This is a genomic window from Saccharothrix xinjiangensis (genome assembly GCF_039527585.1).
In the GTDB taxonomy this organism is placed as follows: domain Bacteria; phylum Actinomycetota; class Actinomycetes; order Mycobacteriales; family Pseudonocardiaceae; genus Actinosynnema; species Actinosynnema xinjiangensis.
The window spans coordinates 57,136-114,806 of the sequence record NZ_BAAAKE010000014.1 but is presented as its reverse complement, the minus strand read 5'-3'; the positions used below and the strand labels follow the sequence as shown (position 1 = coordinate 114,806).

The window sequence follows — 57,671 nt, the reverse complement described above, 5'->3', positions numbered from 1 at the left end:
CGCTTGTTCCGGAGTGGCTGAGCCCGGAGCAGTCCGACAGTACTGACACGGAGGAGTCGAAGGATGACAGATCTCGAGTTCCCGACGATGCCGGCCCGGTCCCACGTGCCACGACGGTGGAATTCCGTGGCGTTCACGCGCGGGCACCACTTCGAAATCAAGGACGGCGTGTCCGTTGACGATCTCCTCGCGAGGACCACGTCGCCACTTTCGGTGATTCTACAGGTGACCAAGAGGTGTGACTTCGACTGCAACTTCTGCTCGGAGACGTTACAACGCCCGGATCCGACGCTGGCGGACCTGGAGCGCATGCGGGACAACCTGCTTGGAGTCGGCAGGGTGTTCCTCTCCGGTGGCGAGCCACTGCTGCGTCGCGATTTCGGCGATGTGGTGGACCTATTCGCCGACGACTTCGTGGTGGGCGTGCCGACCAACGCCACCCGCGGCGGACAGTGGGCCGAACGCATGGTGGGCAAGGTCGCCTACGTCAACGTCGGCCTGGACGGGCCACGGGCGATCACCCGTCGCCTTCGGGGTGACTACGACAAGGTCATGGCTGGCATCCGCTCGTTTCAACGGGCGGGATTGCCCCTGTCGTTGTCGTGCGTGGCGCTGCGGTCGGGCCTGCACGGGCTGCCCTACCTGCTGCAGATCGCCGACACCTTGGAGGCCGGCAAGCTGAAGCTGATCATGCCGTTGCGCAAGGGCAACGCGCTGAAGTTGCAGGAAAGCGAGTTCATCACGGATTCCGAAGCCGAGGCGAAGTTCGCCGAGCTGCGCACCCTGGCGGCCGAGCACCAGTGGCGTCCAGCCGTGCGGTTGACCACGTGGACCTCCCGGACAGAAGGGCACATGATCTGCGTGGAACCCACCGGCGAGGCCAACGCCTGGCCGGTCTACGACGCGGAGAACCTCTTCGAACCGCTGGGCAACGTGCTGCACGAGTCGATCGAGGCGATCTGGGACCGGTACCGGTTCAAGCGCAACCACCTGACGAAGTACCTCGGGCTCAGCATCCGCGCCACCGACCACGGCGGCGGACATGCGTAGCACCACAACACTGCACTGGCCCACCGAGCCGTTCGGGGCCGCCCAACGACCCTTCGCCCCCGACCGACCGATGCTAGCCGCCCTCACCGTCGACCCGATCCCGGACGAGCGGATTGGCTGGGGATGCGTGGTGTACCTGTACCTGCACCGCACCGATGTCCTCGACTTGGACGACGGCGTGCCCAACCTCGGGTTCGAACTGCTGACCGATGAGGTGGACGATCCGCCTGACCTGCTCCCGCAGCGGTTGGACGAGCTGTTGGTGGCAGGACGGCGGCACGCGAGGATCCTTGCCGGACACGGCTTGGCCGCAGACCTGGAGCGCCTTGCCGGATTCGCGGTGCGGCGCCGGCTGCCCGGGGTGGAATCGGTGGCACGGTCGTGGATGACGCGCGGAACGGCAGGAAAGGGCCCCGGGGCGGCGGTCGTCTTCGACACCGCTCTCGACGAGCCCGCCGGTCCGGAGCCGGACTTGATGGCACTGTGCGATCGGGCCGGGCTGAAGGCGACCACGGTTGCCGTGCCCGCCGTCGACCCACCCACAGCGCCGGCCGTGTCGGCGCTGGTCCGAACGACGGCGGTGGCGCTGCTGGCCGCACGGGCGCTGGGCCGCTACTGGTGGAGCCGGCCGATCGACCTGGACACGCTGGTGCTCGACAGCGCCTGGGACCACCTGGAGGCGCTATCCGGCGGCGACACGCGGTTGACCGGCCGGTAGTGCCGCCTGCGACGGATCGGCCGGACGTGCACGGCAAGATGGCTCGTTCATGCCACGCCGCCCCAGGAGAACCATGATCGTCAAAGGTGACCTCGACGCACCCGACCGCGCTCCCAGCCGACCTGCCGGCACCAGGTTGTGGGCGTCGGTCGACGTGGAGTGGACCAAGAACTACAAGATCAAGAACGGTAACCGACCGTTCTGCTTCTCCGTGGTCTACCTCGCTGTTCCAGAGACCGCCACCCCTGTGCTCCTGGGCACTCCGCCACGAGGCGGTCGGGTGCGGGCGACCGAAGCTCAACTGGAGTTCTCATGGACCAGCGTGTACGTGGAGGAGCACGAAGAGACCACCACGCTGGTCCGGGCGGCCGACGCTGCGGTGCGTGCCGCGTTCGCCGCCGCCGACCACGTCACCGGACACCAGTTCACCAGCGACCTCGGCGTGCTGGCAGCCACCGGACGGTGGGCCAGTGCCGGCCCCCTGCACGCAGTGGCCGCCGCCCGGGAGAACTGGCTGGCGCGCCGCACCGAGCAGTTGGGCGACCGGCAGGTGGTGGACACCCGCTACGACACCGACCACGTGCTGACCGGTACCTCGCGACGCCTGGTCGACGTATGTGGCGAACTGCGCCTGGAGGTCACCCAGCCCGAGCTCAAAGGCACATCGATGACCGCGCTGCACCGCCTGTGGTTGGAAAAGCGCTCGGCAGAGGCCCGGGAGCGGATTAGCGTGCTCAACCTGCGCCACAGCCTGTCCACCGCGCTGGTTGCGCTGCGCGCCACCAACCGCATCACGTGGACCGGTCTGTTCGACGTCAACAAGATGCTCGCCACCGGTGCACACGGCGCGTTCGACTGGCTGGCCGCCCCGACCTTCACCGCCCTGCTGGACAGGAAGCCGACGTGATCCGCGACTGCCGCGTCATCGCCGTGGACGGCACTCACGCAGCCGGTAAAACAACCCTGATCCACGCCCTGACCGCTCATTACCGACGTCAGGGGGTCAACGTGGTGGCGATGGGCGAACCCGCCCGGACCAGCCCTTTCATGGAGGAAATCGTCCTGTACGACCGCAGTGGGTTCGATCTGGCGGCCGAGGTCGACGTGTTCGCCGCCCACCTGGGGCTCCAGCTGCGCACCGCCCGCAACCACACCCTGCTCATCGCCGACAAGACCATCGTCAACGTCCTGGCCTACGCGCGGTTGCTGCTCGTCGACCCCGACGAGCGGAGCACCGCGGTCCTGGAGGCGATGGAGATGTTCTGTCTGGCCTGGGCCCACACCTACGACATGATCGTGTTCACGCAGGACCGCTACACCCAACCGGGTGACGCGTTTCGGGCGAAGGTCACCGACCTCCAGAACGACGCCGACGCGATCCTGCGCCAGACCTACACCCGCCTCGGTGTTCCGCTGGTGGAACTACCCGGCGGGTTGGACACCGACGAGCGGGTCAGATGGGTCGTGGACCAGGCCGCACGGCACGGCGTATTCCCGACCGGATAGCGTATTCAGCGTCGTACGCCTCCAACATGGGAGCTCCTCCGTGCCCTACACGACCTTCGTCGATGTCCTGCTGGTGTTTCTGCGCGACAACCGGGTGTTGTTGGCGCGCCGCGCGAACACGGGTTACGCCGACGGTCAATGGAACCTGCCCTCGGGCAAGCTCGAACGCGGGGAGGACCTCGTCGCCGCCGCAATCCGCGAGGCGCGAGAGGAAGTCGCGGTCGAGTTGGAGCGCACGGCGATGCCCCTGGCCACCACCGTGCACTACCTCAATCCCGAAGGCGAGGCACGTATCGGATTCGTGTTCCGCCCGGGCCGGTGGTCGAGCGAGCCGCGCAACGCCGAGCCGCACAAGTGCTCGGAACTCGACTGGTTCCCCGTTGGCCAGCTTCCCGCCAACACCGTCCCCTACAGTCGTGCGGCCGTCGAGCAGACCGTGGACAGCACACCGTTCGGTCTGGAGGGATGGTCCACCGCCGTCACCGCGTCGACCACGCTGGCCGGACGCTGACACCGCGTACGGCTGCGGTGCGCCGGAATTCGGTATCGCGCCCCTGTCGTCGACACGCAAACCATCAACCCGGCACACACGGTGAGGTTGTCCCCGGAGACCGGACGCCGGATTTCATGCCACGCGGGCGAGATCTTGACGATAGCCGACACGAACTTCATGCGGTGTGTGGTAGCGCGGTGTGCGGTAGCTGAGTGTCGAATGCAGACGGTTGTGGTTGTAGTGGCCCAGGTAGGCGAAAACGTCGCGTCGGGCGTCGTCGCGGGTGTCCCAGGCGGTGGTGCCGATCTCGGTCTTCACCGTCTCGGTGATGTGCTGGCTGTTGCGGGTGTCCCGATCGGGTTTTTACGACTGGGCGGCACGCCCGGTGTCGACTCGGGAGCTGCTTCGGAAGGAACTGACCGAGCAGATCCGGATGGTGTTCGCGGAATCGGGCCGCACCTATGGTTGTCGGCGTGTTCACGCCGAGTTCGCGCGTCGGGGTGTGCGGGTCGACGACGAGCTGGTGCGACGGTTGGCGAGCGCGGCCGGGCTGGTTCCGGTACAGGTCAGGCGTCGCCGCGGGCTCACCGTGGCCGCCCTGGCGGCCGGGCCCGTGCCGGATCTGGTCGGTCGCGATTTCACCGCCGCGCGACCGGGCGGGAGTGTCTTCCAGCCGAGTGTCCTGCGGGGGCGGGAGTTGAGTGTGGCGGCGACTGCGGCGAGGTCGTCGGCGTTCCAGCGGGAGAGGTCGGTGCCTTTCGGGAAGTACTGGCGCAGCAGGCCGTTGGTGTTCCCGTTCGTGCCGCGCCGCCAAGGGGAATGCGGGTCGGCGAAGTAGACGGGCAGCCCGGTCCGGACCGTGAATCGGGCGTGCGCGGACAGTTCCTCGCCGCGGTCCCAGGTCAACCGTTCAACACCGGTGAGTTCACCGCTCAGGACGGTGGACCGTAGGACAGGTTGGTGCCCGAGGCGGCACGTTCGGCGGTGATGACCGCGTCCCCGACCAGCAGGGCGCGGTCGTCGACCAGGGGGACGCCGCCGTCGCCGCGGCTGAGCCGGCAGCTGAGCAGGGCGGGCGAGCCGGGCGGCAGGTTGAGCACGTCCGCCTGCCCCGGGGTCAGCGCGACCGCCCGGATGGTCTCGCTCGCCTCCCGCACCGGCGTGCCCAGCTCCTCCAGCACCCGGTAGAGCGACCGCTCGCGCAACTGCCCGGCGTCGATCCCGGAGGCTCCCGGCGACAGGTACGAGGTCTGGAGCAGCAGCGGGGAGCCGCCTGCGCCGCGCAAGCGCTCGACGGCCAGCACCCTCCCGCCCGCCGGGACCCGCAGTCGCGCGCCCACGTCCGCGGGCGGGTCGACCAGGTTCGCGCCGAGCACCTCGGTCTCCAGCTCGATGCCCTGCTCCACCAGTTCCTGCGCCAGGCTCCGCAGGCCGGTCAGGCCGTAGGAGAAGCCGGGTTGCCGCACGAACGTGCCCACGCCGTGCCGCGTCTCCAGCAGCCCGTCCGCCTCCAGCGCCTGGACCGCCTGTCGGACGGTCATCAGCGAGACGTCGAACTCCTCGACCAGCTCGCGCTGCGCGGGCAGCGGCGCGTCGGCCGGGTAGTGCCCGCCGGCGATCCGGTCGGCCAGCACCCGGTAGATGGCCAGGTACTTGGGTACCCGCGACTCCAGGCCCGACCGACGGCCGTTCACCTCAGGGCGCTCCCTCACTCCGCTGGGACGCCGAGGATAGCGCGGCGCGGAACCCGGCCACCGCCTCGACCACCGCCCCGGCGGGCCCGCCGTCGGCCAGCAGCCGCATCAGCGCCGAGGCGACCACCACGCCGTCGGCGTCCGCGCACGCCCGCACCGCCTGCGCGGGCGTGGAGATGCCGAAACCCGTGATCACCGGCAGGTCGGTCATCCCCTTGAGGCGACGGGCGTTGGACAGCGCGCTCGCGGCCAGTTCCCGCTGCTCGCCGGTGACCCGCATCGAACTCATGCAGTACACGAACCCGGACGAGGCCCGCGCGATCTCCCGGCACCGGTCGTCGTCGCACGAGGGCGCGGCCAGCAGCACCGCGTCGACCCCGGCCGCCGCCGCCCGCGCCCGGTACTCCGCGGACTCCTCCAGCGGCAGGTCCGGCACGATCACGCCGCGCACGCCCACCGCCGCCAGGTGGTCGACGAACCCCGCCACCCCGTGCTCCGGCGCCAGCGTGGTCGCCACGTTCGCGTAGGTCATCACGATCAGCGGCACGTCGACGTCGAGCCCGGCCAACGCGTCGAGCAGGGCACGCGGCCGCCCGCCCCGTTCGAGCGACCGGGCCGCCGCCCACTGCACGGTCGGGCCGTCGAGCATCGGGTCGGAGAACGGCAGCCCGACCTCGACCGCGTCGGCGCCGGCCGCCGCCACCTCCCGCACCAGCTCCACCCAGTCGGGCACTACGCCCGCCATCACGTACGGCACCAGCAGCGGCCGCCCGGCCGCCTTGAGGTGTTCGGCCACACCGGCAACGGCAACGCTCATCGCAGGCCCTCCCTGATCTGCTGGACGTCCTTGTCGCCCCGGCCGGACAGCGTGACCAGGACCGTCGAGCCGGCCGGCAGCTCACCGGTCGCGGCGGCGTCGACCACCCACGCCAGGGCGTGCGCCGACTCCAGCGCGGGCAGGATGCCCTCCAGTCGCGTGACCAGCTTCAACGCCCGCAGCGCCTGCTCGTCGGTGACGCTCGGGTAGTGCGCGCGCCCGCTCTCGGCGAGGTGCACGTGCTCCGGGCCGACGCCGGGGTAGTCGAGGCCCGCGGAGATCGAGTGCGCTTCGAGGACCTGCGACTCCTCCTGGAGGAAGTGGGACGTGAACCCGTGCAGCACGCCGGGCACGCCCTTGTCGACCGCGCTGCCGCCGGCGGCCTCGACCCCGATCAGCCTGGCCGGCGTGTCGACGAACCCGGCGAACGTGCCCGCCGCGTTCGACCCGCCGCCGACGCACGCGACCACCACGTCCGGCACGGCGGCCGGCAGCAGGTCGGCGCACTGGGCGCGGGCCTCGTCGCCGATGACGCGCTGGAACTCCCGCACCATCCACGGGTAGGGGTGCGGGCCCATGACGGAGCCGATGCAGTAGTGCGCGTCCTCGGTCTCGCTGACCCAGGCGCGCAGCGCGGCGTTGGTCGCCTCCTTCAACGTGCCCGTGCCGGTGGCCGAGGCGACGGGCACGACCTCCGCGCCCAGCAGCTCCATGCGGAACACGTTGAGCTCCTGGCGCCGCACATCGGTCTGTCCCATGTAGACGGTGCAGGACAAGCCCAGCAGGGCGGCGGCGGTCGCGGAGGCGACGCCGTGCTGCCCGGCGCCGGTCTCGGCGATCAGCTTGCGCTTGCCCATCCGGCGGGCGAGCAGGGCTTGGCCCAGCACGTTGTTGATCTTGTGCGACCCGGTGTGCGCCAGGTCCTCCCGCTTGAGCAGCACGCGCACGCCGAGCGCTTCGGACAGCCGGGCGCACTCGGTGACGGGCGTCGGCCTGCCCGCGTAGGTGGTCAGGAGGTGGTGGAACGCGGTGGTGAAGGCGGGGTCGGACCACGCCTCGCGGAACGCCCCCTCCACCGCTCGGGCGGCGGGCATCAACGCTTCCGGCAGGTACCGGCCGCCGAATCGCCCGAACCGCCCGGTCGGGTCGGGTTCGGCCATCAACGACATCTCATCGACTGACACATCTAGAACTCTAGATGTCTTGTGGGGCGGTGGGCAAGCGGGAATGGGCTGGTTCACCCGACCTGGTCAGGACGAGATCGATGAGGCGGACGAGGCCGACAAGGCCGGATCGGCTGAGACCGGTCGGGTCGGGCTCAGATCAGGTCGGGCCTGGGGTGACCAGGGCAAGGCAGGCAGAGGCAGGGCCGGGCTGGGCCTCGCAGGCAGGCTGGGCAGACAAGCCAGGGCCAGGCAGGGCCGGGGGCCGGGGCCGGCGAACCGGCCCGGCCGCCACCGACAGGCCCGCTCAGACCTCGGCCGGCCGGTGCACCTGGTCCACCAGCTTCTGCGGCGCCGACGCGCAATAGCTCTCGGTCAGCAGCTCGGTCACCTCCTCCCAGTCCACGCCACCGTCGAGCACGACGCCGATCACGTTCTCCGCCCACGTCACGGAGAAGAACGGGTGACCGGCGTGCCGCAGCGCGGCCAGCTCCGCCCCCTCCGACCGGAACGTCAGCACGCTCACCGGTCCGTCCGTGCCCGCCGCCTTCGCGTACGACGGCGGGTCGCCGTCCTCGACCTCCAGCACGTGCGCGAACGTCGTGGCGCGGACCTTCCACCGCGTGCCCCGCCACGCCCGCTCCTCGACCACTTCGGGCAGCGCCACGCAGATCCGCCGCAGCCGCTCGACCACCTCGTCCGGGTCCCCCACGGTCCCCCTCCTTCCGCTCGCCCCGCACGTTATCGATCACCCCCGACAATTCCGCTCCACCGGCGATCCCGGCCAAACGGCCGCCCTCGCCGTTGATCCGATGGGGTGCTTTCCCGTTCGGTCGGTCCGGCGGTCGCGGCGAACCCGGACACTGGACCGCCGTGACCACCGGGACCGCGTCGCCGCCCACCGACGAACGGGTGATGGGAACGGGCACCACGGTGCGCTTCGCGCTGCTGATGGTGTTGATGGTCGCCGCGAGCGGCGCGCTGATGCACGACGTCCTCAGCAGCGTCTCCGGTTCGTCCGGCCGGGGGTGCGAACTGGCGGGTGGGGTCGATCCCGACGCCGGCACCCTCCAGGTCCAACTGGTGCTCGCCCAGCAGCTCGAGGCCTACTTCGAGTGCATGGACCGGTACCAGCCCGCACCGCCGTGGTGGGCCGTCTTCGGGTGGCCGGTCGCGGTGCTGCTCGGCGCTGTCCTGCTCTTCCGGTTGATACCGGCCTCCCGGTTGCGGTTCCGCCGGCTCGTGCCGCTGGAGGCGGTGGACCGGGACGGGACGATCGGCCTCGCGGTGGCGGCGGCGACCGCGGAGGCCGGCCTGGACCGGGTGCCGAGGGTCGTGGTCGAGCCGCTGTCGGGTTCGACGGGCGCGGTGGTGTTCGGGAGCAACCGGAGACCCGTGCTGCGCCTGTCCGGTGGGCTGCTGACCCGCCTCACCACCCGCCCGGAGCACTTCCGGTCCGTGGTGCTGCACGAGCTGGCGCACATCCGCCACGGCGACATCACCCTCACTTACGCCACCATCGCCCTGTGGCGGGTGTTCGTCGGCCTGGTGCTGTTGCCGTACGCGGTGTGGACGGCGATGACGCTGTTCCGGGACACGTGGTGGTCGAGCGACCAGCCGTTCGGGGTGCGCGGCGTGCTGCTCGCCGTGCTGATGGTCCTGCTGGTCCACCTGGCGCGGTTGGACGTGCTGCGCAGCCGGGAGGTCCACGCCGACGTCGCCGCCGCCCGGTGGGGCGCGGCGCACAGCACCTGGGCCGCCACACCGCAACCCGCCACACCGCAACCCGCCACACCGCAACCCACCGTGCCGCCGGAACCCGCCGGGCGTCTCCGCCGGGCGGCAGCGTCGTTCACCGAGCTGTGGCGCACCCACCCCAGGCTGGACCTGCGCCGCGCCGCGCTGGCCGACCCCGGCGCGCTGCTGGGGGTGCGCGGCCTGCCGGTGTTCCTCACGGGCATCGCCGCGACCCTGGTGAACTCACAGCTCGGCGCCTACGTCGAGCGCTACCTGGCCCGCGGCGGCCCGCTGCTCGACTGGGTCACCCGAGCACTCCCGCTGATCCCGGCCGGCCTGGTCGTCGGGGTGGTCGGGTTCGCGCTGTGGCGGGCCGAGGAGCACGCCGCGGCCACCTCGCGACCCGCGCCGTCCGGCGCGCTCGTCGGGTTGTGGCTGGGCGGCGGGCTGGCTTCGGGCGAGCTGTTCCTGAACCGGGTGGCGATCGCCGAGTGGGTGCCCGCCCACCCGGAGGCGCTGCTGCTCGTCGTCGCGGCGGGCGTGGCCGTGACCTGGTGGACCGGGCAGTGCGCCCGGCTGTGGGCGGCGGTGTGGCGCGGGCGTGCCGCCCGGTGGGCGGTGGTCGCCGCCCTGGGAGCCGCCTGGTTGGCGCTGGCGTCGTGGTTGACCTGGTGGCGTGACAACGGCGTCGCGTTCGCGTCCGGGTGGCCGTTGGGCACCGGGCAGGTCCGAGCCGTGCTCACCGAGGGGCTCGGCGAGGCCGCCGCCAGGTACGGGGACGTGGTGTCGGCGTTCGCGGCGGTGTACCCCGTGCTGCACGGCCTGTCCGCGCCGGTGCTGCCGGCCGCGGTGGGCGCGCTGTGGGTCGTGCCGCTGCTCGCCTGGGCGGTCCGCCCGCCGGACGGCACGCCGCGCTGGCTGCGGTCCGCCCTGGACGGCACCGGGGCCGTCGCGGTCGGGGACGCGGCGCTGCCGCCGTTGCGGCGCGCGTTGCTGCCGGGCCTGCTCGGCGGCGCCCTGGCGTGCGCGGCGGTGGTCGGGGTGCAGGCGCACCTGCACACGTGGCGCCCGCTGCCGCCGGGGGAGGGGGCGCTGTTCGCGCTGACCTACCAGGTGTGGCTGTTCGTCGCGCTGGTCGGCGGGACGGTGGTGGCCGCCGTCGCCGCCGCGCGGACCGGTCGGCACCGGCTGGTGGTCACGGTGATCGCGGCCGAGACGGCGGCGGTGGTGGGCTTCGCCGGGGTGCTGGTGCTGACCTCGGTCGACGGGTGCGTCGAGCCGTTGCGGACGCTCGAAACGACCTGCGGCCCGCACTTCACCGCGGCCGGCTTCGCGGTCGACGTCACGCTCGTGCCCCTGGTCGTGATCGGCGCGCTGGTCGCGTTCGCCGTCGCCGCGGTGGCGGAGGCCGTCCGGCGGGCGCGCGGGCGCGCGACGGTTCCCCGGGCGCACCGGAACCCCCGTGCCCTGACCGGTCGCCGCCGGGCGGTGGCCGTGCTGTGCGCGGCGGCCGTCGCGATCGCCGCCTCCGGGGTCGTGCTGTGGCACCGGGGCGTCGGCGAGCACACCGCCGGGGGGTCGATGCGGTTGTTCGCGAGCGCCGCCGACCGGCCGGTCGACGCCCGGACGCGCGCCGCGCAGGCGTACGCCTGGCTGCACCGCGGCGGCGAGGACCTGAACCGGCGCATCGCCGACAACTCCGCCCGGCAGCTGGCGGTGCTGCGAGAGGCCGCGTCCAACGGCGGCGACGTCTCGTCCCTGCTGCCGGTCTGCGCCGAGTTCGGCCGGATCGCGCGGGACGCGCAGCGCTACTTCCGGGTGCCCGACGCGCGGGCGCAGGAGCGCTGGGCCACCTTCGTCGACCAGGCCACCCGCGGCAGCGGCAACTGCGCCGCCGCGCTGGAGCAGCCCGACGGGCCGGGCGCGCGACGCCTGCTGCTCCAGTCGCTCGACCAGCTCAACGGCTCGGTCGAAGCGGCCGGTGCGACGCTGGGCCGGATCACCGAGATCGTCGGCGGCTGACGCGCAGACCCCGGCCGATCCAGCCCCAGACCCAGACCCAGCCCCACACCGTCACCGGCACGGCGGCCGGTACTCCCGACCGGGCAGGTAGCGCTCCCACTCGTCCCGGCTGATCGGGTCGCCCACCGCGTTGCACAGCCCCGCGACCACGTGCTCGGGGTCGGTGTCCCACAGGTCGACGCCCGCGCCGGCCCGGACGACCGCCAGCGTCGTCCCGTCCGGGCTGAACGCCAGGTCGTAGAAGTCCGCGACGCCGCCTCCCGGCAGGTGGAACTGCCGGGAGGGCGCGGTCCGGTCGGACACGTCCCAGATCTCGGGGCGGGTGAGGAGGTCGGTCCCCTCCCGGTAGCCGCCGATCAGCGCCAGCCGCCTGCCGTCCGGGCTGAACGCCAACCGGCTGCTGCCCGCCCCGTCGCCGACCCTCACCCGGACCGGGTCGCCGACCGGTCTCCGGTCCACCACCGGCCACAGCCGCAGGGTTTGGCTGTTGTCGAACGCGACGAACAGCGAACCGTCCGGGCTGTGGGCGAACTCCGCGCCGACACCCGGCGGCAGGGGCTTGCGCCACAGCTCGGTCGGGCGCGCGGGGTCGGACAGGTCGAGCGCGCGCAGCTGCTTGCCGGCCTCCGGGTCGAACGGGAAGCCCGCGGTCTCGCCGTGCAGCAGGGTGGTCAACGAGGTCCCGTCCGGCGAGAACTCCAGCTCCCACGCCTCCAGCGGCAGCTTGGCGACCTGCCGCGGGTGCGCGGGGTCGGCGATGTCGAACAGCCGGACGCTGGGCGCGGTGCGGTTGCCCGACGCGAGGCCGTTGTTGTCGGAGACCGCCAGCAGCGGCGCGGTGGGGCTGAAGACCAGCTCGCCGATGCCGTTGTCCAGGTCCTCGATCAGGGCGAGCGGCGCGCCGCCGAGGCTGTCGGTGGCGCGCAGGCCGATGCCGACGAGCCGCCCCTCGTCGTACAGCTCCGGTGCGGCGAGCAGCCCGCCGTTCCGGCTGAGCGCGATCGAGGCGCCGGTGAACATGTTCGGCGCCGGCCCGGTGGACAGCGCCTTGGGCGCCGTCACGTCCGCGACGTCCCACAGCGAGTTCGCGCCGACGTTCTGCATGGCCAGCAGGTGCCGGTCGCCCGAGGCCCGGTAGGCGAGCCGGCCCCCGGTGCCCGGCGTCATCGGCACGAAGCCCTTCACGCCGGGCCGGTGGGGGTCGGAGAGGTCCCACACGAGGACGCCGGCGCCGGTGGCCTGCAACAGCCGCGGCCCGGCGGGGTCGAACACGACCGGACCCGAGTCGGTCACGACGCGCTCCGACGAAGCGCCCTCGACCAGTGCCCCCGGCGCGGGTTCGGCCTGGTGCGCCAGGACGTGCCAGTGCCCGCCGCACACGACGACCAGGTGCTCGTCGCGCGGGCTGAACGCCAGCGAGGTCACCCCGCCGCTGCCGCACGGGCCGGGGGACGAGGTGTCCCGGGTCTCGTCGGCGTAGGGGATCCGCCGCGGCGCGCGCGGGTCGTCCAGCCGCCACACGTTCGGGTTGCCGGTCTCGCGGTGGACCGACGTGGTCGCCAGCAGCTGCCCGGTCCGGTCGAAGGCCACCCGGTGCAGGGGTTCGCGGATGGTGCCGTCGAACTCCTCGTGGGGTTCGCCCTCGATGGTGGTGACGGGTGTCGGGCGCGCCGGGTCGGTGGTGTCCCAGAGCCGGACCCCGCCGTCCACGCCCGCGCCCGCGAGCAGCCCGCCCCGGGGCGCCGCCGCCAGCGAGTCGACCCGGGTCGCGCCGGCGTCGAGCGGCGGCAGCGCCCGGGGCGCGTCGCGCCGGGCGAGGTCCCAGATCAGGACGGAGCCCGCGACCGTGCCCGCGTAGAGGGTGTTGCCGTCCGGCGCGAAGGCGAGCGCGCTCACCGCGGCCGGCATCGGCGCCTCGGCCGTCGGCCGCGGGCTCGTCGGGTCGGTGACGTCCCAGAACCGCAGCTGACCGCGCTCGGCGCGCGCGTCGTCGAAGTCCGCCGCGACGAGTTGCGCGCCGTCCCGGCTCACGGCGACCGCCCCGGTCATCAGCCGGTCGATCCGCCCCGAGCCGTCCCGGCCGCGCAGCGTGATGCCGTCGCCGGTCGGGATCGCCAGCACCCGGCCCTCGGCGTCGTGCACCAGGTCGGTGGCCGCCTTGTCGTCGCCGAGGAACCCCGGGGTGCCCTGGCTGTCGAGCACCGCCCGCCGGCCCGCGTCCCGGTCGAGCCCGTGGGACAGCAGGCTGAGCTGCTTGGCCAGGCCCGGTTCGCGGTCGCGCAGGAACTCGGCCTCGTAGGCGAGCGAGCGGGCCAGGGCCAGGTCCTCCGCCCGTCGGGCCTGCTGCCCGAACACCGCCGCGCCCACCAGTCCGGCCGGGGCCGACACGGCGAGCACCGCCAGGACCGCCACCACCACCCGGCGACGACGCCGCCCGCGTTGGTCGCGCCGCCAGGACGAGTCCAGGAAACCGGTCGTCCCGGAATCGAGGTCGGCGGCCCGGCCCGGTGACGCCACGGCCAGCCGGGTCGCCTCCGCCAGCCGTTCTCCCCGGTACAGCAGCGACCGGGCCCGCCCGGACCGCTCCCACCGCGCGGCGTCGGCCGCGAAGCGGGCGCGCGCCCGCCGCCAGTCCCGCTCGGCGTCCAGCCACTCCGCGAGCCTGGGCCAGGCGCCCGACAGCAGGCCGTGGCTGATCCGGACCGCGCCGTCGCGCAGGACGAGCAGTCGCGCCTCGGCGAGCCGCGCGACGGCCCGTCGCGCCGCCGGCACGTCCGGCAGCCCGTGCGTCAGCGCCTCCAGGTCGAGGGTCGCCGCGGTGTCGGCGGCGCCCTCGCCGAGGACGACCAGCCGCGGCAGCACGCGGCGCACGGCCTCCTGCCCGGCCGGGTCCAACCGGCTGTGGACGTGCTCGGCCCACCGCGCCACGCCGTGCTCGACCCCGCCGCCGTCGCGGTAGCCGGCGACGGTCAGCCGCGTCCCGGCGCGGCGCAGCCAGGTCGTCCACAGCGCGTGTGACAGCGGGGCGAGCGACAGCGGGGCGGGCGAGGCCCCGCCGACCGCGTCCGAGTCGGCCAGGATCAGGTCGACGAGGCCGTCTTCCAGCTCCAGCCCGGCCGTGGCCCCCTCGATCGCGGCACGCCGCTCGTCGCGTGTCATCGGCTCGACCAGCACCTGGTTGTCGCGCAACGCGGCCACCAGCTCCGGGTGCGCGGCGGCGTGGCCGCAGAAGTCGGCCCGCAGCGCCAGCACCACCGGCGTCCCGGCGCTTCCCCGCTCGGCGAGCGCGGACAGGACGCGCACGAACGCGGCGCGTTCCGCGGGGTCCCGGCACAGCGCGAACAGCTCCTCGGCCTGGTCGACCACCACCACGGACCGCCCGCCCAGCACCTCCTCCGCGCGGTGGGGGTCCCGGCGCAGCACGTCGGCGGCCCCCGGCGCACCACCGACGAGGCGCTCCAGCGGCTCCGGCCCCGGCGTGACCACCCGGCAGCGCAGGTCCGCGGGCACGCCCGGCACACCACCGCGGCGCAACCGGCCGAGCAGCCCGGCGAGCAGCAGCGAGGTCTTGCCGGACCCGGCCGGACCCACCAGGACCAGCGGCCCCGGTCGCGCCACGGCCTCCACCAGCCGGTCGACCACCCGCTCACGCCCGTGGAACCGCCCGGTGTCCTCCTCCCCGAACGGGAGCAGCCCCGGGCACGGTCCGCCCGCCCGCGCGGCCGGGTTCGGCGCGACGACCAGCGCCCCTGCCGGGTCGCCCGCGGCTGGCAGGGGCAACGGCCGGGCCGCCTCGGGCAACGCCCGCGACAGCGCGTCGTGCACCGCGTCCAGGGTCAGCAGGCGCGGACCGAGCGGGTCGCCGCGGACCAGCAGGTCGATCAGCGCCCCGCCCAGCGCGGTGTGCCCGTCCGCCTCGTCGGGGACGCCCGCCCCGGAAGAGGCGATGACGTACATCCCGTCGGTCCGCGGCGGTGCCGCGTCGTCCTCGGTGAAGCAGTCGAGCACGACCGCGACCGAGCGCGCCCGACCGGTCCGCAACGCCTGCCGCAGCACCGACAACGACAGGAGCCCGGGCCCGGCCACACCGTCCACCACCAGGTACCACTCGCCGGCGGAACTCACCAGGCACCGCCCGGCGACGTACACCAGCAGAGCCGACCCGGCCCGCCCCGCCTCCTCGACGACGACCTCGGCCGCGGTCCGCGCGTCAGCCGGGTCCGGCGCCACGCGCAGCCGTTCGGGCGGGACGCCGCACCGCTCCACCAGCACCGTCCGCAGGTCCCGGACCGTCCGCCCGACCACGTCCGACGGATCGGTGGACGAGGCGACCACCAGGATTCGCGCGCCCTCGTCGGGCAGGGCGGTCACCGGAGCCCCCGGCACGCCCACCGAACCTCTTCTCCGACGCAGCGCGCAGGGGCGTTGACCATCCATCGATCATGGACGGCGACCTCGGGGCCGGACACCCCGTTCGGGACGAGTTCCACCGATCGGCGGGACGCACCGCCCGGGTGCGGTCCACCGGCGGCAGGCGCGTTCGCCCGAGGAGCAACGCCGAGGCGGCGCGCCCCGTGACGAGGGGTATGGGGAATCGCATTCGAACGGCAGCCGCCGCGGTGGCGGCGTTGGCACTCGTGGCCGGGGCGCAGGTCACGTCCACGCAGGTCGCGTCCGCGTGGAGCGGTGCTCCGGCGCCGCGTCCCGGGCCCGTCGCGGTCGCCGGGTACGACCTGGGCGACACCGCCTTCACCGACCCCGGCACCGGCACGGTCAGCGAGCTGCGGGCCGTGGTGCACCACCCGCGCCACCTGACCGGCAGGGTGCCGCTCGTCGTCATGGCCCACGGCTCGTGGTGGGGCTGCGACAGCCGGGACGCCGTCGGGTGGCCCTGCCCGGCCGGCACGCGCCCGTACCCGAGCCACCGCGGTTACGACTACCTGGGCGCGGCGCTGGCGGCCCGAGGGTTCGTCGTGGTGTCGATCGGCGCCAACGGCATCAACCAGACCTCGTTCGACTACGGCGACCGGGCCCGGCTGGTCAACGAGCACCTGCGGTTGTGGCAGCTGCTGGTCGACTCCGGGACGGGGCCGCTGGCCGGCCGGATCTTCGACGCGGGTGACGGGCGCGCCGTCGCGTCGAGGTTCACCGGTCGGGTCGACATGACCCGGGTGGGCACCCTGGGGCACTCCCGGGGCGGCAAGGGCGTCATGTGGCAGGCGTCCGACAAGCACCGCGGCGACTGGCCGCCCGGGGTGCGCGTGCGGGCGGTCCTGGGCCTGGCGCCGGTGAAGTTCGACGTCCCGGAGGGCGACCACAGCGACACCCTGATCACGACCGTGCCGTTCGCGGTGGTCACCAGCGGGTGCGACGGCGCGGTCCGCGAGGGCGGTCAGGAGTACCTCGACGACCTGCGGGGCCGCAACACCGTCACCGACTACTCGGTGTCGCTCCGCGACGGCAACCACAACTCCTACAACACCGCCTGGACGCCGCCGTTCCTGTTCGGCGAGGACGACAGCACCTGCCCCGGCCGGCAGCTGGCGCCCGGCCGGCAGCGCGAGGCCCTCACCGCCTACGCGATCGCGTTCTACCGCCACCAGTTGCACGGCGACCCGTCCGGGCTGCCGGTCCTGACCGGTCGCCGACCCCTCCCGGGAGCGGTGGCGGCGGTGCGGGTGGCGCCACCCGGCCGGTGACCCCGTCGGCGGTCCTCCCCGGCTGTCGGCCCGGCGCGTCGACAGCGGGGGAGCGGCCGGTCCGCCCCCATGTCCCGGCGCGAGCCTTCGGTTACGCCATCCGGGTGTAGAAGTGGTCTAGACCTCACTCTAGCGTGGTCTGGACCAGAATCCCGCCGCCGCCAGTGCGAGGAGAACCATGTCGATGAAGAGATGGGGAGCGGCCGTCGTGGCCGTCGCCTTGTCGATCGGGTTGTCGGTCGCCGGGTCACCGGCCCAGGCCCACGACCGCCACGGCGACAACGCCGTCCGCACCGTCGGGTACTACACGCAGTGGAGCTTCGCCGACCGCGGCATCCCGGTCCGCTACCTGGTCGAGAACGGCACCGCGGCCAAGCTCACCCACCTCAACTACGCCTTCGGCCTCCTCGACGAGCAGGGCAGGTGCGTCAGCTCCGACCCGGTGGCCGACTACCAGCGGCCGTTCCCGGCGGACCGGGCCGTCAACGGCCGGGCCGACCGGCCCGGCCAGGCGCTGGCGGGCAACCTGAACCAGATCAAGCAGCTCAAGCAGAAGTTCCCCCGGCTGCGCGTCTACATCTCGCTCGGCGGCTGGACGGGGTCGAAGTACTTCTCCAACGCCGCGCTCACCCCGGAGTCGCGCGCGGCGCACGTGAAGTCCTGCGTCGACCTGTGGCTCAAGGGCAACCTGCCGGGCGCGCCCGCCGGTGCGGCCAAGGGCGTGTTCGACGGCATCGACCTGGACTGGGAGTGGCCGTCCACCGAGGGCGAGGTCGGCAACGTCGTGCGCCCCGAGGACAAGCGGAACTTCACGAAGCTGCTGCGCGAGTACCGCTCGCAGCTGTTCGTGCAGGGCCTGAAGGACCGCAGGACCTACGACCTCACCGCGTTCCTGCCCGCCAACCGCGATGCGCTGGACCGCGGGTACGAGCTCGCCGCGGTCTACAAGCTGCTGACCTTCGCCACCGTGCAGGGCTACGACTACCACGGCACCTGGGAGAGGACCACCAACCAGCAGTCGGCCATCCGCGTGCCCGCGGGCGACCCGACCACGCCCCCGGACAGCGGCGAGATCGTCGTGGACGCGCACATCGAGCGCGGGGCGCCACGCCACAAGATCACGCTCGGCGTGCCGTACTACGGTCGCGGCTGGACCGGCGTGACCAACCAGAACAACGGCCTGTTCCAGCAGTCCACGGGCCCCGCCCCGGCCACCTACCAACCGGGCTACGACGACTACCGCCTGCTCAAGAACCTGCTGGCGAGCGGGGACTACAAGCTCTACCGCGACGAGAAGGCGGGCCACGCCTGGCTGTTCGACGGCACCACGTTCTGGACCTACGACGACCCGATCGAGCTGGAGCGCAAGGGCAGGTTCATCCGCGACCGCAAGCTGGGCGGCGCGATGATCTGGGCGCTGGACGGCGACACGCCGCAGGGTGAGCTGATCAAGGGACTGGTCGCCGGGCTGCACCGGCGCTGAGCGGAACCGCGTTCGCGGGGCGGGCCCGGTGGCGCCCGCCCCGCGAACGCCGTCCACCGCCGCGTCCCGGCGACCGGACAGCGATGTCAGCAGTGGCCCGCGATCTTCTTCAGGCGGTCGAGGTCGGGGACGTGGACGACGCGGCGGGTGCCGGTGACCAGGACCCCGGCGTCGCGCAACCCGCCGAACGCCTTCTCGGCGGTGCGGGGCTTCATGCCGGCGATCGAGGCCAGCTCGACGTTGGTCAGGGGCAGGTCCAGCCCCCACCCGCCGCCCGGCGCCCAGCGGCCGTGGCGTTGCACGAGGTGCACCAGCACCAGGGCGATGCGGGGCTCGGCGTGGCGCGGCACGGCCTGCCGCAGCCGGTTGGCCCAGCGGACCTGGTCGGCGGCGTCCCGGAACAGTTCGAGCAGGACCTCGACGTGGCGGACGAGGAACATCCGGAACTCGAACTGCCGGATCAGCCGGGCGGTGACCTCGCCGCAGGCGATCACGGTGGCGGACCGCGGCTTGCCGTCCAGCGCCGACATCTCGCCGACCAGGTCGCCGGCGGACTTCACCGCCAGCAGCGCCGGCGCGCCGGCCTGGTCGACCGCCCGGACCTTGACCGCGCCGCGCAGCAGCAGCACCACGTGCCCGTCCGCGTCGCCCTCGCGGAACACCACGTCATCCGCCGTGTAGCTGACCGGGCTGCCCAGGGCGAGCATCGCGTCCGCCACACCGCCGCCCAGCCGGCCCAGCAACCCCCGGTCCGGTCGGTCGTCTCCCATTCGCCGCCCCTCACAGAAGCCCCGGTTCACCCCGCGTGGCCTGGCCCGCGGTCCTGGACCATTCCACCACGGTTCGGCAGCGGCGTCGTGCGGTGCGCCCGGGCGGCGGTCGGCCCGGCGGGGCCGCGTCAGGAGCCCGACGTCACTGGCATCCTCTTCGGCCCCCGGACGATCATCAGCGACTTCCACTCCACCTCTCCCGCCAAGCGCAGGTCCGGCACGCCCGCCAGCAGGGCTCGCAGGGCCTCCTGGACCTCCAGGCGGGCCAGCGGCGCACCGAGGCAGTGGTGCGCGCCGTGGCCGAACGCGAGGTGGGTGTTGTCGGCGCGGTCGAGGACCAGCTCCTCGCCCAGGTCGTACCGGAGCCGGTCGCGGTTCGCGGCGCCGATGGCCACCATCACCGGCTGACCCGCGCGGACCACCGTGCCGCCGACCTCGACGTCCTCCTTGGCGTACCGGGAGAACAGCGCGCTCGCGCTGACCGGCACGTAGCGCAGCAGTTCCTCCACGGCGACGGGCAGCAGGTCGGGGCGCGCCACCAGCCGCTCCCACCGGTCGCGCCGGTCGAGCAGGGCGAACGCGGAACCGGCGATCATGCTCGCGGTCGTCTCGTGGCCCGCCACCAGCAGGCCCAGGCTCAGGTCGACCAGCTCCTCCTCCGACAGCCGGTCGCGCGCGTCACGGGCCTCGACCAGGGCGGTCATGAGGTCGTCGGCGGGCTCCGCGCGGCGCCGGGCCACGAGGTCGGCGAAGTAGTCGCGCAGCCGCTCGCGGTTGACGTCGAACAGCTCGACGTCGCCACTGGACAACAGGCCGTTGCTCCACTCCCGGAAGCTCGGGCGGTCGGCCACGGGCACGCCGAGCAGGTCGCAGATCATCGCCACCGGGATGGGCAGGGCGTAGTCCTCCACCAGGTCGGCCCCACCGGCGGCCTTCACCTCCCGCACCAGCCCGGCCGCGAACTCCGCCACGCGCGGCCGGGACCGCTCCACGCGCCGCGCGGTGAACGCCTTGGCCACGAGCGTGCGCAGCCGCGTGTGCTCGGGCGGGTCCATCGCCATGAGACCGGTGGTCAACCGACCGGGCGCGAGGCGGGGTTCGTCCCGCTCCGCCGCCGCGGCCCGCGAGAACCGCACGTCGCCGAGGACCAGCCGCACGTCGGCGTACCGGGTGGCGAGCCAGGCGTCCTCCCCGAAGGGCATGCGGACGCGGAGCAGCCCGGCGGTGTCGCGGGCCGCCGCGTACGCGTCGTCCAGGCCGAGGCCGTCGGAGGGGGCGAACGGGTAGGCGATCGGTTCGCCGCTCGCGGTGGTCACGTGTCCGGCGGTCATGTCGGTATCCCCCTGCGCCCCGCCACTCGCGGGCAGCTCTTGCCGTCCAGGCGAACCGGTTGTCCATTGTGGACGAATTCCGGTTCGGCGCTGTCCGGCTCCCCGGGGACATCATCAACGCCGTGATCAACTGCTGCAACGCATCGTGCCCGATCGGGCAGTCGGACCCCTGGCGCGGTCGCGCCGACGCCGGGCAGCGGCACGCGGCCCTCCGCCCCGGCCGGCACGCCGGTGTCGGACCGCTGCCCCGCGGCTCGGCGCACGCCCGCTGATCGGTTCCGACCGGGTGGGGCCGAGGCGTCCACCTGGCGCTACTCACCGAACTTGGGTGATTACTTGGAGTAGTCGCCGATCGGGCTGGTTTCACCTCTCATTCGCAGGAACCCGAAACGGTGAACCCGAACGGGTTCGACGAGCCCGGCGCGGCACGCCCTCGTGGTCGGAAGGGGCGGCTCGGTAGGCGTGCGCGGGCCGCCGCCACCTGACCGGGGGACCCTGCCACCCCGTTCGGCGGCGGCCGGGAACCGGGGTGCACCGCATTCCCGCGTTCTGCCCGGCTCTTTTCCCGGTATCGCGTTAATCCAGGCTCACCCCATCGGGGTGTGGTCGCCCGTCTGCCGCGCGAGTACGGTCCATATTCGAGGATGGCCACCTCTCCTGTCATTTTCACAACACGCGGTGGATATCGCCGGAATGATGAGGTGACCTCATGACCGTGGAAGTCCTGGACCTGCTCAGGGAAGGCCTGCCGGAAAGCTCCGCGCCGAAGCGGCGGATCGTCGTCGTCGGCGCCGGGATGGCCGGGTTGACCGCCGGCCTGCTGCTCAGGGACGCCGGTCACGAGGTGACGATCCTGGAGGGGCAGAACCGCCTGGGCGGCCGCATCCTGACCCACCGGGGCTTCGCCGGCGACATGTACGGCGAGTTCGGCGCGATGCGCTTCCCCGAGCAGCACCCGCTCGTGCAGCACCTGATCAAAGAGCGGTTCAAGCTGGCGACCGCGCCGTTCCCGATGTACGACGAGGACACGTTCGTGTACCTCCAGGGAAAAGGCGTGCGCCGCCGCGACTTCAGCGCCGACCAGTTCAACTTCGACCTGCTGTCCGACGAGGCGCGCAAAACTCCGCACGAACTGCTGCGGCACACCGTGCAACCGCTCGTCGACATCATGGAGCACGAGGAACCGGACAAGGCGTGGCACCGGATCCTGAACGACTACGACCGGTACACCCTGCTGGGCTACCTCAAGGAGCGCGGCCTCAGCGACGGCGCGCTGGCCATGCTCGGACCGCTGTTCAACCTGGAGGGCCGCTACCACTTCTCGCTGGTCGAGTGGTTCTCGCACTACTACGAGGACGTGTTCGGCGACCTGGTCTACATCGTCGACGGCGCGGACAGCCTGCCGCGCGCGTTCGAGGTCGAGCTGATGGACCACATCCGGCTCGGCGCGCAGGTCCACGCCGTCGACCAGGGTGAGCGGGACGTCCAGGTGCACTACCGGACCGGCCGCCAGACGCACGTGATCACCGCCGACGAGTGCATCGTCACCGTCCCGTTCGCCGGCCTGCGCCACATGGAGATCGGCGGGCTCGACCCGGACAAGTGGTACGCCATCCGCAACACCTACTACGGCCGCGCGCACAAGCTGTTCATGCAGTTCAGCGAGCGGTGGTGGGAGAGCGGGTACGGCATCACCCACGGTTTGACGGTCACCGACCTGGCGATCCGCAACGTCGTCTACCCGCCGGCCGGGCAGGACACCCGCTTCCGCAAGGGCGTCATGATCGCCTCCTACTGCTGGGAGCAGGACAGCATGCCGTACACGCCGCTGGCCGGCGACGAGTGCGTGGCGCAGGCGCTGGAGGACCTGGCCAAGATCCACCCCGAGGCGAAGGACACCTTCGAGTTCGGCGTCTACAAGGACTGGGCGCTGGACTGGTTCGCCTGCGGCATCGGCCCGCTGTTCCGCGCCTTCGAGATGAGCGAGAACTTCTACGAGGACGTGATCCGGCCGGTCAACCGGGTGTGGTTCGCCAACGACGCGTGCGACCGGCGGCACCGCCGGTGGGTGGAGGGCGCGCTGAAGGCGGCCGTCAAGAACGCCTACGCCGTCAACGAGGGCATGCGCGACGAGATGCCCTGGAAGGACTGAGCGCCGCCGCGGCGACCGCGACGGGTGGTCTGAGGCCGGCCCCCCTGGCCTGACACCGCCCCCGGTCTGACACCGCCCCCGGCCTGATGCCATGTCGGCCGGGGGCGTCCGCCGCTACCCCGCGAACACGCCCGTCGTGGTCAGCAGCAGGGCGACGGCGGGCAGGAAGTTGTTGACCTGGTGGGCCACCACCGAGGCGAGCAGGTTGCCGGTGAACAGGCGGGCCAGGCCCAGCGGGATGGACAGCACCAGCAGCAGCGGGGTGCGCAGCAGCTCCAGGTGGGCGATCGAGAACACGGCGCTGGTCACCGCGAACACCAGCCACCGGTTCAGGCCCCAGTGCTCCAGCGCCCGCCACAGCGCGCCCCGGAACAGCACCTCCTCGCCGATGGGCGCGACGAGCCACACCGCCAAGAAGGCGATCACGGCGGGCAGGGGACCCAGCTCGCGACCGGCGAACGCGTCGCCGACCGCGGACGTGGCCTGCTCGTCGCCGACCCACACCGCCCACAGGGCCGCCGCGGGCAGGGTGAGCAGCAGCCCGCCCGCGCCCAGCGCCAGGCCGATGCCGAGGTCGCGCCAGTTCCAGCGGAACGCCAGTTCGCGCCGCGCCCGCCCGGCTCGCGGACCGCCGCCCAGCCACGCCGTCCCGGCGACCGCGACGAGCGCGGCCAGCGTGATCGGCACGACCAGCAGCGCCAGCAGCGGCCAGGGCGGCAGCCCGCCGCCCTCGTCGAGCAGCCCGGGGTCGGCCGCGGCGAACGGCAGCAGCACCACCAGGGACGCCACCACCATCATCGCCTGGCCGGCGGCGAACACGGCGAACATCAGCAGCCCGGCCCGCCCGCCCCGGGCGGTGGGAGTCGCCGGCGGCGACGGGTCGTTCTCGGCAACGGTCACGACCGTGGATAACCCGGACCGCCGACCCGGCGCAACTCGATCCGATGACGAGGACCGGGGCGGGTCCCGGAACACCCCCGGGAACACGTTCGGTGACACCGTCGACGGAACCTGCCTCCCTGTCGTGTGAACGGCGCGCGCACGGGGAAAGATGCGTGGCAGGTGTCCGACCGATCAGCCTGGGGTGACCGGTGCCAGCTTCCCCGACCACGCGCGCGCGCCCTTCCACGCGCCCGCGAGACGACGTGCGGACCCCGCGCCCCCGCGAGGCGGGGGAGGCGTCGTGGTGATCCCCGCCGACCTGGTGTTCCCCGGCCGCAGCGAGATGGCCGCGCGGATGCGCGAGCACCCGTGGGCCGACAGCGGCACCGGCACGCCGGACACCTGGTCCGTCGCGCTCCAGACGGCCGTGCGGATCTGCCTGACCTCGCGCTTCCCCATGATCCTGTGGTGGGGCGAGGAGCTGCGGTTCCTCTACAACGACGCCTACCTGCCGCTGCTCGGCGGCAAGCACCCGGCCCTGGGCAAGCCCGGTGACCGGGTGTGGCCCGAGATCTGGCACACCATCGGCCCGATGCTGCGGTCGGTGATGGCCTCCGGCGAGGCCACCTGGTCCGAGGACCTCCTGCTGCCGGTCAACCGGCACGGCTACTGGGAGGAGACCTACTGGACCTACTCCTACAGCCCGCTGCACGACGACGACGGCGCGGTGCGAGGCGTGTTCACCGCGGTCAGCGACACCACCGAGCGCGTGGTCGGCGAACGCCGCCTGGCCGTGCTGCACGACCTCGGGGCGCAGGCGGGCACCGCGCACGGCGTCGCGGAGGCGTGCGACCTGGTGGCCGCCGCGCTGGGGCGGGCGGGCGCGGACGTGCCGTTCGCCGCGATCCACCTGTGCCCGCCGGGCGCGGACGAGCCGGCGCTGGTCGCGACCAGCCCGCCCGGGGCGCGGCGGGAGGGAGCCGCCGCCTGGCCGCTGCGCGAGGTGCTGGCCTCCGGGGACCCGGTGGTGCTGCGGGACGTCGCCGAGCGGTTCGGCGAACTGCCCGCGGGTGGCTGGCGCACCCCGCCGACGGAGGCGGTGGTGCTGCCGCTGACCGGTGACGCGGGCGGCGAGCCGGTGGGCGTGATGGTGCTCGCCGCGAGCGCCGGCCACGCGCTCGACGACGCCTACGAGTCCTTCCTCCAACTGGTCGCGCGGCAGACCGCCGCGCTGGTCAACGCGGCGATCGCTTATGAGGACCAGCAGCGGCGCGCGGAGGAGCTGGCCGAGCTGGACCGCGCCAAGACGGCGTTCTTCTCCAACGTCAGCCACGAGTTCCGCACCCCGTTGACGCTGATCATGGGGCCGGTCCAGGAGCTGCGGGACCGGTTCGCCGACGACGAGCCCGTCCGCGAGGAGCTGGAGGTGCTCCACCGCAACGGGTTGCGGCTGGGCAAGCTGGTCAACACGCTGCTGGACTTCTCCCGCATCGAGGCCGGGCGGGTGCGGGCCCGCTACGAGCCGGTGGACCTGGCCGCGTTCACCGCCGAGCTGGCCAGCGTATTCCGCTCCGCCGTCGAGCGCGCCGGCCTGGCCTTCGAGGTGGACTGCCCGGCGCTGACCGGTCCCGTCCACGTGGACCGGGAGATGTGGGAGAAGGTCGTGCTGAACCTGCTCAGCAACGCCCTCAAGTACACCTTCGACGGTTCGGTCCGCGTCTCGCTGGCCGAGGAGGACGGCCACGCCGTGCTGACCGTCACCGACACCGGCACCGGCGTGCCCGAGCGCGAGGTGCCGCGGCTGTTCGAGCGGTTCCACCGCATCGAGAACGCCCGCTCCCGCTCCAACGAGGGCAGCGGCATCGGCCTGGCGCTGGTGCGCGAACTGGTGGGCCTGCACGGCGGCGCCATCACCGCCGACAGCACCGAGGGCGAGGGCACCGCCTTCACCATCCGGCTGCCCCTCGGCCACGCCCACCTGCCCGCCGACTCGGTGGTGGAGGCCGGTGGCGCGGACGTCGTGGTGTCGGGCACGGCCGAGCCGTTCGTGCAGGAGGCCATGCGCTGGCTGCCCGCCGAGGACGCCCCGCCGGACGGGGGCGCGGCCGACGGGTTCGCGGCCGACGGCGCGGCGGTCCGGCTCACCCGGTCCGACGCGGGCGCCGCGCCGACCAGGGTGCTCATCGCCGACGACAACGCCGACATGCGCGACTACCTCCGGCGGCTGCTCACGCCCGCCTACGAGGTCGCCACGGTCACCGACGGCCGCGCCGCCCTGGACGCCGCGCGCCTGCACCGGCCGGACCTGGTGGTCAGCGACGTCATGATGCCCCGCCTGAACGGCCTGGAACTGGTCGCCGCCCTGCGCGCCGACCAGCGCACGGCGGGCGTGCCGGTGCTGCTGCTGTCCGCGCGCGCCGGGCAGGAGGCCTCCATAGAGGGTCTGGAAGCGGGCGCGGACGACTACCTGGTCAAGCCCTTCTCGGCGGCGGACCTGCTGGCCAGGGTGCGGGCCAACGTGCAGCTGGCGCGGCTGCGCAACCACCACGCGGCGTGGCGCACGGCGCTGACCGACTCGCTGCACGAGGGTTTCTTCGTCTGCGACGAGGAAGGCACCGTCGTCGAGGTCAACGCCGCGTTCACCGAGATCCTCGGCTACGGCCCCGAAGGGCTGCCCTACGCGTTGCCGCAGCCGTGGATCCCCGAGGACTCCCTCGACATCCGCGCCGTCCTGGCCACGATGCTGGACAAGGGCGCGGGCTCCGGCACGGTCCCGGTCACCCACCGCGACGGGCACCGGCTGTGGGTGGCCGCCACCTACAGCCGCGTCCACGACCCCGACACCGGCCGCCGCATGTTCGTCGCCACGTTCCGGGACGTCACCGCGGAGCGCCACGCCGTGCAGCGGGACTCGGCGCTGGCCGCGCTGAGCGTCCGGCTGTCCCGGGCGGACACCGTCGGCGAGGCGCTGAGCGGCGCGCTGGAGGAGCTGCGGTCGCTGTGGGACGCGCGTCGCGCGATCGCCGTCACCTTCGGCGCGGCGGCCGAACCGGAGGTGGTGTGCGCGGGCGACGACGTCCGGTGGGGTGACCTCCCGGCGTCGCTGCGCGCCTCGACCGACCTCCTGCGCGCCGGGCCGCCGCTCGTCCCGCACGCGGACGAGGCGGCGCACGCGGGCATCGCCCTGGAGCACCCGCGCGGCGTGCTCGTCATCTGGGTCGACCTGAGCGAGCACCGGCCGTTCTCGGCGGAGGACCGGACGCTGCTGGTGCTGCTCGCGGGCCACCTCGGGCAGGGCCTGCACCGCGTGCACCAGATCGACCAGCAGCGGGAGACCGCGCTCGCGCTCCAGCACGCGATCCTGGGACCGCCGCACCTGCACGACGGCTTCGCGGTGCGCTACGAGCCCGCCACGCGGCCGTTGCGCGTCGGCGGCGACTGGTACGACACGATCGGCCTGCCGGACGGGCGCATCGGCATCGTCGTCGGCGACTGCGTCGGCCACGGCCTCCAGGCGGCCACCGTGATGGGGCAGCTGCGCAGCGCGTGCCGGGCGCTGCTGCTCCAGAACTCCGGCCCGGCGCAGGCCCTGAGCGCCCTGGACCGCTTCGCCGCGACCCTGCCCGGCGCGCTGTCCACCACCGTGTTCTGCGGCGTGCTCGACCCGTCGACGGGCGAGCTGGTCTACTCGGCGGCCGGCCACCCGCCGGGGATCGTCGCCCACCCGGGCGGCCCGGTCGAGCTGCTCGACGGCGGCCGCTCGATCCCGCTGGCCGTGCGCCCGGACCGGCCGCGGCCGGAGGCCACCGCGGTCGTGCCGCCCCGCGCCACCCTCGTGCTCTACACCGACGGCCTGGTCGAGCGGCGGCGGCGCTCGCTGGACGAGGGCATCGCCGCGGTGGCCGCCGCCGTCCGGGACGGCCGGACCAGCCCGGTGGACGAGCTGGCCACCCGGCTCATGACCGACCTGGGCCCGGGCGACGGTTATGAGGACGACGTGGCGCTGCTGGTCTACCGCCACCCCGCGCCGCTGGCCGTGGAGTTCCGGGCGCACTCCTCGGAGCTGGCGCCGACCCGGCACGCGCTGCGCGCCTGGCTCAACCGCTGCGGGCTGGACCAGGAAGACATCCAGAACGTGCTCATCGCGGCGGGGGAGGCGTGCGCCAACGCGGTCGAGCACGCCTACCGCGACGCGCCCGCCGGCGTGATCCGCCTGGCCGCGTCCGTGGCGGCGGACCGGCTGAACCTGACCGTGACCGACGACGGGCAGTGGCGGCAGGCGACGCCCGACACCAGCGGCTACCGCGGCCGGGGCATCAAGGTCATCCGCGCGCTCGCGGCGGAGTTGACCATCGTCCCCGGACCGACCGGCACGACCGTCGAGATGGACGTGAGGATCAGCTGATGACCGCAGAACTCGCCCTGGTGCCCTCCAGAACGCCCGACGGCGCACCGCTGTTGACCGCGTCCGGCGAGATCGACCTGTCCAACGTCGGCGGGTTCGCCGACGCCGTGGCGGCGGGCGTGGCGCGCGGCAGGCCGCTGACCGTCGACCTCACCGCGGTCGAGTACCTGGACAGCGCCGCGCTCAACGTGCTGTTCGACCACGCCGACCACATCCGGGTCGTGGCCGCCCGGATGCTGCTGCCCCTGCTGCGGGTGTGCGGCCTGACCGAGCTGGTGGAGGTCGAGCAGGCCGCGACGTGACCTACGCGGCGGGCTCCGCGGCGGCGTCCCGCACGTGTGGCGCGAGGGCGTCGGCGATGAGCGCGTACCCGGCGGGCGAGGGGTGGAAGCGGTCGGCGGAGAACAGCGCCGGCTCGGCCCTGAACCTGGTGAACAGCTCGGGGCCGACGGTCGCGACCGTGCCGCCCGCCAACCGGACGGCGTCGGCCTGCACCCGCGCGTACATCGCGCTGGCCCGCGAGACCAGCTCGCGGTAGGCGGGTGGGACGTGGGAGACGATGCCGAGGTCCGGCGCGGTCGCCACCACGACCGCCGCGCCGGCCCGGCGGAGGTTGGCGACGGCGTCGTGCAGCAGCCGAGCGCCGATCGCGGGTGGGGTGAAGGAGGTCAGGTCGTTGGCGCCGATCACGAGCAGCGCGACGTCGACGCCGCCGGGCAGGGCCTCGCGCACCTGCTCGGCCAGGTCGATCGACCGCGCGCCGGAGACCGCGTGGACCCCGAGGTCCACCCGGTGACCGTCCGCCCGCAGCGCGTCGGCCAGCCGGTGGCCCAACGTCTGCTCGGCGGTCGTGCACCCGACGCCGAAGGCGAGCGAGTCGCCGAGGACGCGGAAGCGAAGAGTTTTCGTCATCGTCTGGTACAACGCTTCGCCACCGCGAGATGATCCCGTTGCTACTTGCGTCACACCTCCAGGTGATTCAGCTCGCGCCGGGCCGTCGCGCGGACGGCGGGGTCGGGGTCTTCGGCGCGGGTCCGGAGCCAGCGGCGCGTGTCCGGGGCGAACGGGCGGGCGGCGGCGACCGCCCGGATCGCGGCGCACCGGTCGCCGGGCAGCGCGGCGTCGGCGCCGAGGTCGTGCAACCAGGCGAGGACGCCGGGGTCGTGCGACCAACCGAGGGCCAGCCACTCCAGGGCGAGGCCGCGTACCAACGGGTCGTCGTCGGTGACGGCCAGCCCGCGCAGCCATTCAGGGGTGTCGGACAGGTGCGCGCCGACCAGGACCGACAGTTCGACGGCCGTGCCGCGCGGGTGCCAGCCCCGGTCACCTGTGGCGTACCCGCGCAGCCAGGCCGCGGTATCCGGTTGTGCGATGCCGGCAGCCGCCGCGGCCGACGAAGCCCGGGCGCCCACGGCGTCGTCGGGATCGGTTTCCGCGATCCGGCGCAACCACCGCGTGACCTCGACACCGGGGAACGAAACGTCTCCGATCGTCGTCAGCGCGGCCAGGCGCACCCTCCACTCCGGGTCCGAGACGGCGGTCCTCCTCATCTCCTCCAGCGTCCCGGCGCGGTGCTCGGGGTACTGGGCGACGAGCTCCAAGGCGACTTCCCGGACGCGAGGGCCGGCATCCCGGGCCACCCGCTCCCGCAGCCACCCGGCGGTGGCCGGTCGGTTCGGCCGGGTTTCGGCCACCAGTCGCACCGCGACGGCCCGCAACCGGTCGTCGGGGTGCTCGACGGCCAGTGCGAGCACCTCGTCGACACGACCCCACCCCGACACCACGGCCCTCAGCGCGACCTCCCGGGCGGTGTGGTCCGGATCCCCGGTGACCACCTCCCAGAGCAGGCGCGCCGCGTCGGCCGGATCGGGAAGGCTCTCCGCGAGCATGATCGCGGCGGCTGCCCGCACCCGTCCCGACGCGTCACCGGTGACGAGGTCGCGCAGCCGTCCGGGCAGGTCGTCCGCCCGCACCTCTGCCAACTGGTTCAGAGCGGCGACGCGCACCTCCGGGTCGGGGTCGTGGGCGACCCGCTCCCAGAACCACGCGACGGTCCGCGCATCGCTCGCCAGGTCGGAGGCGAACGCCCACAGCGCCGTCCTCCGGATCGCCGGGTCCCCATCGCTCTCCGCCAGGTCGCGCACCTGGTCGCGCAGCGCCGGACGACGTGAGATCGCCCAGATCGCCGTGTCTCGCGGTCCGTCGTCCGGATCGCTGTGGATGATCTCCACCAACCAGTCCACCGGATCGTCGCCGGAGCTGTGGTCGTCCACGGCGTCGATGGCCGCCTCTCGAACATCGGCGTGCCAGTCGGTGCGGGCCACCTCGCGCAACCACGTGATCAGCCCGGTCTCGCCGGACCGGCAAGCCGCCACTTTCCGCACGGCGTGCCGCCGCAACGTGGGACTGACGTCGAAGCGCGCCACGTCCCGCAGCCAGTCCAGCACCCCCGGCTCGTGACCCCACCCGTCGGCCACCGCGTTGAGCGCCGCCGCCCGCGTGCTCTCCCCTCGGGAGGGATCGGAGGCGACACCGCGCAACCAGGCGGAGGTGGCGGGGTGGGCCCACGTCAGACCGGTGATGGCGTCAACCAGTTCGCTCCGCGTCGGATCGCCCTCGAATCGCTCCCGCAACCACGCGAGGGTCGCCGGGTCGTGCGCCCACCCGTCCGCGACCAGTTCCACCGCGGTCGTGCGGACGAGCACGTCAGGATCGGTGTCGAGGACGTCGTAGAGCCGTTGGCGCAGGTCCTCGACGGCTGTGTGCACCGCCGCGTTGCTCAAGGCGGTGTTCCTGATGCCGTAGGAGGGGTCGGTCGACGCGGTGCGCCACAACCAGTCCGCGACCGCCGGATCTGCGCCCCAGCGCTTCGCCAGCAGCGTGATCGCCCGGTCGCGGACCATTTCGTCGCGCTCGGTCCCGACGATGCGCAGCAACCAGTCGACGTCCGCGGTCGCCGCGGCGACCGCCGTCCGGCGCACGGAGTAGGACGGATCGCGCTCGGCCCGGTCCCGCAGCCACCTCTCGACCTCGGTGTCGGAGCCCCGGTGCTCACCCACCGCGCTGATCGCCGCACTCCGCACGGATGGGCTGATGTCCCGGGTGGCGAGGTCGCGGAGCCAGTCGAAGACCCCGTCCGCGCGCCCCCAGCGCTTCGCCACCGCTTCGACGGCGGTTGATCGCACCTGCGGTTCGTCGGCGTTGACGGCGAGGTCGCGCAACCACGGCAGCACGGTGGGATCGTGCGCCCACCCCCGGGGCACCGCCGCCACCGCGGCCGTGCGAACCCACTTGCTCTCGTCGGTGGAGGCGATGTGCCGCAGCGAAGCGAGGAGGTCGAGGTCAGGGGCCCAGTTCTCGGTGAGCAGGGTGATCGCTTCGCGCCGAAGGCCGTTGGGGGTCGACGAGTCCAGCAGCTCACGCAGCCGTTCCAGGACTTCCGGGGCGTCGCGCCAACCGTCGGTGAGGGCACGCGCCAGGGCGATCTGGACGGACGGGTCCCACTCCGAGCCGAGCAGGTCGATGAACCACGTGAGCGCGTCGGGGTGGTCGGCCGCCTCCCGGCTCAGCACCTCGATCGCCTTGCGCCGGACCCGGGTGTTCGGGTCCCGGGCCGCGAGGTGGCGCAGGAGTTCGGTCATCCCCGCGTCGACCGCGCCTCCGCACGTCAGCCCGGTGATCGCGGCCAGGCGCACGGCGAAGTCCTCGCTCGTGGCCAGCTGTTCCCGCAGCTGGGCGGCGAACCGGTCGGACTCGGACAGCAGCGCCGCGATCCGGGTCGCCAGCACCAGCACGACCGGTTCGCGACGACCGCCCTGGCGGCGCAGCGCCACGAGGTTGTCGCGGTACCAGGTCCGGTAGTCCTCGCGACCCGCCCAGTGGGGTCCGAAGGCCGTCAGCGCGGGCACGACCTCTTTTTCGATCAAGTCGGTCAGCGCGGAGTCGTAGCGGCGGTGCCTCATCCCCGCCACCACGAGCAGGTCCACCACGGCCCGGCCGACCGCTCGGCTCTGCTCGGTCAGCACGCCGAGCCTGCGCACCTCGCCCAGGCACTGGATGGCCAGCACGAGGTGGTGCGGCAGCCGCTCCGGGGCCCGCGGCCAGTCGGGGTCGGCTGTGAGCAGCCGGTCGATCACCGGTCCGGCGAAGCGCGGGTCGAGCATGCCGGTGACGTGCCGCAGCACCTCGTGCCACGCCGGGTCGGACCAGCGTTCGCCGAACACGCGCTCGACCAGGTCCTCCTCGCTGAGCGACCGCTCCTGGTGGAAACGGTGGTCGATGTCGGCCGCCGCCAGGTACTCCAGGAACGCCCGGTGGACGAAGCCGTACACCTCGCCGCCGAACCGGGACAAGATGAAGTTGCGCTGGTGGAACTGGCGCAGCATCTCCTTGGCGACCGCCTTGGCCTGGTGCGCCGGCAGCTCGTAGCGGTCCTTCAGGTACGCCTCGAACTCGGCGGTCAGGTCCGGTCCCGGGATGTGGTTGCCCGCCAGCCCCGCCGAGGCGTCCTGCATCCGCCGGGCCACCCGGCGCAGCAGCTCCAGCTTGTCGGAGTGGTCGATGTAGGGCAGGTCCCGATCGGCGCGGGCATCGGCCAGGTGCTTGCTGATGTCCCAGTGCTCGACCAGCACGGTGACCGCGTGCTCGTACACGGTGCGGCGGTCCCGGGGCAGTGCGCGCCGCCTGCCGATGATGGCCAGGATGGTGAGCAGCATGGGGTTGCCAGCCAGTTCCGCGACCGCCCGCGAGTCGTCGACGGCGGTGATCAGCCGCCTGCGCATCCGGTCGGCCTCCGCCGCGTCGTGCGGGTAGGCCGTGCCGTACCAGCGGCGCACGAACCCCGCGATCTGATCGCGGGCCAAGTCCTGGAGCATGTGGTGGCTGAAACCGGCGGTGTCCAGGACCGCGCGTTGGTAGCCGACGACGCGGGACGTCACGACCACCTTGGCCCGGGGGTAGCGGGTGGCGAAGCCGACGATGCGGTGGCTGACCACCTCGCGCTGCGCCGGGTCGAACACCTCGTCCAACCCGTCGAACACCACGACCACGTCCCGCTCGGAGAGCAGCGCGTCCGCCCGGTCCCGCGGCAGGCCGAACCGCTCGTACAGGTGCAGGTGCTCCACCAGGTCGAGGAAGTCCCCGCCGCTCCAACCCCGGGAGACGTAGGTGCGCAGCTCGATCACCAGCGGGAGCGCGCCGCGCAGCGGTTCCAGCGCCGGGGGCAGGTCCACGCCGCCCGCCAAGGCCAGCGCCAGGTACCTGGCCAGGGTCGATTTGCCCGCCCCGGGATCACCGAGCACCACCGTGCGGGTCGACGACGGGTGCGCGAGCACGGACAGGACCGGGCGGCGTGGTCGTTGCTGGTAGGTGCTGTGCAGCCGGTCGACCACCTCGCGGTCGAGCCCGAGCGGCAGTTCGCCATCGGCGAGGGCGCCCGCCTCGACCAGGCGCCGCAGCAGTTCGCGGGGTAACTCGACCGGGGGTGGATCGGCGCGCACGGCCTGACCGACGAACACGTCCCGCAGACCCATCGGCGGGTGCTCGTCCTGGTCGTTGAGGGGGATGAGGGTGTCGAGCTGGATGCGGCCGAAGCGCTCGCGGACCCGGGCCAGGTAGTCGGCCACCACCTCGTCGTCGCGTTCCACGGCTGTCGCGCGGCCGTCCGGCAGCGCGTCGAGGTACCGCGCCCGCCAGTGCTCCGGACCGCCCTCGACCTCCCGGCGCCGGCTGCGCGCGCAGGCCAGCAAGGCTTCGACCAGCGCGTCCAGGTTCTCCGGGCGGGGCTCGGTGCGGCCCTTCAGGATGTTGCCCACCGTCGCCTTCGACAGCTCGGCCCCCGAAGCCGCTGCGGTGCGCTGGGCGATCGCCTCGTAGCTCGGCTTCCCGGCCAGGTCGCGCAACTCCACCAGCACGGCGACCGCCGCCGCGCGCGGCACCTGCGTCATCCCGCTCCCGTCCGGCCAACGTCCAACTCGGCCAGTTTGTCCCGAATTGGTCGGCCGGAACGGTTCCGTCGTCCTCGTACACCACCATCAACCAGGGAGGACGACGATGCCGACCACCCTTGCCGAGGTCGTGCGCACCACCGCTGAGTGGCTGCCGACTCTAACGTCCATCGCAGAGGCGGCGACCGCCGTTATCGGTCTTGTGCTCGCTGTCGACCGCCTGGCCAAGTGGTGGCGCGCCCGCCGTGGGTGACGCAGGCGCACGACCGAAACGGGTGAACTCGGCGACGCCCGGTTGCCCGGTGGCCCGGTCCTGGGAGGGTCGGGAGCCGGAACGCCCCCCGACCACGGAGCCGACGTGCGCCTGTCCTACCTCACCTACCGCGACGCGCTCAGCTCCATGGGCGACCCCCGAGCCGACGCCGCCGTGGCCGAACTGGTCGACGCCGGGCGCTTCGACCCCGGGACCGCCGACCCGCTGTCCGGCCTCGGCCGACCGGGCGACGCGCCGCCGGTGCGGGTGTTCCTGGAGGGCACGCCGCGGCTGCCGCCGTGGGTGCGGCCCGAGCGGTTGCGGCGGATCGCGTCGTTCTTCCGGCGGCGCGGGCCCGGCCTGGCCGCCGTGCAGGCGACCGCGGGGGTCGTCGGCACCTACCTGTCGCCGCCCGGCGCGCGGGCCCTGCGCGCGGCGCACGAACTCGGCCTGCCGCACCGCCGGCCGACCCGCGTCGCCCGGCTGCTCACCGGGCTGGCCGACCCCGAGGCGTTCAGCGGCGCCCGGATCGTCCCGCTGTGCTCGCGGATCCGGCTGGCGCACGCCGCGGTGCGGCGGCTGCTGCCGCGGGCGGGCCGGTGGGACGGCGCGAGCCCGCCGCTGTCCCAGCTGGACGTCGCGGGCGCGGTGCTCACGCTCTCCGTCGGCGGCCCGGACGCGCTGGACCGCGTCGGCGTCCCGACCACGGCGGAGGAGCGGGAGGACCACCACTACGCCTGGCGGATCGTCGCCCACTTCCTCGGCGTGCCCGACGAGTACCTGCCGGACTCCGCGGCCGAGGCCCGCGAGCTGTGGGACGAGGTCCGCGACCACGAGTGGGGTGCCAGCGAGGCGGCCGTCCAGCTCACCCGCGCCACCATCGGGGGCTACCAGGAGCACGTGCCCGCCGACCTGCGCGCGGCCGTGCCCGGGTTCGTGCGCCGGGCGTTGACCGACGAGCACGCCGACCTGGCCGGGGTGCCGGAGGGCGGGTTCGACGACCGCGTCCTGGCCGCCCTCGGCGCGGCCGTCGAGCGCGTCGCCCGCGAGGCGGCCGTGGTGCCGCGGCCCCGCGCGGTGCTGCCCGTCGAACAGGGGGTCACCACCTGATCGGGTGACTTGCCCGGCGAGGCGACCGGGAAGGCGCGAGTGGTGGAACTCCTCGTCCTCGACCCCGTGCGCGGTCAAAGGGCTGGTCGGCCTGGCACGCCGAGCCGAGGCCGAACCCGCCACCGACGACGAGCGCCCGGTCGAGACCGTGAGGTGCGCGGCGGCTGCGCCACTCGCCGCAGTGACAGCGGCCTGATGACAGCCTGCCGCACACCGATTTCCTGAATATTCTTAGGATTCTCCTCTTTCGCCCGTGCCTGGAAGTGGTGGTCACCATGGTCGCGCGCTTGTTCGTCGCGGTTTGCGTCCTCGGCATGTCCCTCCTCCCGTCCCAGGCCGCGGCGTCGGACTGGTGGTTGCAGTACTCCGACCGCGGCACCGGCCTGTGCCTGGACGTCGCGGGCGGCTCCAGCGCGGACGGGGCGATCCTGCAGGAGGCCGGGTGCAAGAGCCCGGTCGCCGGAGGGTCGGGCAACCAGCGGTTCCAGACCCGGGCCACGGCCGGCGGGTACCTGTTCGTCGCGATGCACAGCGGCAAGTGCATGCAGGTCCAGGGCGGCTCGCTCGTGGACGGCGCGATCGCCCAGCAGCTCACCTGCACGGGCGCGGCGCACCAGGTGTGGCAACTGCCGCAGGTCAGCGAGAACCCGAACGGGTCGTTCAACGTCCAGATCCGCAACGTCAACAGCGGCAAGTGCCTGCGCGGCCAGCCGACCGGCACGGCGCTCACGCAGGTGACGTGCGCGAGCAGCGACACCCGTCAGGTGTGGCGGCAGCACCTGCGGTCGGTGGACCGCTGATCCGTCCCGTTCGCCCCCGGTCCCGTCGGCCGGTTGAAGGCACGACCGACACATGAGCGCGCGACCGTGGTCGCCCGATCAGCGCCGGGGGAGTGCGTCGACGGGGCGTGCGCGGGTAAATGGGTGGTGACGTGGGGCGGTGACCGGCACCATGGGCGGGGTGCCGCCCGTCACGATTCGCGAGGCTCATGAAGACGACTGGCCCTCGATGTGGTCGATCATCCACGACGTCGTCACCGGGCAGCGGACTTTTCCCTACGACCCCGACATGAGCGAGTTCGACGCGAGGCGGATCTGGTTGCTGGGCGCGCCGGCGAGAGTGGTCGTCGCCGTCCGCGGCGACCGGGTGGTCGGGACCGCGAACATGTACGCGAACCGGCCCGGACCCGGGAGCCACGTCGCCTCCGGCAGCCTGATGGTCGCCGAGGAGGCGCGGGGCGCGGGTGTCGGTCGGGCCCTCACCGTCGACATGATCGCCTGGGCACGGCGGAGGGGATTCGCGGCGATCCAGTTCAACGCCGTCGTCGAGGTGAACACGGCCGCGGTCCGCCTGTACGAGAGCCTCGGGTTCGTCACCCTCGGCACCGCCCCCGGAGCGTTCCGCCACCCCACCCTGGGGCACGTCGGCCTGCGCATCATGTGGCTGGACCTGCGACGCCCGGGAGGCGCGACCGGCTGATCCGACTCCGCCGCGGCACGAGCCGTCCGGCTCGGACCACGTGATCCACCGGCCGGGCGACGAGCCGTCCGTTCGGCTGCCCCGCCACGCCGGCGCGATCGGGCCGCTGACCTGTTCGCCCGCAGCGAGGCGGTCGTTCCAGTCGGCGTGCTGCTCCAGCCGGTACAGCCACTGTTCGCAGGTCAGGTCGTCGGGTGGACCGTGGTGAGTGCGGAGGCCAGGGCGGCTGGTGGGGGGACGACCACCGCGTCGACTTCGGCTGCATGCCGCCGGGCCCGATCGGCCGGGGCATCGCGCTGGGCGGCGCCACCGCCGCCAACGCGCGCGGCCTCGTGCTGACCCCGCTGGCGGAGGGCCGGCTCACTCGACGTGCTGGGTGACCGTGCCGCGCACGAAGTACCGCTGCGCCACCAGGAACAGCAGCACCATCGGCACCGTGGCGACCGCGCTCGCCGCGAGCACCAGCTCCCACTGCGCCTCGCCGCCCTCGCCGAACCGGTCCAGCACGGCCTTCAGCCCGCGCGGCAGCGTGTACAGCTCGGGTTCGCGCAGGTAGATCAGCGGCTTGATCAGGTCCGTCCAGGCGGCCTTCAGCTCGAACACGAACACCACGACCAGGCCCGGCCGCGCCAGCGGCAGCGCCATGGCGGTGAACAGCCGCCACGCGTTCGCGCCGTCGACCTTGGCCGCGTCGAACACCTCGCGCGGCAGGGCGAGGAAGAACTGGCGCAGCAGGAAGACGTAGAACGCCGAGCCGAACAGGTTCTGCGCCCACAGCGGCACCTGCGTGGTGGCCAGGCCCAGCGCGTGCCACTCCAGGTACACCGGCACCATGGTCACCGCGGCGGGCAGCATCATCGTCGCCAGCACCACGCCGAACAGCGCGTCGCGCCCCCGGAACCGGAACATCGCGAAGCCGAACGCCACCACCGCGCTGGCGACCGTCGCCGCCGCGGCCGCCGCCACGCCCACCGCGACGCTGTTGCCGACCCACGTCAGCAGCGGCACCGCCCGCCACACCTCGACGTAGTTCCCCGGCGAGAACGGGCGGGGCAGCAGCGCGTTGTCGAACACGTGCGCCCGGTCCTTCAGCGAAGCGCTGACCAGCCACCAGAACGGGTAGCCGAACGCCAGCGTGACGACCAGCAGCCCCGCCCACACCCCGAGCCGCTTCACGACCGGTCCCCCTCGTAGTGGACGTACCGGCGGGACAGGCGCACCTGGACCGCGGTGACGACCGCGATGATGGCGAACAGCCCCCACGCCAGCGCGGAGGCGTAGCCCATGCGCAGCGACCCGAACGCCTCCTGGAACAGGTGGATCACGTAGAACAGCGCCGCGTCGCCCTCGGCGGACTGCCGGGCGCGGGCGCCGAAGAACATCGCGTACGCCTCGGTGAAGACCTGGAGCGAGGCGATGGTGTTCACCACGGCGGTGAAGTAGATCGTGCCGCTGATGCCCGGCAGCGTGACGTGCCAGAACTGCCGCCACGGGCTCGCGCCGTCCAGCCGGGCCGCCTCGTAGCGCTCCAGCGGCACGCGGGTCAGCGCCGCCAGGTACAGCACCGCGGTGCTGCCCGCGGTCCACAGGCCCATCACCACCAGGCCCGGTTTGATCCACGTCGGGTCGGTGGTCCAGTTCGGGCCGGTGAAGCCGAACCAGCCCAGCAGCGCGTTGACCGCGCCGTTCTGGCCGTTGAGCAGCAGCAGGAACAGCGCGGCCAGCGCCACCGGCGGCGTCATCACCGGCAGGTAGACGATCGTGCGGAAGAACCCGGCGGCCCGGCCCGCGCGGCGCAGCAGGCTCGCCAGGCCCAGCGCCAGCACGATCTGCGAGGGCACGTGCAGGGCGGTGAAGAACACCGTGTTCCACAGCGCGGCGCCGACCCGCTCGTCGGTGGCCATCTCGCGGTAGTTGTCCAACCCCACGTAGGTCGGCGGCTCCAGCATGTCGTAGTGGGTCAGCGACAGCCACAGGCTGAACAGCATCGGGCCCGCGGTGAAGGCCAGGAAACCGATGACCCACGGCAACAGGAACAGCCAGCCCGCGCGCGCCTCGCGCTTGGTGACCGACACGGCGCTACCTCCCGCCCACGCGCTTGAGCGCGCGTTCGGCTTCGCGTTGGGCCTGGGCCATCGACTCCCGGGGATCCTGCTGCCCGTTGAGCACGCGGTTCACCGCTCCCTCCCAGGCCCGCAGAAGTTCGCTCGCGGCCGGGCTCGGCGGCACGGCGAACGCGTTCTCCTGCAACGCCAGCACGGTCGGCACGCCCTGCCCCAGCACGCGGTTGTCGCCGGGGTCGAACACCTCGCGGTGGATGCGCTCGTCGGCGACCCGGTTGGCGGTGAACGTGCCGCCGTAGGGCTTGCCCGCGGCGGCCAGCGCGTCCCGGCGGGCCTTCGCGGCGGTGACCCAGGTGTCCGGCGCGGTCATGGTGGCGATGAAGTCGCAGGCCGTCCCGGGGTGCCGGGAGCCCTTCGGGATCGCCCACGCCGAGCCGGAGGAGTCGGTGAGCGGGTTGCCCCGCCGGTCGGTGAACGGCACGACCGTCACGTCCACGTCGGGCGAGTTGGTGGCCAGGGTGTTGAGGTACCAGGAGTCCATCGGCATCGCGGCCAGCTGCCCGGTCGCGTAGTGGTTGTTCGCGCCGAACTGGTCGAAGGTGTCGCGGAACGCCTTGAACGACGCCCAGCCGCCCTGCCGGTCGACCAGCTCGGTGGTGACGCGGACCGCCTCGACCACGCGCGGGTCGTCCAGGCGGGCGTCGGGGCCGGCCAGGTCCGCGCCGTTGGCCTTGGCCCACAGCGGCAGGAACTCCGGCACCTTGGGGTCGAAGCCGATGCGCTGGAGCTTGCCGCCGTCGAACCGGGTGAGGCGGTCGACGAGCGCGGGCAGGGCGGACCAGTCGGTGGTGGCGAGGGCGGCGGGGTCGAGTCCGGCCTCGCGCACCACCGGGTTGTTGATGATCATGACCCGGAGGGTGGAGAACTCCGGCACGCCGTAGACCCGGTCGTCGTGGGTGACCTGGCTCAGGGGGGCTTCGCGGAACTGGCCCAGGTCGACGTCGTGCCGGTCGAGGCAGTCGTCCAGCGGTTGGACCGCGCCGCGGGCCGCGTAGCTGCCGAGCTTGGAGCGTTCGGCGTAGACCACGTCCGGCGGGTCGCCCGCGGCCACGGCGGACAGGAACTGCTGCTCGTCGAACGCGCCCTCGTTGACGCGGAGGTCGATGTCGGGGTGGCCACGGCGGAACACCTCCACGCGTGCCGTGGCGTGCTCGTCGGGGAGGCCGAAACCCATGGTCGCCAGGGCGTTGGGCGCGTCGCCCGGTCGGTCGCCCAGCCCGCCGCAACCCGCGACCGCCAGCAGGGACGCTGAGATGAGCGGGAGCACGCGCATGGCCGCCTCCGGCGTTGATCGACACCGGAACTGTTCCCGCCGCGGGGCGCGGTCACACCCAAGTCGCCCGGATGGCCCAGTGGAGTCCACTGTGGATGATCGTGGCGCCGGTCCCGAACGTGGAACTCGGGGGTCCTGGGCGTACGACACGGTGGACCTGGACGTACGACTCGCGCTGTTCAGGGGTGGGTCAGGGGGTGGATTCCGCGGTGGCGTCGGAGGCTTCGGCCAGGTCGAGGGTGCTGCCGGTGAGCCTGCCGCGAACGGTGAGGCCCTCGGCTAAGCGGATCAGGTAGGAGCGGCGGACCGGGTCGGTGCGCTGGGTCCGCCGAACGGCGGTGCGGTAGCGGATGATCGCCTCGTCCAGGTCGGCGCGCCTGCCGGTCCGGGCGTAGCGGCGGCTCACCAGGTCGGCCAGCGCGACCTGGCAGGCGGTGCGGTTCCAGCCCTGGTCGGCGTGCGGGGCCTTGAGCGCGTCCCGGTAGGCGGCGATCGCGTCGTTGAGGTCGACGGGGTCGTCGTTGAGGCGGAACCGCCTGGCCAGGGCGTTGCCGAGCGCTTCGGCGTCGGACGCCCGGCGGGGGTCGGCGACCGGGGTGGCGCGCAGCGCGCGTCGACATCGGGCCACGGCCTCGTCGACGCCCTCGCCGCCCCGCCCGTGGTCGGCCGTCAGCTGCTCCTGGCCCCACCCGCTGGTCATGACCCTCCCGGTGCTCCGATCGGCCGCCGTGGTGCGGCCGTCAAGGCAAAGCCGCGGCGGGTGGGACAACCCTACTCGTCGGCCGGAAAGCGTTGGGTGACGGGACGGACCTGCACTGAGGGGCCAGGTTCACGACGGGCGGCGGACGCCTCGACCGGGAGCTAGGCTCGCGGTGTGAACGACGCTCCGAAGGCCTCCGACCACAATCCCGAGCACGCGCAGGGCGGCACCTACTCGGTCAAGGGCAAGGAATACACCCGCGACACCCGTTACCTCACCACGCGGATCACCGCGGACGGCCGCGACGGGTTCCCCGTCGAACCCGGCCGGTACCGGTTGGTCGCGGCCCGCGCGTGCCCGTGGGCGAACCGGACGATCATCGTGCGCCGGCTGCTCGGCCTGGAGGACGCGCTGTCGATCGGCATGCCCGGCCCGACGCACGACGCGCGGTCGTGGACCTTCGACCTCGACCCCGGCGGGCGGGACCCGGTGCTGGGCATCGAGCGCCTCCAGGAGGCCTTCTTCAAGCGCGACCCGGAGTACCCGCGCGGGATCACGGTGCCGGCCATCGTCGACACGACGACCGGCGCGGTGGTGACCAACGACTTCGCCCAGATCACCCTCGACCTGTCGACCGAGTGGCGCGAGCACCACCGCGAGGGCGCGCCGGACCTGCTGCCCGACGCGCGCCGCGACGAGGTCGACGAGGTGAACCGGCGGGTGTTCACCGAGGTGAACAACGGCGTCTACCGGTGCGGGTTCGCAGGCAGCCAAGAGGCCTACGACGAGGCGTACGCCCGCCTGTGGACCGCGCTGGACTGGCTGGAGGAGCGGTTGCGCGACCAGCGGTACCTCGTCGGCGACACCATCACCGAGGCGGACGTGCGGCTGTTCACCACGCTGGTGCGCTTCGACCCCGTCTACCACGGCCACTTCAAGTGCAACCGGAACAAGCTGGCCGAGATGCCGGCGCTGTGGGGCTACGCGCGGGACCTGTTCCAGACGCCCGGTTTCGGCGACACGGTCGACTTCTGGCAGATCAAGCAGCACTACTACGTCGTGCACACGGACATCAACCCGAGCGGCATCGTCCCGGCCGGGCCGGACCTGTCCGGGTGGGTGACCCCGCACGGGCGTGAAGCGCTGGGCGGTCGGCCGTTCGGCGACGGCACGCCGCCGGGACCGGTGCGCGAGCCGGTCGACCCGACCCACACGCCGTTGTCCCGCTGACGCCGTTGTCCGCTGACGCAGCTGTTCCGCTGTCCTGCTCGCTGACGCCGTTGTCCTGCCGATGCCGACAGGTGCCGATGCCGGTAGGCGCCGGTTGGCCCGGTCAGCCCTGCCCGCGCGGTGTCAGCAGCGGGCTCCACTCCCGTGCCAGCGCGGCCGCCAACTCCATGTTGGCCGCCGCCGCGTCGAGCGTCCGCCTGCCGTGCCCGCACGCCGCCGCCACGCCCGCGACCGGCGCGCCCAGGGCCTGCACGGTCAGGCACAGCGCCTGCCTCGTCGCCTCGGGGTGCGACTCGGCGACCACTCCGGCGATGACGTCCACGCCCCGCCGCAGGTGCCGCAGCGCCGCGAAGAAGTCCGGGTCCGTCGACGGCGCGGTGTCGCCGCTGGTCACCGGCAGGTGGACGGTCGGCATCGGCAGGCGGAGCCGCGCGAGCAGGTCGGCCAGCCCGTTGAGGAACTCGACCGCGGGCTCCAGGTCGGAGGGGGCGAACACCGGCACGTGCTCCAGGTCCCCGTAGCACAGGTGCAGCACCCAGTTCACCCGCGGCGCGGCCCGCAGCACCTCCGCCACCTGTCCGCTCAGGTCGCGGGTCAGCATCGGCCACGCCTCGCGCGAGGTCCGGTGGTAGGCCACGAGCACGGCCGGGGTCTCCAGTTGCAGTTGCAGGCGGTCGCCCCAGGTGGCGGCCAGCGCGGCGACCTCGCCGACCACCGCCTCCTGCACCGCGGGCATCCAGTCGCGGGCCGCCTCCACCGAGCCCGAGGCGAACAGCGCCAGGTCGAGCGAGTTGGGCACGCCCACCTGCACCCGGACGCCTGTCTCGCCGAGCCCGTCCAGCGCCGCGAACGCCGTCTCGGCCTGCACCGGGCGGCCCGGGGCCACGTCACCGGGCAGCAGCCGGTGATCGGGCCGGATCCGGTAGTGGGGCATGTCGTCGTAGCCGCGGCTCGCACCGCCGCGCACCTGCTCCAGGCCGGGCACGGCCGCCAGCCCGTCGAGCCAGTCGATGATCCAGCGCGGGTCGCGGTCGTAGGGCAGCGCGGTCAGCTCCGCGCCGTTGCGGTGGCGGAGGAACCAGCTCATCGCGGCGCCCGCGTCCTCGCACAGCGGGTGTGGCAGCGAGCCCACCAGGTGGACCGGCAGCGGGCGCGCCGTCCAGCGGGCCGGCGTCGCTCGGAAGTCGGGGATCGTGGTCATAGGGGGGTCCTGCTTTCGTTGGGAGACCGAAGCCGGACACATGGTGACAGCTCCGAACACGTCCACCTGATCTCCGAGCGCCTACCGTGAAGATCATCCACGCGATCGTGTGACATCTCGTCCCGGGCGCGGGAGCGTTGGGGGACAGCGGGAGCGCGCGGTCGCGGGAGTTTCGTCACTCACACGAGTGGAATGCCGCGGGAAGCGCCCTCCCGACCGGACGGCCACCGCCCGCTGTGCTGCACTCGAAGGGTCAGGAGGCGCCGCGGACACCCGCGGCGCCCCGGTGGGAGGGAGACCAGGAGCCGGTCCGGGACCCGTTGCCCAACGGAGAACCGGTCCACCCCGGACGCGCCGGCCGCCCGCGGCGCGCTGTCGGCGGCGCCCCACGAGGACCTCGTCCCGTGTGGACGCCGCTCCGGATCCGGTCGGTCGCGCGCGGGGCGCGGACGGGGAGTCGACGGCGTGGGGTTGGCCGATTCCCCGACCCCCCGCGCCGGCGATCGACCAGGGGGCGGTTCGGCTGGTGGGCGCGGAGACCTTACTTCCGCGGCGTGGTGCCGAACCGCCCCCGGACCGCCCGCGGCGCCGGATCCCCTGCACGGGACCGCACCTGCACGGGACCGCACCTGGGCAGGACGAAACTCCTGCACGGGACCGCACCTGCGCAGGGCTCCGTCCATACGGGACCGCATCCTCACGGGCGCGCGCCGCAGGAGACCGCGTCCACCCGGGACCCCGCCTCGGGCGCGACCAGCCGAACCCGAGTTCCTCTCGGACCTGCGCGGTGCACCGACCACGGAGCCGGGTGGCGGTCAGCCCGGGTCGCCGCGCCGCTTGCGGTGGGCGACCCAGCCGAGGTCGACGACCAGCGCCACCGCCGGCGCGCCCAGCAGCACCGCCAACCAGGTCAGGCCGGCGCGCCACGCCAACACGGCGGCCACCCCGTTGAACACGACGCCGAACCCGGCCAGCCACAGCCGCAGGGTCAGCGCGCTGCGCGGTGGCGCGGGTGGCGGCAGTTCCTCGGTCATGTCCCCTCCTCGCGGTGGGCTACCCGCCCCAGGACCCGCTGATGCGGGTCTCAGCCCCGCGCGAGGTGCTGCTTGGCGGCCTCGTAGCCCAGGTGCAGCCAATCCGAGGCCGCGACCGCGACCAGCGTGCTCATGCCGAGGCGAGTGGCGCGCGGCGCGAGGACGCGGCCGGCGGTGAGGGCGGTGGCGATCCAGACGCCCGAGCAGAACGGGCAGGTCACCAGCTCGCCGACGGCGTGCCGGACGCCTTCGCCGCGCGCCGACTCGTTGACCTCGGCCACGCCGGCGGGCTCCTCGTACCGGGTGAACGGGGCGCGGAGCGCGGCGGTGACCGAGCTCTTGGTCAGCAGCCTGCTCGCCTTGTGGGTGGCCACCGACAGCAGCAGGACGTCACCGGCGGACATCCCCTCGGGCAGCCGCGCCCCGGTGCGGCGACCGATCAGCGCGGCCGTCCCGACCATGAGGGCGTAGGAGCTCATCGCGGACAGGTACCCCGCCAGTGGCCGCCGCTCCCCGTTGGAGTAGGCGGTGCGGACGCGTTCGAAGCTCCGAGCGATCGACATGTGCGGTGATTTGCCGTTCGGCGGCGGTTCAAACGCGTTCCGCGCCCGTCCACCCCGCCGACCGGACCAGCGGTCAGCCGGTCCAGGCCAGCAGCGCCTGGCTGCGCTCCGGGCTGCGCAGCAGCCGCAGGGACTCCTTCTCCAGCTGCCGGATGCGCTCCCGGGTCAGGCCCACCTCGGCGGCCACCTCCTGGAGCGTGCGCGGCCGGCCGTCGTTCAGGCCGTAGCGCAGGGTCAGGATCAGCGCCTGGCGGGGCGGCAGCGTGTCCACCACGTTGAGCAGCTCGGTCACCATGCCGTTGTGCTCGACCACCTCGTGCGCCTGCACGGCCTCGGCGTCCTCGATCAGGTCGGCCACGGAGGTGCCGCCGTCGTCGCCGACCGGCGTCTCCAGGCTGATCGCGGTGCGTCCCGCGGCCAGCAGGTCGACGACCCTGGTCAGCGGGGTGCCCGCGGCGGTCGCGATCTCCTCGGGGGTCGGGTCGCGGTCCAGCTCCAGCCGCAGCTTGCGCTCGACCTTGCGCAGCTTGGACAGCTCCTCGAACACGTGCACGGGCAGCCTCACGGTGCGCGTCTGCTCGGCCACGCCGCGCTCGATCGCCTGGCGGATCCACCAGATCGCGTAGGTGGAGAACTTGTAGCCCTTGGCGTAGTCGAACTTCTCCACCGCGCGGATCAGGCCCAGGTTGCCCTCCTGCACCACGTCCAGGAACGGCAGGCCGCGGTAGGCGTGCTTCTTGGCCACGGACACCACCAGGCGCAGGTTCGCCCGGATCATGTGGTCCTTGGCGCGCCTGCCGTCCGCCGCGATCTCGCGCAACGCGCGGCGGCGCTCCAACCCCATCGCGGGGCTCTCACCGGCGTCGGCCGCGCGCAGCAGCTCGGCGGCGTACACGCCGGCCTCGATGCGCCGGGCCAGGTCGACCTCCTGCTCGGCGGTCAGCAGCGGTGTGCCGCCGACCTCGCGCAGGTAGTGGCCGACCAGGTCGGCGTCCTGCGACCACTCCCGACGGGACGCGTCGGCACGCTGCGGGCGGGTCTTCGTTGCGGTCGGCGAGGACATGCCTTCTCCTTCGGGGTCGGCCCGCCCAGGGGCACGGGGGAGTGGTGGGCGCTTCAGTGGGGGCTCTTCCGGGTGATTTCGCAGTGGCTTCGGCGGGTTTCGTCCGTGCCTGTTCGAGCGACACCTGGTGCAACGGAGCGTGACGCTCAGGCATTCCCTGTCGGGTTACCCGAACGGGGGCGACCTGCAACACAAGAACGGGGATGGGTAATGCCGGACACACGGGGTAGTCAACAAACAGGACTGAGTACCGGGTTGTGAACCGATGGTCCGAACGGGTGACCCCCATGGCGAAGGCACTCGGCCATGTTCCGCGGAAAAAGCCCGCGGGCGACCCCTGACGTGCGGAGAACACCAGCACGTCGGGAGCCGCCCGCGGGAGGCGTGGCCCGGGTCAGTCCCGGGAAACCTCGTCGCCAGTGCCCTTCGTCGTCGTCGCCGACGCCTGCTTGGGCTCGGTGGGCGGCGGCGTCTCCGGCGTCTCCTCCCCACCGCTGTGCCGGTCGATGACCTCGCTCACGTAGCGCAGCACGACCGCCGCCGTGGCGACCACCGGCACCGCCAGGAACGCGCCCGCGATCCCGTACAGGCTGCTGCCCGCGGTGACCGCCAGCAGCACCACCGCGGCGTGCAGGCGCAGGCTGCGGGACTGGAGGATCGGCTGGAGCACGTTGCCCTCCAGCTGCTGCACCGCCACGACGATCGCCAGCATGATGAGCGCGGTGGTCAGGCCGTTGCTGACCAGGGCGACCAGCACGGCCAGGGCGCCCGCGACGAACGCGCCGACGATGGGCACGAACCCGCCGAGGAACGTCAGCGCCGCCAGCGGCGCGGCCAGCGGCACGCCGAGCACGACCAGGCCCAGGCCGATCAGCACCGCGTCGACCAGGCTCACCACGGCCTGGGTGCGGATGAAGCCACCCAGGGTGTCCCACACCCGCCCCAGCACGACCGCCAGGTGCGCGCCCGCGCGCTCGCCCACCACGCCGCGCAGCCACGGGGTGAACCGGGGGCCGTCCTTGACGAAGAAGAACGCCAGCAGCAGCGCCACCACACCGGTCACCACGCCCGAGGTGACCCGCCCCGCGCCGGTGAGCAGGCCGTTGGCGATCGAGCCGACGCTGGACTGGAGCTGGTCGGTGCCCTGCTGGACCAGGTCGTTGAGCTGGCCCTCGCCGAGGTTGAGCGGCGGCCCCTCCACCCAGTCCAGGGCCTGCTGGAGCGCCCGGGTCGCGCTGTCCGCGATCTCGGGCACGCCCGAGACGATGGACGTGGTGATCAGCGCCACCACGCCGCCCAGCACGCCCAACCCGCCGAGCAGCACCACCGTCGCGGCCAGCGCGGGCGGCAGCCCGCGCGAGCGCAGCCACCGGGTGGGCGGCCACAGCACCGTGGTGATCAGCAGGCCGAGCAGCACCGGCATGACGATCACCCAGAGCTTGCCGACCACCCACGACACGATCACGAACCCGACCGCGACGAGCGCCAGGCGGGTGCTCCAGCGCGCCAACCAGCTGAACCCGTGCCCGATGGCGTCGCCGCGGTCAGCCCAGCGGCGGTTCCCTGCACCCACGTCGGCCGTCCTCCCAGCGCGCCGCGCCGCGCGACGCTCGCGGTGCAGCCTGCCAGACGCGCCCGCGCCGCTCGAACGCGTCCGCCGGTCGGCCATCGCTCATCCGGGTGGATTCGGTGCGGGCGCGCTCCCGACGTGCGGCGATCGGGGAACGGGTGTGGGTTGATGTGAAGCCCCCAGGCGCACCGAGGAAAGAGCGACCTTGTCAGGCATCCCCGTGATCGAACCGTACCCGCTGCCCGAGGCCGGTGACCTGCCGACCGGTCCGGCCGCGTGGACACCGGACCCGGGCCGGGCGGTCCTGCTCGTCCACGACATGCAGCGCTACTTCCTGCGACCGGTGCCGGAGCCGCTGCGCGGTCAGGTCGTGCACAACGCCGCCCTGCTGCGCGAGCGCTGCGTCGCCGCGGGCGTGCCGGTGGCCTACACCGCCCAGCCCGGCGACATGGGACCCGAGGACCGCGGCCTGTTCCGCGACTTCTGGGGCGAGGGCATGAGCGCACTGCCGGAGGACCGGGGGATCGTCGACGAGCTGGACCCCTCCCCGGCGGACTGGAGGTTCACGAAGTGGCGGTACAGCGCGTTCTTCCGCTCCGACCTGCTCGCCCGGCTGCGCGCGGCGGGGCGGGACCAGCTGCTGCTGTGCGGCGTCTACGCCCACGCCGGCGTGCTGATCACCGCGGTCGAGGCGTTCAGCCACGACGTCCAGACCTTCCTGGTCGCCGACGCGCTCGGCGACTTCTCCGCCGACCACCACCTGATGGCGCTGACCTACGCCGCCGAGCACTGCGCCGCCCTCACCACCGTCAAGGAGGTGATCGGCACGTGGAGCTAGCGCCGACCGCCCACGAGGACGGGACGACCCGCCGCTGGCTGCTGGACGTGGCGCCCGCGCCCGACCTCGTGCCGGAACCCGACCACCGGCGACCGCTCAACGCCGCCGGCGTGCTCGACGACGCGGCCCGGGGCGGGCCCGACCGGCGCTGCCTGGTCACCGACGCGGGCACCTGGGGCCACGGCCACCTGCTCGCCCGCGCCAACCAGGTCGCGGGCGCGCTGGTGCGCCGCTGGGGGCTGCGCTCGGGCAACCGGGTGCTGCTCTACGGGCCCAACACGCCCTGGTACGCGGCCTGCTACTTCGGCGTGCTCCGGGCAGGCGGCGTGGTCGTGCCGGTGCCGTGGGGCGTGCGGGCGCGGGAGGTCGCGCCGATCGCCGAGCGGACCGAGGTGGACCTCGTCGTCGCCGACGCGCGGCACGTCGCCGACCTGGCCGAGCTGGCGCAGCGGGTGGACGTGCTGGTGTTCGGCGCGGAGCCGACGGAGTTCGGCCGCGAGGTCGACGCGAGCCCGGTCGGGTTCGAGCCGGTGCGCACCAGCGCCGACGACGTCGCCGTGGTCGACTTCACCTCCGGGTCCACCGGCGCGCCCAAGTGCGCCATGCACCTGCACCGGGACCTGCTCTTCGCCGCGCTCAACCACCACCGGATGCTCGACCTCGCACCCGGCGACCTGGTGGCGAGCAACGGTTCCGTCGCCTTCGGCTACCTGCTGGGCGCGCTGGTGCTGGCGCCGCTGACGAGGGGCGCGGCCGCCCTGTTCGTGGAGGACGAGGACTTCGACGCCTTCTTCGACGTGGCGCACCGCCACCGGGCGACGGTGTTCGCCAGCACACCCGGCCTGTACCGGCGGGGCCTGCGGACCGGCGCGCCGGTGCCGCCCGACCTGCGGATCGCGTTGAGCGGCGGTGAGAAGCTGGACCAGGACACCCGGGACGGGTGGCTGGAGGCGACCGGCGCGCCGCTGGTGGACCACCTGGGCACGACCGAGCTGATGGCGCCGGTGATCGGCACGCCGTGGGGCCGGGCGCCCCGCCGCGACACCCTCGGCCGGGCCATGCCGGGTTTCCAGGTGCGCGTGCTGGACGACGAGGGCCGCGAGGCGCCGGTGGGCCGGGTGGGCAGGCTCGCCGTGCGGGGCGCGGCGGGCTGCCTCTACGTGAAGGACCCCGCCGCCCAGGCCGAGGGCGTGCGGGACGGCTGGACCCACACCGGCGACCGCGCCTCCCTCGACGTCGACGGGCACGTCGTCGTCCACGGGCGGGGCCGCGACCTGGTCATGGTGGACGGCATCAACGTGGCCACCACCGAGGTCGAGACCGTGCTGCGCGGCCACTCGGCGGTCGCCGACGTGGCCGTGCTGGGCGTGCCCGACGCGTGCGGCGTCACCGCGCTGGTGGCGTTCGTGACGCCCACCGGCGACGACCGCGGGCTGGTCGGCCTGGTGCGGGAGCACGCCCGGCGGGAACTGGCCCAGTACAAGCAGCCCAGGGTGGTGCGGGTGCTGGACCGGCTGCCCCGGAACGCGCGCAACAAGGTCGACCACCCGGTGCTGGCCGAGGTGGCGCGGGCCGCGGTGGGCGGGCTGTCGTTCAGCGGATCGGTCTAGCCGGGTCGTGACGCCGGTGGGCCGGCCGCGGTGGGCCGCCGCGCGTGCCCGTGACGGGTGGGCCGCGGGTCAGCCGGTGGTGATGGTGAAGGTGAACCTGTAGCCCACGTCGGCGGAGTCGGACCGGACGGCCTCGCCCTCGCCGCGGGCGTTGGCGTACGCGCCGGTGCCGCCCACGACGGCCACCGGGGCGTTCTCGAACCCGCCCGCGATGGACCTGTAGTCCCGCAGGCCCGACAGGTGCAGCTCACCGTCGGGCAGGCGGAACGTCGAGGTGCAGTGCGCGGTGACCGAGGGCGGCAGCCCGGTCGTGACGACCAGCACGCCGCAGTGCGAGAAGCCCTCGCCCACGCGGTTGACCCCGCCCGCGTCGAACAGGTCGCCGCCGCTGACGAAGCCGCTGCCGACCGCCGGGGTCACGGGCGCGGACATGAGCGCGCGCCTGGTCACCACCTCGACGGTGATCTCCTGGTCGGCCCGGACCTGGTCGGCGTCGACCAGGTCGGCCCGGACGTGGTCGGCGCCCATCAGCCCGCCGACCAGGGCCAGGACCGGCAACGGTTGAACCCGCACGGCACACCTCCGCGTTCGTCCTGAACGGACGATAAGCACGGCGGAGGGACGGCACCCCGGGCAATCCCACGTTCGTGTGGACCTCCGGTGGCCTCACACCTTGGCGAAGTGGGCCTTCACCGTCGCGACCTCCTGGGCGAACAACGCCTCGATGTCGTCCAGGAAACCGTCCGGCGCGTCCGGCACGAGCCGGAAGTCGCGCGACCACTCGATGAAGCAGCGGCCGGGTTCGCCGGTCACCGGCAGGACCCGGTAGGTCGCCACGTAGTCCACGATGAACAGCACCTGGGCCACCGAGCGGTAGGTCAGCGACCGGTCGACCTCGGAGCGGCCGACGACCTCCTCGCGGGCCAGGTCGCCGTTCGGCAGGAGGGTGAACTCGAACAGCGAGGGGACGCGCTCGGCGGAGCCGCCCGAGACCCAGTGCGCGTCGTCGATCCCCTTGCCGAACACGATGTCGAGCAGCACCATCATGTCCCGGACCTGGGACCAGACGACGTCGGCGTCGGCGTCGAGGACCGCCGAGTGGTACACGGAGAACTTCGGTTGCAGTGCCATGCCGCATGGTGTCACCCGCCCCGGGACCGGTCATCGACCGGAACGGTGACGGGCGACCCGCGTCGCCCCGGCTGCCCGGCCGGGGTCGGCCGTCAGAACGCCTGCACCACGTAGGTGCAGTACAGGTAGGGCGCGCCGCCGCTCACGTCGAACGACTCGGCGAGGTCCGTCGCGGACAGGTACTCGCCCAGCACGTGGTGCCGGCCCGCGTTCAGGCCCACGGTGTGCCCCGGCAGCCCGGCGAACGAGGCGCACGCGTCCCCGGTCGTGCCCGGCGCGAACGACGCCGGGCAGCCGGCGCAGGCGGGCAGGGTGAACTCGTGCGCGGTCGACCCGGCCACGCGCACGCTGACCGGCGCGTTGACGCCGTTGTAGAACGTCACCCGCAGTGGACCGGAGGCGCCCAGCGGCGCGGGCACCGGCAGTTGCGCGCCCGTGCCGACCGCGACCTTCGCCGAGATCAGCGCCGACCGCGCCTGGGCGGCGTCGCCGTGCTCGGGGTAGGTGGTGACGAACCGCTCCAGCGTGGTGACCGCGTTGTCCGACTGCCCGTCGCGCAGCTGACCGAGCCCGCACTCCAGCACCGCGCGCGGCAGGTTGTTCCGGGCGTCGCCCGCCACCTTCCCGGTGGGCTCGGCGGTCAACCCGGCGAAGTACTCCAGCGTCGGCAAGGCGTTGCAGAACTCGCCGCGCGCGTAAGGCGCGACGGCCTCGGCGTAGACGGCGTCGAGCATGCCGGGCACCTCGGCGGCGGCCGGTGTGTCCCCGAACTCGTCCACGACGACCAGCAGCGCGTCCACCGCACCGCGGGCGCGGGCCACCGGCTCGGTCGACGTGGGGGCGCGGGCCAGCAACAGGTAGGTCTCGGCGGCCTCGGGCCGGAAGGACGGCTCCTCCTCGACCAGGTCGCGGTAGACCTCGATGGACTGGCCGAGCCTCTGGTCGTCCCGCAGCTCCCGCGCCCAGGTCGCGTAGGTCTCGACCAGGTTGTCGCGCGCGAACGGCCGCAGCACGCTGTCCGGGTGGTCCTGCCGGAACCGCAGGTACTCGTCCACCGCGCGGTCGTGGCTGCCACCGCGCTGCGACTCGACGGCCCGCACGTAGTCGGCGCACTCGACCCGCGCCCGCTTCGCCCCGGCCACGTCGGCGCTCAGGGTCAGCCGGTAGAACCCGGTGACCGCGTCGAACTCGTCGGTCGCGGTCGCGCAGTCACCGGCCGACTGCGCGGCGGTCCCGTCGGTGTAGGCGTCGTGCCCGGCCAGGCCGTACCCGGCGTACGCGCCCGCGACGACCACCACGGCCAGCGCGCCGACCAGCACCGGGCGCGACCTGGTCGGCCGGCCGTGCGGGCGCGGGTGCCGCGCGGCGAGGCGGGAGGCGTCGACCGCCAGGGCCGCGAGCCACACCACCGCGACCGCGCGCCACGACCACGGCGACTGGGCCGCGTCGGTCGCGTAGGCGGTGAACACCAGCGCCACCCCGACCACGGTCGCCACCCACGCCCGCACCCAGCGGCCCAGGTAGGCGTAGCCCGCCCCGATCCCGGTGAGGTTGAGCAGCACGGCGGCGGCGCGCCACCGCGGTGGCGGGGGAGGGACGGGCGGCTGCGGGGTCAGGAGGGGCAGCCGCGGGTCGGTCGGCGTGTCGTCGACCCACTCCGGCTGCTCGGTGACCCCGGGCTGTTCCGGGGGCCAGGGCTGCCCGGTGGTTCCCGGCTGTTCCAGGGTCACGGGCTGCCCGGCAGTCCCAGGTTGCTCGGCGAATCCGGGCTGTTCGGCGGTTCCGGCCTGTTCGGCGGTGCGGGGTTGTTCGGCGGTTCCGGCCTGTTCCGCGGTTGCCGGGTCCGCAGACCAGGGGCTCGGCGGCTCCCCGGTCCCTCGCGTGGCGTCCGGCGCCGGTCCGACCTCCGACGCTCCTCCGACCCGATCCGCTGCCCCGTCCGGCCGCTGCTCGTTCATCCACGCCCCCTCAGCGCCTCGCCCCGGTACAGCAGACCACGGACGGGATCGCCGGAGGGGCCTTTGTCCCGAACCGGCCACCGGATCGGCCCAGCGCACCGCGCCCGCGCCGCCGACCCGGTCGGGAACCGCTGGGCTAACCGGTCGCGGACCCGGTGCCGGCCAGCGGCAGCGTCGACCGGTCCCCGGCGCCCACGAGGCCGGCCAGCACCTCCAGCGCCTCGACCAACCAGTCGTCCAGCCGGGGCGCGGGCAGGCCCTCCGGACCGACCAGCCGCACGGCGACCGCGCAGCGTCCCGGCGCGATGCGCAGCACCCGCAGCTCGCCCCGGTACGCCGGCGCGGCCCGGTCGCCCCACTCGATCCGCAGGTTCGCCCAGTCCACGACCAGTCGCCGTTCCACGACCTGCTCGCCCACCCACAGCCGGACCAGGTCGGGCCCGTACCGCTCGACCTCCACGCCCGAGGGCAGCCAGGCCGACAGCTGGTCCAGGTCGGTGAGCACGTCGAACACCGCCTCGGCGTCCGCGGGCACGGACCTGGTGCGCTCCGCCGCGGTCACGACGCGCGCACCGGGATCGTGGCGTCGATCCGGTACCGCGCGAGCCGGTGCAGCATCTCGGGCAGCGCCTCCGGCTGGATCTGCCCCTCCAGGTCCTGGCGCGCGTCGAGCACGGTGCGCGCGACCACCGTGCGCGGCACCCGTCCGCGGAACTCGGCGGTCAGCTCGTTCACGGCTTCGCGGCAGTACGGGTCGTGCTGGTGGCGGTTGCCCACGGCTGCTCCCGATTTGTCCTGGTCGATACCTCCATCTTGCGGGAACCCGCAGGTGGTTCACCTGACGAGTAGCCGACGATCACTCAGGTCGGTGTCGTCGCGGTGGTGGTCGGGGGGACCGTCGTCGAGCCGGTGGTCGTCGGAGTGGTCGGGTCCGGCCGCTGGGTGAGCGTCGGCGTCGGCGCGGGCACGACCCGCGAGGTGACCAGCGGTTGCGGCTCGTCCTGCGCCGTGACGCCGCAGCCGGTGAGCAGCGGGGCCACCACCGCGAACACGACCAGTGCCGATCTCACAGCTCCACCTCCGGGATCTCCACGATGAACCTGGCCCCGCCACCGGGCCGCTCCTCGACGCCCGCCGTGCCGCCGTGGCGCTGCACGTGCTGGGCGACCAGCGCCAACCCCAGGCCGCTGCCGGTGTCCGCGCCCCGACTGCCCGCCCGCGTGCCCCGGTTGAACCGCTCGAAGACCCGGTCCCGCAGCTCGACCGGCACGCCCGGCCCCTCGTCGTCGACCTCCAGCCGGGCCTGCCCGGCGCGCCGCAGCACCGCCACCCGCACCGCGCCGCCCGCGTGCCGCGCGGCGTTGTCCAGCAGGTTGCTCACCACCCGGTCCAGCCTGCGGCGGTCGCCCAGCACGTGCGGTCCGGGCCGGTCGACCTCCAGCGGCACCGGCTCGCCCGGCCGCGCCGCCAGCACGTTCGTCACCAGCGCGGCCAGGTCGATCGACTCCGGGGTCGGGTCGTCGGCCTGCTGGTCGGTGCGGGAGATCTCCAGCAGGTCGACGACCATGCGGGCGAACCGGTCGACCTCGGAGGTGAGCAGGTCCAGCGCGCGGCCGGCGGTGCCGGGGATCTCGGCGCGGCGGCGGCGCAGGACTTCGGCGGCGTTGACCATGGTGGTCAGCGGTGAGCGCAGTTCGTGGCTGACGTCGCCGGCGAAGCGGGCGTCGCGCAGCACCCGCCGTTCCAGGGCGTCGGCGGTGGCGTTGAACGTCGTGGCCAGCGGCGTCAGGTCGGGGTCGGTCTGCTCGGGCAGCCGGGCCTTCAGGTCGCCGCCCGCGATGCGGGAGGCGGCGGCGGTCAACGCGGTCAGCGGCCGCAGGGCGCGCCTGCCCGCCCACGAACCCAGCGCCACCCCCAGCAGGCCGCTCGCCACGGCCGCCGTCACGAGCACCGCGCTGAGGAACCGGAACGTCCGGTCCAGCTGCACCATCGGCGCCATCTCCACGTACACGCCGTCCGCGTTCGTGATCGGCAGGGTCACCGCGTACACCGGTATCCCGTCCACCACCAGCCGCTGGGCCGCGGGCACGCCCTCGCGGCCCATCCGCAGCAGCGGGGACGGCAGCACCGACGCGTCGACCTGCCTGCCGCTGGTGAGCACCTGTCCCGGGCGGAACAGCAGGATCGTGGTGTCCGGTCCGGCGGTGAGGCCGGTCAGCAGCTCCTCCAGCCCGTGCGAGCCGGTGCGCAGCGACTCGTCCACCAGGCGCACGTTCACCTCGGCCTGCCGCACCGCGCTCTGCTCGCGCTGGCGCAGCATGTAGCCGGACGCGAGGTTCCACACCACCAGGGCGAGCACGCTGGTCAGCAGCAGCGACCCGACGCCGAGGACCACCGCGACGCGCCAGCGCAGCGACAACCGGTGCACCCCCCTCCTCGGCCGGGGTCCGGTCGAGACCCGGGCGCGGGCGCCGGGGGCCGGTTCGCCGGGCCGGGCGCGAGAGGTGGGCGACGGGTCCATGACCCCCAGATCCTCCACCACGGCGCCGACCGCCGCCGCCATCGCCAGGCGATCGCAAGGTTGGACCGCAAGGTTCGGATCGCAAGGTCGCACCCTGCGCCACCCTCCCGGCGTCACCGGTCTGCGCCACCGGCCCGCATCACCGCGACACCGTCCTGGAGCCCCGAACCGCGCGCGTCCTCCCAAGTGGCGACGAACCTGCGGTTGGGCTCGGACTGGGTCAGCACGCTCAGGCCGCTGCCGCCGTTCCGGGCGAACACGCCACCACGTCACCAGCCGGTTGCCCTGCGCGGTGAACACCTGCGGCCGTCCTGGTTCGACCCGGCCCACGTGGTCCCGGTGGTGTGGCGGCGGGCGGCACCGCGCGTAGTCCTCGCGGTCGGGCTCGCCGTTGACCCGGCACTCGTCGACCACGTCCGCGGTTACCGAGAGTGGTCTACAGAGGACGGGACGGGGTGTCGTCGCCCGGGGCCGGCCACCGCCACTGCTCTGTTCGAGTGATCAACAGCCGGGACCGGCATCCGGGCGCGCGGTCGGGCATCTACTGGTGCGAGAGCTGCAAGCCGGTGAGGAGGACGATGGCCGTCGACGAGCGGGTCCGCGAGATCGCCAGGGGAGTGGTGGGCCGGGTGGCCCCCGAGGAACTGGTCTTCTTCGACGCGGCGAGCGAGGCGTACTTCCGCGACCGGGGCAGGCGCGAGGCCAGGTCGGGCCGCGACCCCCTGGCGTTCGGCATCACGGAGGTCGTCACCCTCGTCACGCCCGTCGCCCTGGCGGTGTCCGCCGCGGTGGCCGACGAGCTGCTCGGGCGGACGGCCACGGCGGCGGTGGACCGTGGCGCGCGCGGGCTGCGGTGGCTGCGCGGCAAGGCCCGCCGGGCGGAGCGGGACGACGTGCCCGCCGAGCTGCCCCCGGCGCGCGAGTTCGACGAGCACGACCTCAAGCGCATCAGGGACCTCGCCCGGCAGAAGGCGCGGGCCCTCGGGTTGCCGGACGAGCAGGTGGAGCTGTTCGTCGACGCGCTCATCGGCAGCCTGGTCGCCCCCGACGACGGCCGGGCGTGACGGGGTGGGCGTCGCCTCGCGGGAGCGGGTCGCACGCACCGCGCCGGCCGCCGCCGGGACGCCGACCGGGCTGGTCGCGCTGTTCCTGCTGCTGGTCACCACGGTCGTCGCGACGATCGGCGTCCTGGGCCTGCTGGCGTGGTTCGCGGTCGACGAGCACCGGCGGGCCCTGGGCGACGCGTCCCGGCGGTGCGCCGACCTGGAACCGGACCCGTCGCAGTCGCTGATCGAGGCCAACGACGCCTTCCACCGCGTGCTGGACTGCCTGGCACCGGTCCACCGGCAGCAGGCGGGGTGGGCGCTGGCCGCGATCGCCGTGCTGGTCGCCGTCACCGCCGCCCTCTACTGCGCCTACCCGGGGTGGCTGCTGCGCAGGCGGCGCCTGGTGCCGCTGCGGGAGGGCGGTGAGCTGGCCGAGCACCTGGCCGAACTGCGCGACCTCGTGGGGTTGCGGGCGAGACCGGTGTACCTGCTCGGCTCGCGGAGCGGCACCACCGACGCGCTGACCTTCGGCGCCCTCCGGCGGCGGTACGTGGTGCTCGACGCCGGCCTGCTGCGGTCCTTCACCACGGACCGGGGGCGGTTCCGCGCCGTCGTGCTGCACGAGTTGGCGCACGCGCGCGGCCAGGACGTGCACATCACCTACCTGACCAAGTCGATCTGGTCGGCGTTCGTGGCCGTGGCCTGGGCGCCCGCGCTCGTCGGGCTCCTGGTCGCGGGTTCGTGGTGGGGCCTGGTGGTCGTCGCGGCGCTGCTGGTGCTGACCGCCCTGGTGCTGTGCACCCGCAACGCGATCCTGCGGGAACGCGAGTTGCACGCCGACGGCGTGGCGGCGGCCCTCGACGGTCCGGGCACGGCGCTGGCCGGGCTGATCACCGACGAGCGGCCGCGCGGGTCGTGGCGCGCCCTCGCGGGGCACCACCCGTCACCGGCCCACCGGCGGCGCGTGGTCGACGACCCGGCCCTGCTGCTGCGCCCGCGGTGGTGGGAGGCCCCGGTGGCCGGGCTCACCACCGGTGTCGTCGCGGCCAACCTCGGGTTCGTCGTGGCGATCTCCCTGCCGACCCTGCCGGGTTCCGGCCG

The 57,671-nt window shown here is 73.6% G+C and carries 49 protein-coding genes and 2 pseudogenes (2 of these 51 only partly in view); 22 read left to right on the top strand and 29 right to left on the bottom strand.

The genetic code is table 11. The annotated features are described in order from the left end of the window. From ABD223_RS25760 to ABD223_RS25735, 6 genes are all read left to right on the top strand, one after another. Window positions 1-21 carry the end of an MFS transporter gene (locus tag ABD223_RS25760; RefSeq protein ID WP_344039069.1) on the top strand. Its footprint begins 1,260 nt before the window's first position, so the window shows 21 of its 1,281 coding nt (coding positions 1,261-1,281); its start codon lies off the left edge, out of view; it ends in the stop codon at window positions 19-21. A 42-nt stretch (window positions 22-63) separates the two neighbouring features. Then, a complete protein-coding gene (locus ABD223_RS25755; RefSeq protein WP_344039068.1) occupies window positions 64-1,050 on the top strand; it encodes a radical SAM protein in 987 nt (328 codons plus the stop codon). A 130-nt stretch (window positions 1,051-1,180) separates the two neighbouring features. Next, window positions 1,181-1,768, top strand: a complete 588-nt coding sequence (locus ABD223_RS25750; RefSeq protein ID WP_344039067.1) for a hypothetical protein — start codon at window positions 1,181-1,183, stop codon at window positions 1,766-1,768. A gap of 154 nt (window positions 1,769-1,922) precedes the next feature. Beyond that, window positions 1,923-2,675 carry a hypothetical protein gene (locus tag ABD223_RS25745; RefSeq protein WP_344039066.1) on the top strand — a complete coding sequence of 251 codons (753 nt, stop codon included), beginning with the start codon at window positions 1,923-1,925 and terminating at the stop codon, window positions 2,673-2,675. Continuing rightward, the gene (locus ABD223_RS25740; protein WP_344039065.1) at window positions 2,672-3,274 is read left to right on the top strand and encodes an AAA family ATPase; all 603 of its coding nucleotides are present in this window, start codon (window positions 2,672-2,674) and stop codon (window positions 3,272-3,274) included. Before ABD223_RS25745 ends, ABD223_RS25740 begins: the two co-directional genes overlap by 4 nt. 40 nt (window positions 3,275-3,314) lie before the next feature. Next, the gene (locus tag ABD223_RS25735; RefSeq protein ID WP_344039064.1) at window positions 3,315-3,785 is read left to right on the top strand and encodes an NUDIX hydrolase; all 471 of its coding nucleotides are present in this window, start codon (window positions 3,315-3,317) and stop codon (window positions 3,783-3,785) included. Between the two features lie 114 nt (window positions 3,786-3,899). On the opposite strand, the gene ABD223_RS25730 is transcribed toward ABD223_RS25735, so the two are convergent. Next, a complete protein-coding gene (locus tag ABD223_RS25730) occupies window positions 3,900-4,085 on the bottom strand; it encodes an integrase core domain-containing protein (protein ID WP_344039063.1) in 186 nt (61 codons plus the stop codon). A 10-nt stretch (window positions 4,086-4,095) separates the two neighbouring features. On the opposite strand from ABD223_RS25730, the pseudogene ABD223_RS25725 reads away from it, so the two are divergent. Further along, window positions 4,096-4,332, top strand: a pseudogene (locus ABD223_RS25725) (IS3 family transposase); the annotation flags it as partial. A 98-nt stretch (window positions 4,333-4,430) separates the two neighbouring features. Here ABD223_RS25725 and ABD223_RS25720 read toward each other — a convergent pair. From ABD223_RS25720 to ABD223_RS25700, 5 genes and pseudogenes are all read right to left on the bottom strand, one after another. Then, window positions 4,431-4,673, bottom strand: a pseudogene (locus tag ABD223_RS25720) (IS30 family transposase); the annotation flags it as partial. Window positions 4,674-4,699: 26 nt separating this feature from the next. Then, window positions 4,700-5,461, bottom strand: a complete 762-nt coding sequence (locus ABD223_RS25715; RefSeq protein WP_344039062.1) for a GntR family transcriptional regulator — start codon at window positions 5,459-5,461, stop codon at window positions 4,700-4,702. A gap of 1 nt (window position 5,462) precedes the next feature. After that, complete coding sequence (trpA, locus tag ABD223_RS25710; RefSeq protein WP_344039061.1) at window positions 5,463-6,278, bottom strand: tryptophan synthase subunit alpha; 816 nt, start codon at window positions 6,276-6,278, stop codon at window positions 5,463-5,465. Then, window positions 6,275-7,447, bottom strand: coding sequence for a tryptophan synthase subunit beta (gene trpB / locus ABD223_RS25705; RefSeq protein ID WP_344039157.1), 1,173 nt, complete (start codon window positions 7,445-7,447; stop codon window positions 6,275-6,277). Before trpB ends, trpA begins: the two co-directional genes overlap by 4 nt. 301 nt (window positions 7,448-7,748) lie before the next feature. Next, window positions 7,749-8,153, bottom strand: a complete 405-nt coding sequence (locus ABD223_RS25700; protein ID WP_344039060.1) for an MmcQ/YjbR family DNA-binding protein — start codon at window positions 8,151-8,153, stop codon at window positions 7,749-7,751. Window positions 8,154-8,314: 161 nt separating this feature from the next. Here ABD223_RS25700 and ABD223_RS25695 point away from each other — a divergent pair, with 161 nt between their 5' ends. Then, the gene (locus tag ABD223_RS25695; RefSeq protein WP_344039059.1) at window positions 8,315-11,200 is read left to right on the top strand and encodes a M48 family metalloprotease; all 2,886 of its coding nucleotides are present in this window, start codon (window positions 8,315-8,317) and stop codon (window positions 11,198-11,200) included. 51 nt (window positions 11,201-11,251) lie between these two features. On the opposite strand, the gene ABD223_RS25690 is transcribed toward ABD223_RS25695, so the two are convergent. Further along, on the bottom strand, window positions 11,252-15,586 hold the full coding sequence (locus ABD223_RS25690; RefSeq protein WP_344039058.1) for an nSTAND1 domain-containing NTPase: 4,335 nt from the start codon (window positions 15,584-15,586) through the stop codon (window positions 11,252-11,254). A 242-nt stretch (window positions 15,587-15,828) separates the two neighbouring features. Between ABD223_RS25690 and ABD223_RS25685 the strand changes: the two genes are divergently transcribed. Together ABD223_RS25685 and ABD223_RS25680 are read left to right on the top strand one after the other, a co-directional pair. Then, the gene (locus tag ABD223_RS25685) at window positions 15,829-16,899 is read left to right on the top strand and encodes an alpha/beta hydrolase (RefSeq protein WP_344039057.1); all 1,071 of its coding nucleotides are present in this window, start codon (window positions 15,829-15,831) and stop codon (window positions 16,897-16,899) included. 184 nt (window positions 16,900-17,083) lie between these two features. After that, a complete protein-coding gene (locus tag ABD223_RS25680; RefSeq protein ID WP_344039056.1) occupies window positions 17,084-18,382 on the top strand; it encodes a glycoside hydrolase family 18 protein in 1,299 nt (432 codons plus the stop codon). Window positions 18,383-18,468: 86 nt separating this feature from the next. Here ABD223_RS25680 and ABD223_RS25675 read toward each other — a convergent pair whose 3' ends face one another. Both ABD223_RS25675 and ABD223_RS25670 read right to left on the bottom strand, forming a co-directional pair. After that, entirely contained in the window at window positions 18,469-19,152 is a 684-nt protein-coding gene (locus tag ABD223_RS25675; protein WP_344039055.1) for a Crp/Fnr family transcriptional regulator, read from the bottom strand. Window positions 19,153-19,280: 128 nt separating this feature from the next. After that, a complete protein-coding gene (locus ABD223_RS25670; RefSeq protein ID WP_380647523.1) occupies window positions 19,281-20,468 on the bottom strand; it encodes a cytochrome P450 in 1,188 nt (395 codons plus the stop codon). A gap of 724 nt (window positions 20,469-21,192) precedes the next feature. Here ABD223_RS25670 and ABD223_RS25665 point away from each other — a divergent pair. Further along, window positions 21,193-22,635: a flavin monoamine oxidase family protein gene (locus tag ABD223_RS25665; RefSeq protein WP_344039053.1), complete on the top strand. Its 1,443-nt coding sequence runs from the start codon at window positions 21,193-21,195 to the stop codon at window positions 22,633-22,635. 114 nt (window positions 22,636-22,749) lie between these two features. On the opposite strand, the gene ABD223_RS25660 is transcribed toward ABD223_RS25665, so the two are convergent. Beyond that, on the bottom strand, window positions 22,750-23,535 hold the full coding sequence (locus tag ABD223_RS25660; protein ID WP_344039052.1) for a CPBP family intramembrane glutamic endopeptidase: 786 nt from the start codon (window positions 23,533-23,535) through the stop codon (window positions 22,750-22,752). A gap of 283 nt (window positions 23,536-23,818) precedes the next feature. Here ABD223_RS25660 and ABD223_RS25655 point away from each other — a divergent pair, with 283 nt between their 5' ends. Continuing rightward, window positions 23,819-27,922 carry a SpoIIE family protein phosphatase gene (locus ABD223_RS25655; protein ID WP_344039051.1) on the top strand — a complete coding sequence of 1,368 codons (4,104 nt, stop codon included), beginning with the start codon at window positions 23,819-23,821 and terminating at the stop codon, window positions 27,920-27,922. After that, entirely contained in the window at window positions 27,922-28,224 is a 303-nt protein-coding gene (locus tag ABD223_RS25650; RefSeq protein ID WP_344039050.1) for an STAS domain-containing protein, read from the top strand. The genes ABD223_RS25655 and ABD223_RS25650 overlap by 1 nt, the downstream gene beginning before the upstream one ends. Window position 28,225: 1 nt before the next feature. On the opposite strand, the gene ABD223_RS25645 is transcribed toward ABD223_RS25650, so the two are convergent. Together ABD223_RS25645 and ABD223_RS25640 are read right to left on the bottom strand one after the other, a co-directional pair. Next, the gene (locus tag ABD223_RS25645; protein ID WP_344039049.1) at window positions 28,226-28,834 is read right to left on the bottom strand and encodes an SGNH/GDSL hydrolase family protein; all 609 of its coding nucleotides are present in this window, start codon (window positions 28,832-28,834) and stop codon (window positions 28,226-28,228) included. 50 nt (window positions 28,835-28,884) lie between these two features. After that, on the bottom strand, window positions 28,885-33,867 hold the full coding sequence (locus ABD223_RS25640) for a HEAT repeat domain-containing protein (RefSeq protein WP_344039048.1): 4,983 nt from the start codon (window positions 33,865-33,867) through the stop codon (window positions 28,885-28,887). Window positions 33,868-34,225: 358 nt separating this feature from the next. Between ABD223_RS25640 and ABD223_RS25635 the strand changes: the two genes are divergently transcribed. From ABD223_RS25635 to ABD223_RS25620, 4 genes are all read left to right on the top strand, one after another. Then, window positions 34,226-35,230: an oxygenase MpaB family protein gene (locus tag ABD223_RS25635; RefSeq protein ID WP_344039047.1), complete on the top strand. Its 1,005-nt coding sequence runs from the start codon at window positions 34,226-34,228 to the stop codon at window positions 35,228-35,230. A gap of 314 nt (window positions 35,231-35,544) precedes the next feature. Beyond that, window positions 35,545-36,030, top strand: coding sequence for an RICIN domain-containing protein (locus ABD223_RS25630; RefSeq protein WP_344039046.1), 486 nt, complete (start codon window positions 35,545-35,547; stop codon window positions 36,028-36,030). A 139-nt stretch (window positions 36,031-36,169) separates the two neighbouring features. Continuing rightward, window positions 36,170-36,709, top strand: a complete 540-nt coding sequence (locus ABD223_RS25625) for a GNAT family N-acetyltransferase (RefSeq protein ID WP_344039044.1) — start codon at window positions 36,170-36,172, stop codon at window positions 36,707-36,709. A 194-nt stretch (window positions 36,710-36,903) separates the two neighbouring features. After that, window positions 36,904-37,089: a hypothetical protein gene (locus ABD223_RS25620; RefSeq protein WP_344039043.1), complete on the top strand. Its 186-nt coding sequence runs from the start codon at window positions 36,904-36,906 to the stop codon at window positions 37,087-37,089. Here ABD223_RS25620 and ABD223_RS25615 read toward each other — a convergent pair. The 4 genes from ABD223_RS25615 to ABD223_RS25600 form a co-directional block, all read right to left on the bottom strand. Next, window positions 37,070-37,885 carry a carbohydrate ABC transporter permease gene (locus ABD223_RS25615; RefSeq protein ID WP_344039042.1) on the bottom strand — a complete coding sequence of 272 codons (816 nt, stop codon included), beginning with the start codon at window positions 37,883-37,885 and terminating at the stop codon, window positions 37,070-37,072. The two genes, ABD223_RS25620 and ABD223_RS25615, sit on opposite strands and share 20 nt — an antisense overlap. Continuing rightward, on the bottom strand, window positions 37,882-38,784 hold the full coding sequence (locus ABD223_RS25610; RefSeq protein WP_344039041.1) for a carbohydrate ABC transporter permease: 903 nt from the start codon (window positions 38,782-38,784) through the stop codon (window positions 37,882-37,884). The genes ABD223_RS25615 and ABD223_RS25610 overlap by 4 nt, the downstream gene beginning before the upstream one ends. A gap of 4 nt (window positions 38,785-38,788) precedes the next feature. Further along, window positions 38,789-40,105, bottom strand: a complete 1,317-nt coding sequence (locus tag ABD223_RS25605) for an ABC transporter substrate-binding protein (protein WP_344039040.1) — start codon at window positions 40,103-40,105, stop codon at window positions 38,789-38,791. Window positions 40,106-40,295: 190 nt separating this feature from the next. Continuing rightward, a complete protein-coding gene (locus tag ABD223_RS25600; RefSeq protein ID WP_344039039.1) occupies window positions 40,296-40,805 on the bottom strand; it encodes a hypothetical protein in 510 nt (169 codons plus the stop codon). 285 nt (window positions 40,806-41,090) lie between these two features. On the opposite strand from ABD223_RS25600, the gene ABD223_RS25595 reads away from it, so the two are divergent. Then, entirely contained in the window at window positions 41,091-42,035 is a 945-nt protein-coding gene (locus tag ABD223_RS25595; protein WP_344039156.1) for a glutathione S-transferase family protein, read from the top strand. A gap of 103 nt (window positions 42,036-42,138) precedes the next feature. Here ABD223_RS25595 and ABD223_RS25590 read toward each other — a convergent pair whose 3' ends face one another. From ABD223_RS25590 to ABD223_RS25570, 5 genes are all read right to left on the bottom strand, one after another. Further along, window positions 42,139-43,236 carry a hypothetical protein gene (locus ABD223_RS25590; protein WP_344039038.1) on the bottom strand — a complete coding sequence of 366 codons (1,098 nt, stop codon included), beginning with the start codon at window positions 43,234-43,236 and terminating at the stop codon, window positions 42,139-42,141. A gap of 815 nt (window positions 43,237-44,051) precedes the next feature. Continuing rightward, entirely contained in the window at window positions 44,052-44,270 is a 219-nt protein-coding gene (locus tag ABD223_RS25585; protein ID WP_344039037.1) for a DUF6343 family protein, read from the bottom strand. Between the two features lie 50 nt (window positions 44,271-44,320). After that, window positions 44,321-44,833 carry a DUF1360 domain-containing protein gene (locus tag ABD223_RS25580; RefSeq protein ID WP_344039036.1) on the bottom strand — a complete coding sequence of 171 codons (513 nt, stop codon included), beginning with the start codon at window positions 44,831-44,833 and terminating at the stop codon, window positions 44,321-44,323. A 73-nt stretch (window positions 44,834-44,906) separates the two neighbouring features. Beyond that, window positions 44,907-45,896, bottom strand: a complete 990-nt coding sequence (locus ABD223_RS25575; protein WP_344039035.1) for a sigma-70 family RNA polymerase sigma factor — start codon at window positions 45,894-45,896, stop codon at window positions 44,907-44,909. A 394-nt stretch (window positions 45,897-46,290) separates the two neighbouring features. Continuing rightward, a complete protein-coding gene (locus tag ABD223_RS25570; protein ID WP_344039034.1) occupies window positions 46,291-47,469 on the bottom strand; it encodes an AI-2E family transporter in 1,179 nt (392 codons plus the stop codon). Between the two features lie 202 nt (window positions 47,470-47,671). Here ABD223_RS25570 and ABD223_RS25565 point away from each other — a divergent pair, with 202 nt between their 5' ends. Next, window positions 47,672-48,304 carry an isochorismatase family protein gene (locus ABD223_RS25565; RefSeq protein WP_344039033.1) on the top strand — a complete coding sequence of 211 codons (633 nt, stop codon included), beginning with the start codon at window positions 47,672-47,674 and terminating at the stop codon, window positions 48,302-48,304. Continuing rightward, on the top strand, window positions 48,295-49,914 hold the full coding sequence (locus ABD223_RS25560) for a class I adenylate-forming enzyme family protein (RefSeq protein ID WP_344039032.1): 1,620 nt from the start codon (window positions 48,295-48,297) through the stop codon (window positions 49,912-49,914). Before ABD223_RS25565 ends, ABD223_RS25560 begins: the two co-directional genes overlap by 10 nt. Before the next feature lie 69 nt (window positions 49,915-49,983). On the opposite strand, the gene ABD223_RS25555 is transcribed toward ABD223_RS25560, so the two are convergent. The 8 genes from ABD223_RS25555 to ABD223_RS25520 all read right to left on the bottom strand — a co-directional run bounded on the left by ABD223_RS25555 (window position 49,984) and on the right by ABD223_RS25520 (window position 55,784). Continuing rightward, window positions 49,984-50,487, bottom strand: coding sequence for an allene oxide cyclase barrel-like domain-containing protein (locus tag ABD223_RS25555; protein ID WP_344039031.1), 504 nt, complete (start codon window positions 50,485-50,487; stop codon window positions 49,984-49,986). Window positions 50,488-50,580: 93 nt separating this feature from the next. Next, window positions 50,581-51,045, bottom strand: coding sequence for an SRPBCC family protein (locus tag ABD223_RS25550; protein ID WP_344039030.1), 465 nt, complete (start codon window positions 51,043-51,045; stop codon window positions 50,581-50,583). Between the two features lie 92 nt (window positions 51,046-51,137). Beyond that, window positions 51,138-52,775: a tetratricopeptide repeat protein gene (locus ABD223_RS25545; RefSeq protein WP_344039029.1), complete on the bottom strand. Its 1,638-nt coding sequence runs from the start codon at window positions 52,773-52,775 to the stop codon at window positions 51,138-51,140. 364 nt (window positions 52,776-53,139) lie between these two features. Next, entirely contained in the window at window positions 53,140-53,565 is a 426-nt protein-coding gene (locus ABD223_RS25540) for an SRPBCC family protein (protein WP_344039027.1), read from the bottom strand. Further along, the gene (locus ABD223_RS25535) at window positions 53,562-53,780 is read right to left on the bottom strand and encodes a hypothetical protein (RefSeq protein WP_344039025.1); all 219 of its coding nucleotides are present in this window, start codon (window positions 53,778-53,780) and stop codon (window positions 53,562-53,564) included. The genes ABD223_RS25540 and ABD223_RS25535 overlap by 4 nt, the downstream gene beginning before the upstream one ends. 83 nt (window positions 53,781-53,863) lie before the next feature. Then, complete coding sequence (locus ABD223_RS25530; protein ID WP_344039023.1) at window positions 53,864-54,073, bottom strand: hypothetical protein; 210 nt, start codon at window positions 54,071-54,073, stop codon at window positions 53,864-53,866. Next, complete coding sequence (locus ABD223_RS25525) at window positions 54,070-55,431, bottom strand: HAMP domain-containing sensor histidine kinase (protein WP_344039022.1); 1,362 nt, start codon at window positions 55,429-55,431, stop codon at window positions 54,070-54,072. The genes ABD223_RS25530 and ABD223_RS25525 overlap by 4 nt, the downstream gene beginning before the upstream one ends. Before the next feature lie 206 nt (window positions 55,432-55,637). Beyond that, window positions 55,638-55,784, bottom strand: coding sequence for a hypothetical protein (locus ABD223_RS25520; protein ID WP_344039021.1), 147 nt, complete (start codon window positions 55,782-55,784; stop codon window positions 55,638-55,640). Between the two features lie 318 nt (window positions 55,785-56,102). Here ABD223_RS25520 and ABD223_RS25515 point away from each other — a divergent pair, with 318 nt between their 5' ends. Together ABD223_RS25515 and ABD223_RS25510 are read left to right on the top strand one after the other, a co-directional pair. Beyond that, complete coding sequence (locus ABD223_RS25515; RefSeq protein ID WP_344039020.1) at window positions 56,103-56,588, top strand: hypothetical protein; 486 nt, start codon at window positions 56,103-56,105, stop codon at window positions 56,586-56,588. 4 nt (window positions 56,589-56,592) lie between these two features. Further along, on the top strand, window positions 56,593-57,671 hold the 5' end (the start) of the coding sequence (locus ABD223_RS25510; protein WP_344039018.1) for a M48 family metalloprotease. The gene runs 1,663 nt beyond the window's last position; only the first 1,079 of its 2,742 coding nucleotides appear in the window; its start codon is at window positions 56,593-56,595; the stop codon falls past the right edge of the window.

Bases quoted from the DNA above. Each gene is read 5' to 3' on its own strand.
- ABD223_RS25650 (WP_344039050.1), top strand. From the start codon at position 27,922: ATGACCGCAGAACTCGCCCTGGTGCCCTCCAGAACGCCCGACGGCGCA.
- ABD223_RS25585 (WP_344039037.1), bottom strand. From the start codon at position 44,270: ATGACCGAGGAACTGCCGCCACCCGCGCCACCGCGCAGCGCGCTGACC.
- ABD223_RS25515 (WP_344039020.1), top strand. From the start codon at position 56,103: ATGGCCGTCGACGAGCGGGTCCGCGAGATCGCCAGGGGAGTGGTGGGC.
- ABD223_RS25645 (WP_344039049.1), bottom strand. From the start codon at position 28,834: ATGACGAAAACTCTTCGCTTCCGCGTCCTCGGCGACTCGCTCGCCTTC.
- ABD223_RS25590 (WP_344039038.1), bottom strand. From the start codon at position 43,236: ATGACCACGATCCCCGACTTCCGAGCGACGCCGGCCCGCTGGACGGCG.
- ABD223_RS25630 (WP_344039046.1), top strand. From the start codon at position 35,545: ATGTCCCTCCTCCCGTCCCAGGCCGCGGCGTCGGACTGGTGGTTGCAG.
- ABD223_RS25680 (WP_344039056.1), top strand. From the start codon at position 17,084: ATGAAGAGATGGGGAGCGGCCGTCGTGGCCGTCGCCTTGTCGATCGGG.
- ABD223_RS25605 (WP_344039040.1), bottom strand. From the start codon at position 40,105: ATGCGCGTGCTCCCGCTCATCTCAGCGTCCCTGCTGGCGGTCGCGGGT.
- trpA (WP_344039061.1), bottom strand. From the start codon at position 6,278: ATGAGCGTTGCCGTTGCCGGTGTGGCCGAACACCTCAAGGCGGCCGGG.
- ABD223_RS25640 (WP_344039048.1), bottom strand. From the start codon at position 33,867: ATGACGCAGGTGCCGCGCGCGGCGGCGGTCGCCGTGCTGGTGGAGTTG.
- ABD223_RS25600 (WP_344039039.1), bottom strand. From the start codon at position 40,805: ATGACCAGCGGGTGGGGCCAGGAGCAGCTGACGGCCGACCACGGGCGG.
- ABD223_RS25550 (WP_344039030.1), bottom strand. From the start codon at position 51,045: ATGGCACTGCAACCGAAGTTCTCCGTGTACCACTCGGCGGTCCTCGAC.
- ABD223_RS25675 (WP_344039055.1), bottom strand. From the start codon at position 19,152: ATGGGAGACGACCGACCGGACCGGGGGTTGCTGGGCCGGCTGGGCGGC.
- ABD223_RS25575 (WP_344039035.1), bottom strand. From the start codon at position 45,896: ATGTCCTCGCCGACCGCAACGAAGACCCGCCCGCAGCGTGCCGACGCG.
- ABD223_RS25755 (WP_344039068.1), top strand. From the start codon at position 64: ATGACAGATCTCGAGTTCCCGACGATGCCGGCCCGGTCCCACGTGCCA.
- trpB (WP_344039157.1), bottom strand. From the start codon at position 7,447: ATGTCGTTGATGGCCGAACCCGACCCGACCGGGCGGTTCGGGCGATTC.
- ABD223_RS25580 (WP_344039036.1), bottom strand. From the start codon at position 44,833: ATGTCGATCGCTCGGAGCTTCGAACGCGTCCGCACCGCCTACTCCAAC.
- ABD223_RS25665 (WP_344039053.1), top strand. From the start codon at position 21,193: ATGACCGTGGAAGTCCTGGACCTGCTCAGGGAAGGCCTGCCGGAAAGC.